This is a genomic window from Billgrantia montanilacus (genome assembly GCF_003336675.1).
Classification (GTDB): Bacteria; Pseudomonadota; Gammaproteobacteria; order Pseudomonadales; family Halomonadaceae; genus Halomonas; species Halomonas montanilacus.
Genome location: NZ_QPII01000018.1, coordinates 1 through 57,671 on the forward strand (window position 1 = coordinate 1; position 57,671 = coordinate 57,671).

Genomic DNA, 57,671 nt, shown 5'->3' on the forward strand with positions numbered 1-57,671 from the left:
TTCCATCATGGCCAGGCACCGATGCTGTGCCGCTGACAGGCCGGATATAAGCGTGCAGTCTCACCCCCGCCGATACGTTTCGGGCTTGCACAACGGGACGGGTCCATATAAGTAGCTTTAGCTCACGACTGGAGGCTGCAAGCCTCCCGGCGGTGTTGCCTATGTTGACGGCTATAGCTGGCGCGGCGGTCTCCGCCAAGGCGCCTGACGGCGCCAGTCGCGATCTGAAGATGCTCCGACAGCGTGGCCATGACTTCCCTTGCCACTTCACGCCAGTCTGCGATGAACCAGAAATAAGCTTAAGGCGAGATACCTTGCCCACAGCCCCTCAACGTCTGCCCATCGATGGTCAGTGTGACCCGTGCAGGGAACGGCTCGCCGCTCATGTCATCGAAGCAGGCTCTCGCTTCCAGCCGGAGCTCGAAAGGCTGATCGCTCAGGCCGCTGGCCAGGGTCACGCGCCCCTCGGCGTTGTCCATGGCGGTGACGCGGTAAGGCAGCGTCAACTCCCGGGCACCGTAATCCAGCACCAGCGACAATTCAGGGGTGTCATGCGCCAGATTGACGTGCCAGCCCGGCTCGTTGCCGCGGCCATGGAACATCACCCCGGGGCGCTGCTCGCGGGTCAAGGAAGAGCGCGCCATGGCAGCGCTGCAGTCGAGACGACCGTTCCCGCTCTCCACCACGGCATCTCCCCCTTTGTTCCAGAAGCTGAGGTCGCCCTGCTGGTAGCGAGCACCGCTGGCCACCACGGCTGGCGTCAGGCGATAGGCGCCGTGTGCTGACCACAGCCGTAGCTCGCGCTCGCCAAAGGCGGTGACCAGATCCTGCTGGGGCGTGCAGCGCCAGGCCTCAAAGCGCTCGGCGCCGCCGGGAAAGAGCAACGAGGGAAGCAGCGGCGCGGTGCTGTCGACCTGACTGACGCCGGGGCGCGGCCCGTCGACGGGCGCGGCGGCGCAGCCGACCAGCAGCAGTGAAGCGGCAGCCAGCAGCACTGGGTGGAAGGAAAAAGGCAAACGAAGCGTCATGATAGTTCCTTGGGCGTGTCGATCCGGGCACAGCATAACAGGCACCGGGGCGAAGGCCGCGGTGCCTGTTTTCACGCTTGCTATCGAAGCATGCTCGACTCGATCGCTGGATCAGCCGTGGCGCCGGCGCAGCTCCCGGGCCACCTCGACCATGTTGGCCAGGGCCGGCTCCACCTCCGCCCAGCCGCGTGTCTTGAGGCCGCAATCGGGGTTGACCCATAGCCGCTCGGCCGGGATACGCTCGGCGGCCTTCTCCATCAGCTGCACCATCCAGTCCACCTGGGGGATGTTGGGCGAGTGGATGTCATAGACCCCGGGGCCGATCTCGTTGGGGTAGGCGAAGTCCTGGAAGACATCGAGCAGCTCCATGTCCGAGCGCGACGTCTCGATGGTGATCACGTCGGCGTCCAAGGCAGCGATGGCGGCGATGATGTCATTGAACTCCGAATAGCACATGTGGGTGTGGATCTGGGTCTCATCCCGAGCCACGGCGGCCGTAAGGCGAAAACACGCCACCGCCCAGTCGAGATAGGCCTGCCATTCGCCGCGCCGCAGCGGCAGCCCTTCACGCAGCGCCGGCTCGTCGATCTGAATGGCCGGAATGCCCGCCGCCTCCAGGTCGGCCACCTCGTCGCGCAGCGCCAGGGCGATCTGGCGACAGGTGGTCGAGCGGGGCTGATCATCGCGTACGAAGGACCACTGCAGCATGGTCACGGGGCCCGTGAGCATGCCCTTCATCGGCCTGTCGGTGAGCGTCTGGGCATACTCGCTCCAGCGTACCGTCATCGCCGCCGGACGCGCCACGTCGCCCACGATCACCGGCGGCTTGACGCAGCGTGAGCCATAGCTCTGTACCCAGCCGTAGCGGGTGAAGACATAGCCGTCGAGCTGCTCGCCGAAGTACTCCACCATGTCGTTACGCTCGGCCTCGCCATGCACCAGCATGTCGATCCCCAGCCGCTCCTGGCGTACCACCGCATCGGCGATCTCGTCGCGCATGCGCGCTTCATAGTCATCACGGCCCAGCTCGCCGGCCTTGAAGGCGCGCCGGGCCGCACGAATCTCGCCGGTCTGCGGAAAGGAGCCAATGGTGGTGGTAGGGAAAAGCGGTAGATCCAGTGCACGACGCTGCTGCCGAGCCCGCTCCGGATAGGCGCCGGCACGGTGGGTGTCGCCCTCGCCGATGCGTGCCAGTCGCTCGGCCACGGCCGGCTTGTGGATCCGCGGCGATTCGCGGCGAGCGTCCAGCGCCGCGGTGGCGGCCTCGAGCCGTACGCGATCCTCGGCGGTGGCGCGGTTGCCCAGCAGCCGCGCCAGGGTCACCGTCTCGTCGAGCTTCTGGCGGGCAAAAGCGAACCAGCTTCTGAGCTCCTCATCCAGATCGGTCTCGGCGTCCAGGTCCACCGGCACATGCAGCAGTGAGCAAGAGGGCGCCACCCAGAGCCGCTCGCCCAGGCGCATGCGGGCACTGGCGAGCCGCTCGCGCAGCACCGCCAGGTCGGCCCGCCAGATGTTGCGGCCATCGATGGCCCCCACCGAGAGCACCTTGTAGCCAGGCAGGTTGTCGATCACCGTGGTCAGCTGCTCCGGATCGCGAACCACATCGATATGCAGGCCGTCCACCGGAAGGCTCACGGCCAGCTGCAGGTTGTCGCCCAGCCCGCCGAAGTAGCTCGCCACCATCAGCTTGACCGGCGCACGACGCAGCGTGTTGTAGGCCGATTCGAAGGCCTGCTTCCACTCCCGGGGCAGGTCCTGGACCAGGGCCGGTTCATCGAGCTGTACCCACGTCACCCCCTGGTCGGCAAGCCGAGCCAGGATCTCGCCGTAGACCGGCAGCACGGCATCGAGCAGCGACAGGCGATCGAACGCCTCGTCGCCCTTCTCCTTGGCCAGCCACAACCAGGTCAGGGGACCGGTCAACACCACCTTGACTGGGTGACCGGCGTCACGGGCCTCGGCCACCTCGTCGAACAGCCGGTTGCTGGCGAGCTGGAAGCGCTGCCCCACGTACAGCTCAGGTACCAGGTAGTGGTAGTTGGTATCGAAATACTTGGTCATTTCGCAGGCGGCGGCGGGCTCACCGCTGGGGGCCCGGCCACGCGCCATTCGGAAGGTGGTATCCAGGTCGACTTCGCCGGCGGCGACTTCCTCCTCGGCACCAAACCGCGGTGGCACGGCGCCCAGCATCGTGGAGACGTTGAGCACGTGGTCGTAGAAGGCGAAGTCGCCCACCGTGATCAGATCGAGCCCCGCCTCTCGTTGCACCTGCCAGTGGTTGCGACGAAGCTCGCGTCCGGTGGACTCCAGCGCCTCGCGGTCAATCTCACCGCGCCAGTAGGCCTCGACGGCGTGCTTCAGCTCGCGACCGCCGCCGATTCGCGGATAGCCAGATATATGAGCTAATGTCATGATGATGTCTCTTCTGCATGAATGCATGCAGATCAGTCTCGCCGGCCACCCCTGGTGAATCAAACTAAACATACTAATCAAAAACATGAAATGGATTCATCATGCTTGAACTACGCCACCTGCGCACCCTGATTGCCCTGCGTGACGCGGGCTCCCTGGTGGAAGCCGCGGAACGGGTACACCTGACCCAATCCGCGCTCTCGCACCAGATCAAGGATCTGGAGGAGCGCCTGGGTAGCCAGCTGTTCGTGCGCAAGTCCCGCCCGGTGGAGTTCACCCGTGCGGGCCAGCGCCTGATGGCGCTGGCCGAGCAGGTCCTGCCGCTGGTGCGCATGGCCGAGAGGGACCTGGCGAGGCTGGTCGGCCATGAGCCAGGGCGTCTGCACATGGCCATCGAATGCCACAGCTGCTTCCAATGGCTGATGCCGACCATCGATCACTTCCGCGATCACTGGCCAGAGGTCGAGATCGACATCCCCGGCGGCCACCACTTCGACCCGCTGCCAGCGCTGGCCCGGGAGCAGCTCGACCTGGTGATCACCGCCGACCCGCAGACACTGCCCGGGGTCTACTACGAGCCGCTGTTCCGCTATCAGGGCCTGCTGGCGGTGGCTCGCCAGCACCCTCTGGCCGACCGCGCCTTCGTCTTTCCCCAGGACCTCGCCGAAGAGACGCTGATCACCTACCCGGTGGAGCACAGCCGGCTGGATGTCTTTACCCAGTTCCTCGACCCCGCCGGGGTCAGGCCACGAGAGCTTCGTACGGCCGAGTTGACCATCATGATGATGCAGCTGGTCGCCAGTGGACGCGGGGTCTGCGCGCTGCCCAACTGGGCGTTGACCGAGTACCTGGAACGGGACTATGTGAAGGCGGTGGCACTGGGCGAAGAGGGGATGTGGAGCACGCTGTATGCCGCCATTCGGGAAGAGAGCCGCGACCAGCCCTGGATGGAGGACTTCCTGCGCACCGCCCGGGAGACGTCGTTCGCAGTACTGGAAGGCATCAGGCCGGCTTGACGGGCAACGCTGTCTCCCTGGGGATTGGCAGCAGCAACGAGAAGCGCGCGCCCCCCAGCTCCTGGCTGTCGTCCACTACCACGCTGCCGCCGTGCCAAGCCATGACCTTCTGGACGATGGAGAGCCCCAGTCCATAGCCGCCCGAGCGACGCGTGCGGCTGTCATCGAGCCGGGCGAAGGGCTTGAAGATGGCCTGACGCTCGCTCTCCGGGATACCCGGGCCATCATCCTCGATATCCAGCCGCACCAGCCGTGCCTCCAACGTAAGGCGTACCAGCACACGGGAACGGGCGTGTCGGCAGGCATTGGCCACCAGGTTCTGCAGCGCCCGCTGCAGATAGCGCGAATCGGCAATGGCCTCCACCTCGGGGCCGGGCGCCAGCTCCAGGCGAAGGTGGCCGTGCAGGGGGGCCAGGGTATCGAGCACCCGCCTGGCCATGGCGCGGCAGTCGACGACGGCACGCTGCAGCTCGGCACCGTTGACGATGCCGCTGTCGAGCCGGGCATAGGTCAGGATCTCATCGATGAGCTGGTCGAGCTCCTCGATATCGCCGTCGATGCCATGCAGCTGCCGATGGACGGCCGGGTCGTCGGTCATGTCCTCGACCATCTGCACGGCAAAGCGAATCCGGGCGACGGGTGTGCGCAATTCATGGGATACGGCGCGAATCATCTCCTGCTGGGAGCGCAGCAGCGACTGTACCTGCGCCGCCATTGCGTTGAAGGCCATGCCCACCCGGCCGATGAAGCCACCGCCGTCGACCTTGACCCGGGTGTCGAGCCGACCGCTGGCAATGCGGCCGGCGGCCAGTTCCAGCCGCGCCAGACGAGCCTCGACGCCACGCACGATAAGGTAGATGATCGCTGCTAGCACGGCCAGCATGATCACCAATACCAGAAACAGGAGGGAGATGGGCGTCGGCTCCAGGGCCGAGACCGGGCCGATCGATAACCACTGCCGGCTGCCATCCTGCGCGGGCACGGCCAGATAGACCGTCAATGCCCAGTGGCCTGGCAGCAGGCGGATGACCAGTTCGCCCTCTCGCAGGCGCGAGAGCTGGTGGCTGTCGAGCCCCTCCGGGGCCAGGTCGCTGAGCTGAACCGGAAGGGTGTCGGTGGTTACCCTGGCCAGCCGCTGCTGGCGGGCCTCGCCTTCCACCTCGGCCAGCCAGTCCCCCAGCAACTGGGCAAGGCCACGCAGTTGGCGCTCATTGAGCCCGGAGAGGCGTGCCTCGAGCACCCGATATTCACCGGCTATGCGGCGATAGATGCGCCAGTTCTCGCCTTCGTCCGGCTTGACCAGGACGCTGCCACGCTGCAAACGCCTCCGCTCGAACCAGACCAGGCCGGCGTCGTCGGGGCTACGCAGGGAAAGTCGCATGTCCAGCCGGTCAGATTGCTGTGTCAGCCAATCACCACGCTCGTTCGCCGGCAGGGAGGCGACCTTTTGGGTCAAGAGCAGCAGCGGCGCTTCGGCCAGCTGCTCGCGGTACTGTTCGATTCGCACCCGATCGACCAGTGCCAGACCCATCAGCGCCAGGCCGAAGGTCAGCAGCAGCGCCATGGCCAAGGCCAGATAGACGCGCAGGAAGGTGCCATCGGCCAGGAACCGCTGCATGGCTCAGGCGTCCTTGACGAAGAGGTAACCCTTGCTGCGCACGGTCTTGATACGATGCGGATGATTGGGGTCGTCGCCGATCTTTGGACGGATTCGCGATACCCGCACGTCGATGGAACGATCCTGTCCGTCGTACTTGATGCCACGCAGGTCGCTGAAGATCTCTTCGCGGGTGAGAACACGCCCGGCATTGCTGGCCAACAACCACAGCAGGTCGAACTCGGCGCTGGTCAGGTCGATGCGATCGCCTTCCAGCCAGGCTTCGCGGGTGGCGCTATCGATGTCCAGGTTGCCGAACGAGAGGCGCACGTCGCCACCCTGTTCGGTGTTGTCCGCCCTCCGCAGCAACGCACGCATACGTGCCAGCAGCACCCGGGGCTGAACGGGCTTGGGGACGTAGTCATCGGCCCCCATCTCCAGCCCCAGCACCTGATCCATATCGTCGGTGCGTGCCGTCAGCATGAGAATCGGGCCGTTATAGTCGGGCCTGGCCCGTCGACAGATCGACAGGCCATCTTCACCCGGCAGCATCAAATCGAGGATCACCAGATCCGGCTGCAGGGTCAGGATCTGCTCAACGCCTCGCGAGCCCTCGGACTCCACGGTCACCTGAAAGCCATTGGCCTCCAGATAGTCACGCGTGAGTTCGGCCAGGCGCACGTCATCCTCGATAATCAGCACGTGTTCCATGTCACCGCTTTCCAGGTTGTCTTCCATCCTCGTTATCCCCGTGCTGGGCAATTCATTTGCATTTCCGGGACGCCCTGTCCCGCCATCTACATCAAGGATACCCGAAATATGCCATTTCGCATGCCTGTGTTGATATTGCGTACAAACAGCCTGATCAGCGAAGCATAGTCCCGGTCCGCGACAATGCCACAGGAAGTCACCAGGCCACACACAGGTTATCCACTTGATGACTGCCAAAAAGCACTCTATCTTGTGTCCATAAACGACGAAACCACAAGATGATGTGCGACTAGCAAGTCATGCCCTTGCTGTCAATGCACATCTTCCCCCGATAAAAAGCCCCGAGAGGAAGGGAACACCCCACCATGGAACAGCTCCAGACCCCCGATGCGGCCAGCCTGTCCATCACCGCACCGCAGACGCTGCGCGTCATCAAGCGTACCGGTGACGTGGCAGCCTTCGATGTCAGCAAGATCGCCGTGGCCATGTCCAAGGCCTTCATTGCCGTGGAGGGAGACAATGCGGCCTCCTCCTCACGGGTACGTGATTTCGTCGCCGAGGCCTCGCGCACCATTGCCGAAACCTTCCAGCGTCGTATGCCCGATGGCGGCACGGTTCACATCGAGGACATCCAGGACAAGGTCGAACTGGCGCTGATGCGTGCCGGCGAACAGAAGGTCGCCCGGGCCTACGTCCTCTATCGTGAAGCCCACGCTCGGGCCCGGGCCGCTGCCGGCGATGATATCGAGAAGCCCCACCCCACGCTCAACGTCACCGCCCTCGATGGCAGCCGCCGCCCGCTCGACCTGGGCCGCATCGAGACCCTGGTGTTCGATGCCTGCGCGGAGCTGGCCAACGTCGACCCCAACCGCATCGTCGAAGAGGCACTGAAGAACCTCTACGACGGCGTTACCGTCGATGGCGTCTCCCAGGCGCTGATGATGACCGCCCGCACCCTGGTGGAGAAGGACCCCAACTACACCTACGTCACCGCCCGCCTGCTGCAGGACAACCTGCGCCGCGAGGCGCTGTCGTTCCTGGGCGTGGCCGAGGAAGCCACCTTCGGCGAGATGGCCGAGCTCTACAAGCCCGCCTTCCACGCCTACGTGGCCCGTGGAATCGAGTTCGAGCAGCTCGACCCCAGGCTCGCCGAGTTCGATCTGGAGCGTCTGGGCGACGCGCTGGACCATACCCGCGACAACGCCTTCACCTACCTGGGCCTGCAGACCCTCTACGATCGCTACTTCATCCACCGCGACGACGTGCGCTACGAGCTGCCCCAGGTGATGTTCATGCGCGTCGCCATGGGCCTCTCGCTGAATGAAGACGACCGCGAAGCCCGCGCCATCGAATTCTACGAGCTGCTCTCCAGCTTCGACTACATGGCCTCCACGCCGACGCTGTTCAACGCCGGCACCGTGCGTAGCCAGCTCTCCTCCTGCTACCTCACCACCGTGCCCGACAACCTGGATGGCATCTACAGTGCCATCCGCGACAACGCCCTGCTCTCCAAGTGGGCCGGCGGCCTGGGCAACGACTGGACGCCGGTGCGCGCCCTGGGCTCCTACATCAAGGGCACCAACGGCAAGAGCCAGGGCGTGGTGCCTTTCCTCAAGGTGGTCAATGACACCGCGGTGGCGGTGAACCAGGGCGGCAAGCGCAAGGGGGCGGTCTGCGCCTACCTGGAGACCTGGCACCTGGACGTCGAGGAGTTCCTCGACCTGCGCAAGAACACCGGTGACGACCGTCGCCGCGCCCATGACATGAACACCGCCAACTGGGTCCCGGATCTGTTCATGAAGCGGGTCTTCGACGACAAGGAGTGGACGCTCTTCTCACCCTCCAACTGTCCGGACCTCCACGACCTCTACGGCGCCGCCTTCGAGAAGCGCTATGAGGAGTACGAGGCGATGACCTACAGCGGCCAGCTCAAGCTCTACAAGCGGGTCCGCGCCAAGGACCTGTGGCGCAAGATGCTCTCGATGCTGTTCGAGACGGGCCATCCCTGGATCACCTTCAAGGACCCCTGCAACCTGCGCAGCCCCCAGCAGCACGCCGGCGTGGTGCACTCCTCCAACCTGTGCACCGAGATCACGCTCAACACCAGCGTCGACGAGATCGCGGTGTGCAACCTGGGTTCGGTCAACCTGGCCCAGCACGTGACCGACGGCAAGCTCGACAACGAGAAGCTGGGCAAGACGGTACGCACCGCGGTGCGGATGCTCGATAACGTCATCGACATCAACTACTACGCGGTGCCCCAGGCGCGCAATTCCAACTTCAAGCACCGTCCGGTGGGGCTGGGCATCATGGGCTTCCAGGATGCGCTCTACGCCCTGGGCATCGCCTACGCCAGCGACGGAGCCATCGAGTTCGCCGACCGTTCCATGGAGCTGGTCAGCTACCACGCCATCGAGGCTTCCAGTGATCTCGCCGCCGAACGCGGCCGCTACGAAAGCTTCGACGGTTCGCTCTGGAGCCAGGGTGTGCTGCCCATCGACTCCATCGAGAAGCTCAGGGTCGAACGCGGCGAGCAGTACATCGAGGTCGACACCTCGAGCACCCAGGACTGGGGACGTATCCGCAACAAGGTCGCCAAGCAGGGCATGCGCAACTCCAATGTGATGGCCATTGCCCCCACGGCGACCATCTCCAACATCTGCGGCGTCACCCAGTCCATCGAGCCGACGTATCAGAACCTCTATGTGAAGTCGAATCTCTCCGGCGAGTTCACCGTGGTCAACGCCTTCATGGTCAATGACCTCAAGGAGCGCGGCCTGTGGGACGAGGTGATGATCAACGACCTCAAGTACTACGACGGCAGCGTCCAGCCCATCGACCGGGTGCCGGATGACCTCAAGGCGAAGTACGCCTCCGCCTTCGAGGTGGAGCCCAAGTGGCTGGTCGAGGCCGCCTCCCGTCGCCAGAAGTGGATCGACCAGGCCCAGTCTCTGAACCTCTACATCAAGGGGGTTTCCGGCAAGAAGCTCGACGTGACCTATCGTATGGCCTGGTTCCGTGGCCTGAAGACCACCTACTACCTGCGCGCCCTGGGCGCCACCTCGGTGGAGAAGTCCACCGTGGAGCGCGGCACTCTGAACGCCGTGAGCAACGGCGGTGCGCCGGAACCGACCCCGACACCCGCCGCGCCGGCCGCGTCCGAGCCGCGGGGTATAGAGGACTTTCTGAGCGGCAAGGCGGGCAGCGGTTCACGCGCGCCCAGCGCCTCCGAAATCGATGATCTGGGCTGCGAAGCCTGCCAGTAACACGACACCCCCTGCAGGAGCGCGGCAAACCGCGCGCCTGCAGGCAGCCGGACCACATACCGGAGAGAAATAGATGCTGAACTGGGACGAATTCAACGAAGACGAGACCGCCGTTGCCGACAAGCCGGCACCGGCAACACCGCCGCCCGGCGCCAAGGCGGAGCCGAGCGCCCCGGCTGAAGCCGGCGAGGTCCAGGAAGCCGGCGGGAACTACGTGATCGCCGAGGCCGACCGCATCGAGCGCGCCCGCAAGTCGCTGGAGGAGCTCGACGTTGCCGCCGGCCTCGAGGAACTGGAGATGGGTGCGGCGCGCATCGAGGTCAGCGACAAGCAGATGATCAACGCCCGCGCCGACTTGAACCAGCTTGTGCCGTTCAAGTACGAATGGGCCTGGCAGAAGTACCTGGACGGCAGCGCCAACCATTGGATGCCCCAGGAAGTGAACATGAACGCCGACATCGCCCTGTGGAAGAGCCAGGATGGGCTCACCGCGGACGAGCGGCGTATCGTCGAACGCAGCCTCGGCTACTTCTCCACCGCCGACTCGCTGGTGGCCAATAACCTGGTGCTGGCGCTCTACCGCCTGATCACCAACCCCGAATGCCGGCAGTACCTGCTGCGCCAGGCCTTCGAGGAGGCCATCCACACCCACGCCTACCAGTATTGCGTGGAGTCGCTGGGCATGGACGAGGGTGCGGTCTTCAACATGTACCGCGAGGTGCCCTCCGTGGCCGCCAAGTCGGCCTGGAGCCTCAAGCACACCCAGTCACTGGCGCGCGCCGACTTCAACACCGGCACCCCGGAGACCGACCAGGAGCTGCTGCGCAACCTGGTGGCCTTCTACTGCGTCACCGAAGGCATCTTCTTCTACTGCGGCTTCAGCCAGATCCTCTCCATGGGGCGGCGCAACAAGATGACCGGTGTGGCCGAGCAGTTCCAGTACATCCTGCGTGACGAGTCGATGCATCTGAACTTCGGCGTCGACATGATCAACCAGATCAAGATCGAGAACCCGCACCTGTGGACGGCCGAGTTCCAGGACGAGGTGACACAGATGATCCTCGAGGGCACCGAGCTCGAGATCGCCTATGCCCGCGACACCATGCCCCGCGGGGTGCTGGGCATGAACGCGGCGATCATGGAGGAGTACCTGCGCTTCATCTGCAACCGCCGCCTGGCCCAGATCGGCCTCAAGGAGCAGTATCCCGGCGCGCAGAACCCCTTCCCCTGGATGAGCGAGATCATCGACCTGCGCAAGGAGAAGAATTTCTTCGAGACCCGCGTCACGGAATATCAGGTGGGTGGCGCGCTGAGCTGGGATTGACCGGGACTGGCAAGCGGGGGGAATCCCCGATAGTGGCAAGCTTGGGAGGAAGCAACATGACCGAATCGAGAAGTGTCATCAAACGCGTCTACGTGCCCACGCATGTACGCGATCTTCCTAACGGGGAGAGGGTAAGAATCCCCGGCTACTATAAGAAGCCACCCTCGAGCTGAGGCGACGCCCCTCCCGGCAACGGGCGGGGCGTTTTTCTTCAACCCTGGCAACGCCCATACCCGGGTGACGCCTCTCTCCCGACGAACCAACCGAGGACAATCCGATGCATGCAACGCGATCCGCTGAAGCACGTCGCGACTCCCGGGCCTGGCAGACCGCCCTGGATCGAGCACTCGCCGCCCATGACAGCGAAGACGCCTTCGCCCACTATCCCCATGTGGCCTTCGCCTTCCCGTCGTCGTCCCCCAATCCCTACTCGGGGGACTATCCGCTACTCAACTACCGAGAGCTGAAGGAGTGGGCGACCTCGCGCGGCTGGCGTGTCCGCCCCGCCCCGGAGCGGGCACCCGCCGGCGAGAAGTACAGTCCGCCGGTTCGCTTCACCCGCGGCAGGACTCATCACATGCCCTAGTCATCACAAGCGCCGCAAGTTGACCGGGTGCTCCCGGCCAACTTGCGCCCGAATCGCCTTCCCCAAGGGCGCTAGCCCCTTGCCTTCCGGTTCACGTGCACTAGAGTTCGCAGCCAGCCATTCAGGTAAGGTTCGTCCGATATCACGATATCACTCGTTGCCGGCTCCTCGCCTCTTCGTCTCCAGGCGGCCGTACAGTCTGGCGAGGGGGGTGGCGCTGATGCCATGAACGATCATCGAGGCGAGGGCGATAAGGCTACCAAGCGTCCAGGCGATATCGTAGCCCGTGCGGCTGGAGATCAGCGTTGCGTAGTAGAGGGCGGAGATACCGATCGGGCCGAACCATCCCATGATCCAGGCGATCGGCCAGTCGCGTAACGGCGGTAGCCACGGTCGCAGCAGCAGTATCACCGGCAGGCGGCGCAGCATCAGCACGAGTAGCGCCAATATCAGCCCTTCCCACCCCAGTGCCAGCCACTCGGACCAGGGCGTTATCAGGCCGAAGAAGACAAAGACCGGCAGGGTCAGCAGGATATTGACCGCCTCCTGTACGTTGTCCTCCTCGCTGCGCTCCTTGCCGCCCACCTCCTGGTCGAAGGCCAGGCCAGCGGCGAACACGCCAAGAATGCTGTTGGTATCCAGCAGCGAGCCCAACCCCAGCACCAGGATCGTCAGCGCCAGGGTAATGGAGAGAAAGGAAGGCTGGTCGAGAAAGCCACGCTGCTCAGACCACTGCAATGCCCGCCCTGCCGCCCAGCCAAGTGCGATCCCGATGAGCACGCCCCCGCCGACCTCCCACAGCCAGACCCTGCCGAACCAGTCGAGCCAGACGTCGCCGGCAGGGAAGGACAACAGCAAGATCGGCAGCAGAACCAGGGGATAGGCTAGACCATCATTGGCGCCGGATTCGATCGAAAGCAGGTGCCGATACCCGTTGGGGAGGTTTTCTTTGGCCACCCCGCCGGTAACGATAGAAGACGCCACTACCGGGTCGGTGGCGCAGATGGTGCCGCCGACCAGCAAAGCCATCAACAGCGGCAGGCCCATGACCCAGTGCGTCAGCAGCGAGCTGACCAGAAACATGGCCGGCATGGCAACGGCGAGCAGTATCAGAAGAGAGCGCCAATGAACGAAGGGATAGCGAGGCGGCAGGCGCAGGGCGATGCCCATCAGGCTGATGCCCAGGGTGAAGCGCGCCGTCTCCTCGAACAGTTTCTTTTCGTCACCCCAGCCGGCCGGATCCAGCACCCCGGCTCCCTGGGGACTGAGTGCCACACCCAGCACGAATGCCAACAGGGGTCCCGTAAGCCAGGTGCGCTCCAGCGGGCGCGACAGCAGCCCGACGACCAGCACCAAGCCTCCCACGACGGCCAAGACGACATTGATCTCTTGCATGGTTCACTCCCTGTGACCTTCGGCCTCCTTTCAAACGTAGCGCGGGTTGCCGGTAGTACAAGGGGCGGTGGGGAGGTGGGGAGGTGAGGGCTGCGCAGCGATTAAATTGCACGACTACAAGGAGTATTCAATCATTCTGCCATGTGGTAATTGAAATAGAATCTCCGATGGAGCCACCAGCAAAAAAATCTAACGCCATAGAGCTGTAATAAACGCTCGGCGTTCCGTTACCTGTGTATTCCATACTTTTACCAATAACGGCACCGACTATTGCACTCGTCCCTTTACCATCGATAGTAGGAGGAACTACTACCTGAGAGTCGCTGCCGTCGATGCCTTGCCTAGCAATAACCAAACCAGCAAAACAAGCGTTACCTTGCTTGAACTCTAAGGTGCCACCCTCTAAAATAATAATCCCCCCGGAATCACTATTTATTTCAATAGTTTCATTAACACCCGCGTAAGCAATATTGCTGAGACCAGAGACCTGCCCTGGGTTCATGGCCACCTTACCGCCACTCAGAAGATCATCTATGAACTGATCCAACTCCGCCTCAGCTTCAGAAATAGTAAGATCTTCAGCATATGCCAATTCTTCATAGCCAGACTCGCTCGACACAACGGGAGGATCACCATCGATATTATCCCCTTTTCCACCCTCGGAATAGATACCGTCAGGTATGATTAAACCAGCCCTATCTTGACCGCTTGTATTTATCTCAGGCGTATTACTTCCTTTTATACTGCAGCCTGCTTCTCCTACAATATGATCACGCCCATTAATAGAACTACTCGCCTGACCTGAACCAGTGGAAACAGAACAATTAGTTCCGTAACAGGTATATGCACCATTAGCTTTGATAAAATCGGGAGGCACTCTCGCAAAAACAGTATCTAAAAAGGCTCTTGACTGTTGGCCTGACAGGCCTTGAACCCTGACCTCCACAGAGCTCGCACCCCAGATCACTGGCTCAATGACTTCATATCTATTGCCTGCTGCTGCAAGAGCAGCGTGCCCATCCCAAGACTCTTCTTCACTACTAGTAGTTGGCCACCCTTCACTTTTCAGCCATGCCATAAATTCAGATGCGCCTAATTCAGCATTCATTTGTGCTTCTGTAGTGGCTTTGTAATTGCCTGCCAACCGCTCGTCGAGGATTGAAGACTGCATGCCAGAAAGTCCTAGCATCAGCGACATTGTCAAAAGAGAAAGGACAACAACCAAAGCTGCGCCTCTTTGCCTTTTCATAACAACCTCCCGGCACAAAATATAATTATATTCAATTAACTGCGGCATTCCGATTCACTGCATGAAAAGTGAATTCATCAGGATTATCAGCCACTCCTGACTCAAGGCGAAAAACTAGCTCCCAGACTCCATCTCCCAAGCTACTCGGCATAGGGAATCCACCCGAAACAAAACCTCCGACCAATGGCTCGGTAAATTCTGGCACCGTTGGACAGCCTACCTTCAGCATGAGAGTGTTCTCGCCATTAAATTCTTCGACCCAATATTCCTTTGTAACATTAGCCCCAGAACCACAAGAAGCAAGGTCGCCATTATTAGGCACTACCAAATTAAAGACTGAATCATCGTTTATGGTATTCGCTCGTCGAATATCACGAATCAACATTTCAGTGGCAAAGGTAAGCGCCGCCTGCTTGTTGCCCATCAGCTCGGTCTGACGAAAGGTCTGGAAGCCCATCAGAAAAAGCTGGCCTGCGCCTAGGATAATGATCAGACCAATCACCAGCGCCACCATCAGCTCAATCAGGCTGAAACCCCGCTGATGCCTAGATAGCAGGACGCCGTCCAGGCTTGGAAAAACGCTTGGCCCGTGTCGACGATTCATAGCTCAGGAAGCCTGAAGAGATAAATAAATGGTTCTAGGTCCTCTTCATCCATGAATCGCCCCTCCTGCCAAGCAATAGTTACTATATAATTGCAATTGCTAGGTGAAACTATGCTACTTCCTGCATCAGCTAAAATCTTGCCAAACCACTCCGTTTTCCAATCACCTTCAATATCGCTATCGCTTGGGCATGTTTTAGGATTCGATTTAGATAGTTTTTCCCATGCCCTTTCCTGGGCGTCGATAGCCGCCAGGCTCACCACCGAGCGCTGATAACCCATATGGGCGCTCTGCAAGGCCTTGAGCTGCATGGCCGCCACGCCCAGCAGCCCGATGGAGAGTACCACCAGAGCAATCAGCGCCTCGATCAGCGTAAAGCCTATCTGTGAACGGTTGCCCTTCATCGAAACCCTCATGGCGACTTCCCGATACGCCCGGTGGTGCTAACCTTCATCTTGCGATTATCATCACCTTGGGCAATAGCGATTTCACAATCAGTAGGAGTACAGCTTTCGCGCCGGCCAAGAGAATTAAAAACCACTGTCACATTAGATACTTCTACACGCCGATCTCGCCCTTGACGGATCACGAGATCCTTTCCGCCCGCATTGACTTCATAAACCCAAGCTCCACCATCATCATCAATCTGGAAAGAGACATTATCTCGCCGCTTGATCGCTTCGCTTCTGGCGTAGTTGAGCCCCGACAGCACCTCGTTATAATCGCCAGCCAATCGGTTGCTCGCCATCATGCTCTGAAAGCCCGGCACGGCGATGGTGGCCATGATGGCCATCACCGCGATCGTGACCAACAGCTCGATCAACGTGAAGCCGGTACTTTTCATGGCTTTCACCAGCAGTCCGCAGGGCTTCTCACCCCTTGGTGGTTCAGGGTCAAGGCCCCCGAGCAGCCGTCGGGACCACGGCCGCCTTTGAGCGTGGCGGTCAAGGTGTAGGTTGCGGCCGCGCTCGTCAGCGTAATGCCGTAGTTGTCATCGGGTGAGTCGGAGATCACGCTACAGCTCGCATAGGAGTTGTTGACCGTGTAGCACCGCTCGAGTTGACCGGCCGCCTCCATCAGCCCCGCATGAGCATCCGTACGCGTCGCCCGCTCCACATATCCCTGATAGCTAGGTATCGCAATCGCTGCCAGGATGCCGATCACGGCTACCGCTATCATCAGTTCGATGAGCGTGAAACCGGCGCTGGCTCGGATGCTGCCTGTGGCGGCTCGGGAGCGGCCGTGGATGGCTTGCTTCATCAGTCGCCGGCCCTCCTCGTTTCGGTTACATTTGGTTTCAGTATGTATCATGACACCCCCGTCTGCTAGGTGTGTCATGAAAAAAGCCGGGCTTTGCCCGGCTTCCCTGCCTACGCGAACGAATGATTACCTAATAGTAACAGTACCAGTTTTGTCATCCATTGCCATCATCATAGCGAATCGCTGATGATCACGCGCTCACGCAGTTCGCGGGGCATCGAGAAGGTGATGGTCTCTTCCCGTCCGGCAAGCTCCTCCGGCGCCTCGGCACCCAGGCTCTGTAGCCGCTCGATCACGCCCTTGACCAGCACTTCCGGCGCGCTGGCCCCCGCAGTGATGCCGATGGTCGCGACGCCCTTGAGCCAGTCGGGCTCGATCTGCCCGGCATCGTCGATCAGGTAGGCCGGTGTGCCGATCCGCTCGGCCAGTTCACGCAGTCGATTGGAGTTGGAGCTGTTGGGGCTGCCCACCACCAGCAGCAGGTCGCTGCCGACCGCCAGCTCGCGCACGGCATCCTGGCGATTCTGAGTGGCGTAGCAGATGTCATCCTTGCGCGGCCCCTCGATCTCGGGAAACTTCTTGCGCAGTGCGTCGATCACTCGGGCGGTGTCATCCATGGAGAGGGTCGTCTGGGTGACGAAGGAGAGCCGCGACGGGTCCTTGACCTGGAGCCGTTCGACATCGGCCTCATCCTCGACCAGGTAGATCTCACCGCCATGGCTGGTGTCGTAGCGCCCCATGGTGCCTTCCACCTCGGGATGGCCGGCGTGGCCGATCAGGATGCACTCCTGGCCACGCCTGGCATAACGCAACACCTCCAGATGCACCTTGGTGACCAGCGGGCAGGTAGCATCGAACACCTTGAGGCCGCGGCGTTCGGCATCCTCCTGCACGGCGCGGGAGACGCCGTGGGCGGAGAAGATGACGATGACGTCATCGGGCACCTCGTGGAGCTCCTCGACGAAGACGGCGCCGCGCTCGCGCAGGGTGTCGACCACGAAGCGGTTGTGCACCACTTCGTGACGCACGTAGATGGGCGGGCCGAAGACATCCAGCGCCCGGTTGACGATCTCGATGGCGCGATCGACGCCGGCGCAGAAGCCGCGGGGATTGGCCAGCCTGATTCGCACGGAGTTAGCTTGCATGGTTACGTCGCCTTGATGCGTCAGGAGCATCGAATATTGGTAATTCATTCCGGGGCTATCTCGGCGGCAGGCAAAACACTGACATTTCGACCTGCCCCCGACGCCCTTCCGGCAAAAGAAGCATCGAGCTAACCGCTCAATGCGTCTGCGCGGGCCTCACGTCAATCACCTCGACCTCGAAGGTCAGGGTACGCCCTGCCAGCGGATGATTGAAGTCCACCTCCACCTGCTTGCCCTCGACGCTGATGATCACACCGGGCAGCTCGCCACCGGCAGCGTCGGCGAACGACATCACGGTGCCCACCTCGGGCTCGATATCCTCGAAGTCGTCACGGCTGAGCAGCTGGACGTTCTGCGGGTTGTGCTGGCCGAAGGCGTGCTCGGGGGTGATCTCGAAGCTGCCGCTCTCGCCGTCGCTCATTCCCTTCAGCGGATACTCGAAGCCCGGCGGCAGGTTGCCATCGCCCATCTGGAAGGTGGCGGGCTCCTTGTCGCGGGTGGAATCCACCACGGTGCCGTCTTCCAGCTTGAGAGTGAAATGCAGGGTGACTTCCATCCCCTCGTCGATGCGATATTCGCTCATGGTTGCCCTCTGCTGTCTCTGTCGTGTCGCGGCATGAGCCCTGTCAACCGCGGCGGCGCGCCTGCTTGCGCCCCTCGAAAATGGATTCCCAGATCAGGCCGATGGCCCCCAGGGTGATGCCGATGTCGGCCACATTGAAGGCCGGGTAGTACCAGCCGGCCACATGGAACGACAGGAAGTCCACGACGTAGCCATGCACCAAGCGATCGTAAAGGTTGCCCAGCGCCCCGCCGATGATCAGGGCCAGCGAGATCGCCAGCAGCGGCTCGTCGCGCTTGAGGCGAGTCATCCAGTAGGTCAGGCCGATACTGGCGCCCACGGCGACAATGGCAAAGAACCAGCGCTGCCAGCCGGGGCTGTCGGCCAGGAAGCTGAAGGCCGCGCCGGTGTTGTGCAGCAGCGTCAGGTTGAAGAACGGTAGCACCTCCACCGGCTGGCCGTAGCTCAACAGGCTGGTGGCCAGCGCCTTGGTGCCCAGGTCCAGCAGGATCCAGGCCGCCGCCAGCCATAGCCAGCGCAGCGGCCGCTGCATCGGTTCTCCGCCAGTGACATCAGGCATAGTGACGCTCTTCGCCGGGGCCCTGGGGCAGGTTGCCGATACAGCGGCCGCAGAGGTCCGGGTGCTCGCTGTGCGTACCGACATCCTCGCGGTGATGCCAGCAGCGCTCGCACTTCTGGTGCGGGCTGGCCGCCACGGCTACCTTGAGGCCGTCGAGCTCGGTGACCTCGGCGTTTTTCCCCTCGCCCAGCGACGCCAGGCGCACCTCGCTGGTCAGCATCACGAAGCGCAGCTCGTCGCCGAGCTTGGCCAGGGTCGTGCGCAGCTCGTCGCTGACGTAGAGCGTGACCTCGGCGGCCAGGCTGCCCTTGATGGTCTTGGCATTGCGGGCGTCCTCCAGGCACTTGTTGACCGCCTGCTTCACCTCGAGCACCTGCTCCCAGAAGTCGCGACCCAGGGGTGCATCGTCGGTGAGGGTCGAGAGCCCTTCGTAGTAGGTCTCGAGCAGCACGCTATCACCCCGCTGTCCGGGAATATGCGTATAGATCTCTTCGGCGGTGAACGAGAGGATCGGCGCCACCCAGCGGGAGAGCGCTTGCACCACCTGGTAGAGGGCGGTCTGGCAGCTGCGTCGCGCCAGGGAGTCGGCCTGGGTGGTGTACTGGCGATCCTTGATCACGTCCAGGTAGAAGCCGCCCAGCTCACGGGAGCAAAAGGTGTGAACCTGCTGGTAGACGTCGAGGAAACGGTACTCCTCATAGGCCGTCTCGATGCGCGCCTGGAGCTGGGCGGCGCGATCCACCACCCACTGGTCCAGGGCCAGCATATCGTCGAAGGCCACCTGGTCCCGGCCGGGCTCGAAGCCGTTGAGGTTCGAGAGCAGGAAGCGCGCGGTGTTGCGGATACGCCGATAGACGTCGGCGGTGCGCTTGAGGATCTCGTCGGAGACCGCCATCTCGCCGGAATAGTCGGAGGAGGAGACCCACAGGCGCAGGATATCGGCGCCCAGCCTGTCCATCACCTCCTGGGGGGCCACCACGTTGCCCATGGACTTTGACATCTTGCGGCCTTGGGCGTCCACGGTGAAGCCGTGGGTCAGCAGCCCGCGATAGGGCGGGTGGCCGTCGATGGCGCAGCCGGTCAGCAGCGACGAATGGAACCAGCCGCGGTGCTGGTCGGAGCCCTCCAGGTAGAGATCGGCACGCGGGCCGCTCTCGTGGCCGTGAGGATGCGAACCGCGCAGCACATGGCGGTGGGTGGTGCCGGAGTCGAACCAGACGTCCAGGGTGTCGGTGACCTTGTCGTAGTCGGCGGCTTCGTCACCCAGCAGCTCGGCCGCGTCGAGGCGGAACCAGGCATCGATGCCCTCGACCTCGACGCGCTTGGCCGCCTCTTCCATCAGCCCGACGGTGTGCGGGTGCAGCTCGCCGGTGGCCTTGTGCAGGAAAAAGGGAATCGGCACGCCCCAGTTGCGCTGGCGCGAGATGCACCAGTCGGGGCGATTGGCGATCATGGAGTGCAGGCGAGCCTGGCCCCAGGCGGGGGTAAAGTGGGTCGCCTCGATACCGGCCAGGGCGCGCTCACGCAGGGTGCGGCCATCCTTGCCCTGGATATCCATGCCCACGAACCACTGGGCGGTGGCACGATAGATCACCGGCGTCTTGTGGCGCCAGCAGTGCATGTAGCTGTGGGTGATCGGCTTGTGGGCCAGCAGTGCGCCTACCTCGCGCAGCTTCTCGACGATCTGCGGATTGGCCTTCCAGATCATCTGGCCGCCGAAGAACGGCAGGTCGTCGGCGTAGACGCCGTTGCCCTGCACCGGACTCTTGATCTCCTCGAACGCCATGCCGTGGGCGCGGCAGGTGACGAAGTCGTCGACGCCATAGGCCGGTGCCGAGTGGACGATACCCGTGCTGCCCACCTCGGACTCGACGTAGTCGGCCAGGTAGATCGGCGACAGGCGGTCATAGAAGGGGTGGTGGAACTCGATGAGGTCCAGCCGCTCGCCGGTGGCGGTGGCGATGATCTCGCCTTCCAGGCCGTAGCGTTCCAGGCAGCTCTCCACCAGCTCCTCGGCCAGCAGCAGCAGGCGCTCGCCGGTGTCGACCAGGGCGTAGGTGAAGGCCGGATGCACGTTGAGCGCCTGGTTGGCGGGCACGGTCCAGGGCGTGGTGGTCCAGATCACTATGGCGGCGGGCTTGGGCAGCTCGGTCAGGCCGAAGGCGGCCGCCAGCCTGGCCTCATCGGCGGCCGGGAAGGCCACGTCGATGGCGTCGGACTGCTTGTCCTGGTACTCCACCTCGGCCTCGGCCAGGGCCGAGCCGCAGTCGAAGCACCAGTTGACCGGCTTGAGCCCCTTGAACACGTAGCCCGCCTCGACCATGTCGGCCAGGGCGCGGATCTCGCCGGCCTCGTTGGCGAAGTCCATGGAGCGGTAGGGGTTGTCCCAGTCGCCGATCACGCCTAGACGCACGAAGTCGGAAAGCTGCTCCTGGATCTGCTCGCCGGCATACTCGCGGCACAGCCCCCGGGCCTTCTCGGGTTCGAGGTGCTTGCCGTGGGTGGTCTCCACCTTGTGCTCGATGGGCAGGCCGTGGCAATCCCAGCCGGGCACGTAGGGGGCATCGAAGCCGGCCAGGTTCTTCGACTTGACGATGATGTCCTTGAGGATCTTGTTGACGGCGTGACCGATATGAATGCTGCCGTTGGCATAGGGAGGGCCATCGTGCAACACGAACTGTTCGCGCCCGCGGCGCTCGTCACGCAGGCGCTGGTAGAGCTTCATGTCCTGCCACTGCGACACCTGACCGGGCTCACGCTTGGGCAGCATGCCGCGCATGGGGAAGTCGGTTTCGGGCAGATTCAGTGTGTGCTTGTAGTCGCTCATATCCTGGGGGTCAGCCGTCGTCGTGGTCGGCGGGGCGTCCCGCCGAGAATTCGGAAGCCACGGCCTCGCGCGCCAGGGGCGCCGATGCCAGTGGAAGTGTGTCGTCTGTGAGGCCGGCGCCATCGGCTCCGGTGCCCGCGTCGAAATAGCCCCGGGCCCGCACCTGGTCGGCGCCGATCTGCCGCTTGAGGTCGGCGAAGTCGTCGAACTTCACCTCGCCGCGCAGCTTGGCGCAGGGGAAGACCGCCAGCCGCTGGCCGTAGAGATCACCGTCGAAGTCGAACAGGTGAGCCTCCAGCACCGGACGGATGCTGCCCACCGTTGGGCGCCAGCCGATATTGGCTACGCCCGGCCAGCGGCTGCCATCGGGCAGCTCGGTCACCACCGCATAGACGCCGCGCAGCGCCAGGGGCAACGGCAGCAGCGGCAGGTTGGCGGTGGGTACGCCGATGGTGCGGCCAAGCTTCTGGTCGGCGACTACCCGTCCGGCCAGACGATAGGGCCGGCCCAGCATGCGCGCCGCCTGGGAGAAGTTGCCGCTGGCCAGCAGGGTCCGCACCCGGGTGCTGGAGACGCGCTCGTCGTCCAGGGTGAAGGTGCGGGTATGCTCGACGCTGAAGCCATTGGGCCCGCGACGCTCGCCCTCTTCGGCCAGAAGGTTGAAGTCCCCGCTGCGGTCGCAGCCGAAGCGGAAGTCATCCCCTACCACCAGATGGCGTACGCCCAAGCCTTCGACCAGCACCCGGTCGATGAATTCCACCGCCGTCAGGCTGCGCAGGGCATCGTTGAACGGCAGGCAGAGCACAGTCTCCACGCCGGCCTCGCCCAGCAGGCGCACCTTCTCGCGCAGGCGGGTCAGCCTCGGCGGGGCCTGGTCGCCGGCGAAGAACTCCCTGGGCTGGGGCTCGAACACCACCACCGTGACCGGCAGCTGCAGCTTCGAGGCCTGCTCGCGGCACTGGTCGAGAATCGCCTGATGGCCGCGGTGCACCCCATCGAAATTGCCGATGGTGGCCACGCAGCCGCGATGCTCCTCGCGCAGATTATGCAGTCCTCGAATGACTTCCATCTGGTCGTCGCTATGTCCTGTTCTGTTTGAAACGTGTAAAGGCATCGATTATAGCGAACCCATGCCCCCTTGACAGCCGTTCGCCCACTTGCAAGCCATCTAGACCCGCCCCTCCCAGGGGTGCCGGGGGCAGGTCGCCGAGAAGGTCATTTGCCATGGATGGCAAATGTAGCGTCCAGGGAAGGATTCACAGCGCCTTCTCAGCGACCTTTGCCCCCGGATCAGCCCCGGCGACCCTCGGGGTATTCTGCGTATCCTCACTCAACCTTTCATCCGAAAGTGTCGCAACCGCACCCCGAAGGCCATGAGCCAGGCGAAATAGACCGCCGCACCGGCCACTACCAGCATCGCCAGCCACTGCACCCGGGTCCAGACGCCCCAGCCGAGCCACTGCTGCCAGTCGGGAGAGAGCCACGCAAGGCCCAGCCCCATGACCGTACAGCCGCCCAGCAGCTGCAATCCAAAACGCCCCCAGCCGGGCTGGAACACCAGCACCCGCTCCTTCCACAGCAGCCAGCCCAGCAAGCCGGCGTTGAGGAAGGCCGACAGCGCCGTGGCCAGGGCCAGGCCGGCGTGGGCCAGCGGCCAAATGAGGATCAGGTTGAAGACCATGTTGGCCGCCATGGCGATGATGCCGATCTTCACCGGGGTCTTGGTGTTCTGGCGCGCGAAAAACCCCGGCGCCAGCACCTTGATCAACATGAAGGCGATCAGCCCGAAGGCGTAGGCGCGCAGGCTCATGGCCGCCATGGTGATGTCGTTTTCGGTCATGGCCCCATAGTGGAACAGCGAGATCAGCAGCGGCTCTGCCAGCACCGCCAGGGCCAGGGCCGCCGGCAGCCCCAGCAGCAGCACGGCCCGCACCGCCCAGTCGAGCATGGCAGCGAAATGCTCCCCGGACTGGGCCGCGTGGCGCTTGGAGAGCGCCGGCAGGATCACCGTGCCAATGGCGATACCGAATACGCCCAGGGGGAGCTCCACCAGCCGGTCGGAGTAGTAGAGCCAGGAGACGCTACCCGGCGCCAGCAGCGAAGCCAGCACGGTGTCGAGCAGCAGGTTGATCTGCGAGACCGAGACCCCGAACAGCGCCGGCGCCATCAGCACCAGGATGCGCTTCACCCCGGTGTGGGCGAAGTTGGGCCAGGGCGTGGGCATCAGCCCCAGGCGGACCAGGAACGGCACCTGGAAGGCCAGTTGGGCGAACCCCGCGATCAGCACGCCCCAGGCCAGCGCCATGGCGGGCTCTTCCATCAGCGGCGTCAGCAGCAGTGCCGCACCGATCAGAGAGAGATTCAGCAGCACCGGGGTGAAGGCCGGCACCGCGAAACGGTTCCAGGTATTGAGCACGCTGCCGGCGAAGGCCGTCAGAGAGACCAGCAGCAGGTAGGGAAAGGTCAGCCGCAGCATGTCGGCGGTCAACGCCAGCTTGGCCGGGTCGCGGCCGAAACCAGGGGCGAAGAGCCACACCAGCCAGGGCGACGCCAGCATGGCCAGGGCCGTGATCAATGCCAGCACCGCGGTGAGGCTGCCCGCCACGGCATTGAGCAGCTCGCGCACCTCACGCTTGCTGCCGCGGGTGGCGTATTCCGACAGCACCGGCACGAAGGCCTGGTTGAAGGCACCCTCGGCAAACAGCCGACGCATGAAATTGGGGATCTTGAAGGCGACGAAGAAGGCATCAGCACCGCTGCCGGCACCGAACAGCGTCGCCACCACCACATCCCGCGCCAACCCCATGACCCGCGACAGCATGGTCATCACGCTGACCACCAGGCCGGAGCGCATCAGCCCTCCGGCCTTCGGCGCCACGGCCCGGTCATCGTCGGCCACCGGCACAGGAGGCGCCCCCCCTGGCGGCAGCGGCTTTGACTCGGGCGGCTGTTCGCGATCCGTCACGCTATCCCTTCCTCGGCAGGCTGACTCAACGAAGATTCACTCGGGTAGAAACCAGACACAAAAAAACCGGCCTTGGCCGGTTTTTCGTGGGATATCTTCGAACGTGAGCGCATCGGCACTGCAGCGTTCGGGACTCCTCAAAAGCGACCGGCTTACGCAGCCAGCGCCTTAATTCGCTTGTTCAGGCGGCTCTTCAGGCGCGCGGCCTTCTTCTTGGAGAGCACGTCCTTGTCGGCAATGCGGTCGATGACCGGCTGCGCCTGCTTGAACTGGCTCATGGCCTCGGCGTGGTCGCCGCCCTGAATGGCCTTGATGACGCGCTTGAGGTAAGTGCGCACCATGGCACGCTGACTCGCCTTCAGAACACGACGGCCTTCGGCCTGACGGGCACGCTTGCGGGCTTGCTTGCTGTTCGCCACTGACTATCTCCTGGAATACATTAACGCCGCCGGGCATCCCGACGGCATTGATAACATTTTGTCCGGACTGGAAAAATTGGCTTTTCCGCCGGTGTGGCCATCCGGCAACGCGATGGTTGTCGACGAGCCGTGTCTGAGAGGATGGCGCATCCTACCATAACAACCCGCCGCCTTGCCACAGGTGGATGAACTCACGTGCAGTGAGGCGTGGCTCTCACTCAGAGCACCACCAGGTTGTCACGATGAATGAGCTCCGGCGCCTCCATGTAACCCAGGATCGCCTCGATCTGATGGCTGGGCTTGCCAAGCAGCCGGCTCGCCTCGGCGGCGTCGTAGTTGACCAGCCCCTTTGCCACCCGCTCGCCCTGCTCGTCGACACAGAGCACCATGTCGCCACGCACGAAGTTGCCCGACAGCGCCTTGACCCCGACTGACAGCAGGCTCGAGCCGCTACCGCGCAGCACCTTCACCGCACCGGCATCCAGGACCAGGCTGCCACGCACCTGCAGCTGGCCGGCCAGCCAGCGCTTGCGTGCCGCCATTGGCGCTTCTTCGGGGGACAGCAGCGTGCCGAGCCGCTCCCCCTCCACCAGCCGGGTAAGTACCTCGGGCTGGCGCCCGCTGGCAATCGCCGTGACCGCGCCGGAACGTGCCGCCAGCCGCGCCGCCTGCACCTTGGTGGTCATTCCACCGCGCCCCAGCGCACCCCCGCTGCCCGCCACGGCGGCCAGCGACGGATCGCCGGCACGCCCTTCGTGGATCAGCCGGGCATCGGGATTGTGGCGCGGGTCGGCGTCAAACAGCCCCTCCTGGTCGGTGAGGATCACCAGGGCATCGGCTTCCAGCAGGTTGGCCACCAAGGCGCCCAGGGTGTCGTTGTCCCCGAAGCGGATCTCGTCGGTGACCACGGTGTCATTCTCGTTCACCACCGGCACCACCCGCAAATCGACTAGGGTGCGCAATGCCGAACGGGCATTGAGGTAGCGCTTGCGGTTGGAGAGATCGTCGTGGGTCAGCAGCACCTGGGCGGTGAGCAGGCCATGCCTGGCGAAGTGCTGCTCATAGCACTGGGTCAGGCCATTCTGACCCACCGCGGCGGCGGCCTGCAGCTCATGCACCGCCGAAGGCCGCACCTGCCAGCCCAGCCGTACCATGCCGGCCGCCACGGCGCCGGAAGAGACCAGCACCACTTCGATGCCGCGCCGGTGCAGCGCGGCGATCTGGTCCACCCAGCCGCCGATGGCAGGCTCATCGAGACCGCGACCGTCATTGGTCAGCAGCGCGCTGCCGATCTTCACCACCACCCGACGAGCGCCACGCAGCGCATCGCGTCCCGGTACCCGCTCGTTCACACTCTGCTCTCCCATCCAGCAAAAACAACTACGTCAGCGCAACCAGTTGATACCTCCAAGGAAGCGCTGAATAAATTGGCGAGCGAGATGAAGCGCAAGGCGCACGGAGCACAGGAACCGGAGCATATGGGGTATATGTGAGGATTCCGAGCACCGCGCAACGCAGCGATTCGCTCGCGCAGGCATTTAGGCAGTGTTTTCCTAAGGAGCGTATTCGACTTCGACGTCATAATCATCGTCATCGAAGTCGTCATCATCGTCGTCCTTGCGCTTGCGGCGGCGACCCAGGCGTGCCTCGGTACGCGCCACGGACTCTGCCTCCATGCGCTCGCGCATCTGGCGCTCGCGCTCCGCGGCCTCCTCGTCCTCGTTCTCGAGACGGCGCCGCTCGGTCAACCAGCGATGCGCCGCCTGCACCAGGGCATCGGTGCCCTCGCCGCTGATGGCGGAGATACGATACACCGGGCCTTCCCAGGCGAGACCCTCGACGATGGCAGCCACCCGTGCCTCGCGTTCCTCCTCGGGCACCAGATCAAGCTTGTTGACCACCAGCCAGCGCGGCAGCTCAGCGAGGGCTGGCGAGAACTGGCCCAGCTCGTGGATGATCGCCTCGGCGGCCTCCACCGGATCGGACTCGTCGAAGGGCGCCATGTCGACCACGTGAAAGAGCAGCCGGGTGCGCGTCAGGTGCTTGAGGAAACGCAGCCCCAGCCCGGCACCGTCGGATGCCCCTTCGATCAGCCCTGGCACGTCGGCCATGACGAAGTGCTCGTGCATGCCGAGCTTTACCACGCCCAGGTTGGGCACCAAGGTGGTGAAGGGGTAGTCGGCCACCTTGGGCTTGGCCGCGGAGACGGAACGGATCAACGTCGACTTGCCGGCGTTGGGCATGCCCAGCAGGCCCACGTCGGCCATCACCTTCATTTCCAGGCGCAGGTTGCGCCGCTCGCCCTCGGTACCCGTCGTGGTCTTGCGCGGGGCCCGATTGGTGGAGGACTTGAAGTGAATATTGCCGAGCCCGCGACGCCCGCCCTGGGCCACCAGCACCTGTTGACCGATCTCGGTGATATCGACGATCACTTCGAGCGTGTCCTCGTCGATCACGGTGGTGCCGACCGGCACCTTGACCACCAGATCGTCACCGGCGCGGCCGCTCATCTGCCGCCCCTGGCCGGGCCGGCCGTTCTCGGCCTGGTAGAAACGCTGGAACTTGAAGTCGATGAGGGTATTGAGGGAGTCGTCACCCACCAGGTAGACGCTACCGCCATGCCCGCCGTCGCCGCCATCGGGGCCACCTTTGGGCACGTATTTCTCGCGGCGGAAGCTGAGGCAGCCACTGCCACCTCTGCCTGCCTCCACGATGATCGAGGCTTCGTCGACGAACTGCATTGCCATTCTCCCGACGGTATCCACCGTCATGATACAAGAAGGCCCCGCCTTGGCGGGGCCCTCCTACTACCGGTTCGTGCGCTCTCAGGCAGAGACGACGCTGACGAACTTGCGGTTTTTCGGACCCTTGGTCTCGAACTTGACCACACCGTCGCTCAGAGCGAACAGCGTGTGGTCGCGGCCGAGGCCGACACCGGTGCCGGCGTGGAACTTGGTGCCACGCTGACGGACGATGATGTTACCGGCGGTCACGACCTGGCCACCGAACAGCTTGACGCCAAGGCGTTTGGATTCTGAATCGCGGCCGTTACGGGTAGAGCCGGCTGCCTTCTTATGAGCCATTGCAAAGTCCTCGCTCGTTCAGGGGGTTGCCGCTTACGCGGAGATCCCGGTGATCTTGACTTCAGTGAACCACTGACGGTGGCCCTGACGCTTCATGCTGTGCTTCCGGCGACGGAACTTGATGATGCGGATCTTTTCGCCACGGCCGTGGGAAACGATCTCGGCAGCCACCTTGGCACCGTCAACCAGCGGCGCACCAACCGTGACGTCGTCGCCGTCGGCTACCAGCAGCACCTGGTCGAACTCGACGGTTTCGCCGGTCGGCACTTCCAGTTTCTCGAGCTTGAGAGTCTGGCCTTCCTGAACGCGGTACTGCTTGCCACCGCTCTTGATTACTGCGTACATGTGCGTGTCTCCAGAACTCATCGGGGTTGGCTCTTCGTCGGCCTGCTTCGAGTGGCGCCTCTTTCGGCAGCCATCTGACAGGGAGCGTGATGAGTGGGCCGCGTATTATAGCGACACCTACCGAGTCGTTCAAGCCACAACTTGAGCGCCTACCACAGGTTGTCATTGCAGTCGTGACGCCGCTTGACGCCCCTCGAGGGGCCCCATAGCATGATCCGCAACCCAAGGCCGCGGGCAAAGCCTTCGACTTGCCGGCCCCACTGCTTGATGACAACGAACCCATGCCAGCCAACGTCACTCCGAATTCATCTGCCGGCACCTCCCCGGAATCGCCGCTCCATGCGGCGGTCGCCGATGACTTTGCCGCAGTCAACCGCACCATCATGTCCCAGCTGGCGTCGCGCGTTCCGCTGGTGGAAACCATCGGGCAGTACATCATCGCCAGCGGCGGCAAGCGCCTGCGTCCGCTGCTGGTACTGCTGGCCGCTCGTTCCTTGGGCTACCAGGGCGACAAGCACATCTCCCTGGCCACGCTGATCGAGTTCATGCACACCTCCACGCTACTGCACGACGACGTGGTAGACGACTCCCACCTGCGCCGTGGCCGCGCCACCGCCAACGACGCCTGGGGCAACGCGCCTTCGGTGCTGGTCGGCGACTATCTCTATTCCCGCTCCTTCCAGATGATGGTGGAGATCGGTTCGCTGCGAATCATGGACGTGCTCTCGGGTGCGACCTGCGTCATCGCCGAGGGCGAGGTGCAACAGCTCACCAATGTGGGCAATCCCGATATCGACGAAGCCACCTACTTCGAAACCATCCTCGGCAAGACCGCCATGCTGTTCGAGGCGGCGTCACATAGCGGCGCGATCCTCGCCGAGGCGAGCCAGGAGCAGGAAGCGGCGCTGCAGTACTATGGCCGCTACCTGGGGCTCTCTTTCCAGTTGATCGACGATCTGCTCGACTATCAGGGCGACGCCACGGCCATGGGCAAGAACGTGGGTGACGACCTGGCCGAAGGCAAGCCGACCCTGCCGCTGATCCAGGCCATGGCCGCGGGCACCCCCGAACAGGTCAGGACGGTTCGCCAGGCCATCCGCCAGGGCGGCCTCGACCACCTGGACGAAGTGCTGGCCATCGTGCGCGACACCGGCGCGCTGGACTACACCCGCGCCCGCGCCGAGGAGATGGCCGCCAAGGCCCTCGAACAGCTGGATCTCCTGCCCCCCAGTCGCTATCGTGACAGCATGGCGGAACTGGCCCGTATGGCGGTTGACCGAGAGGCCTGAAACCGCGCCGCCAAGGGGCTTGCAAGCCCAAGGCAATTGCGTATAATGCCGATCTCGTCAGGCTCAGGAGTCTGGCAGCACAGTGAAAACTGGCAAGAATCGGAGTATAGCTCAGCTTGGTAGAGCGCTGCCTTCGGGAGGCAGAGGTCGTAGGTTCGAATCCTGCTACTCCGACCAGAAAACATAGCAAAAACGGCCACTTAGCTCATCGGAGCGGTGGCCGTTTTTCGTTCGGCAAGCCTCGGCTAACAACTCGGCTAACAAACAGGCAGTCGGCAACGGAGCCAGCCTGGCACCCATCCTTTAGCCTAGGTTCGTCAACTTCGGCGTGAACGTGCCCCAAAAAGGCGCTATTCTGCGCGGCCGGGGCCTCCGCATCGCCTCCCCTGACCCGGTAATTCAACCTGTTCCAGTAAAGATTTGCGCCAGAACAAGTCCAATAACACGGAGGGTCGCATGACAACAGACGGCCTCGACAGCACATCCGCTCACTCGGCAACTGCCGCACCCGACTGGACCAGCGCCGATCTCGACACGCTGCGTGCGAAGTTCTATCAACTCTACATTGCCGTGGAGCAGAGCCCCGCCGCGACCGCCATCACCGATACTGACGGCCGCATCGAGTACGTCAACCAGCGCTTCCTCGACGTCACCGGCTATAGCCGGGAAGAGCTGATCGGCAGGACCCCCGCGATGATCCAGTCGGGCATGACCCCGGAAGGCATCTATCACGACATGTGGCAGACCCTGCGCAGCGGCCGGGTATGGCAGGGGGAGCTGCTCAACCGCAAGAAGAACGGCGAACTCTACTGGGAGGCCGAGACACTCACGCCGGTACGCGACGACAGCGGCGAGATCGTCAACTTCGTCGCGGTGAAGGAGGACATCACCGAGCGCAAGCGCCAGGAGGAGGAGCTAAAGCTGCTGGCCAGCGTGTTCCAGACCGGCCAGGCCACGCTGATCACCGATGCCGACATGCGAATCGAGCGGGTCAATCAGGCCTTTACCGACATCACCGGCTATTCAGAGGAGGAAGTCATTGGCCTGACCCCGAAGCTCTTCAAGTCCGGGCGCCATGACAAGGCGTTCTATGCCAGGCTCTGGCAGGCGGTGCTGGAAACCGGACACTGGCAGGGCGAGATATGGAATCGCAACAAGTACGGTGAAATCTATCCGCTGTGGCAGTCGATCACCGCCGTTTACGACACCAACGGCAAGGTCCGGCACTTCATTGCCGTTTTCCACAATATCGCCGAACGCAAGCGGATGGAGAGCGAGCTCGAGCATCAGGCCACCCGCGACCACCTGACCGGCACCCATAATCGCCGCGCCTTCGACGCCGCCATGCGCAAGGCGATTCGCCAGGCCGAGCGGAGCGACAACACCTTCTCGTTACTGCTGTTCGATATCGATCACTTCAAGGCGGTCAATGACCAGCATGGCCATGACACGGGCGACATCATCCTCAAGCGCCTGGCAGCGCTGGTCGGCCATACCCTGCGCAGCACCGATCTGTTGGCACGCTGGGGCGGCGAAGAGTTCGCCATTCTGCTGCAGGACACTTCTGCCCAGGGGGGAACGGTCTTCGCCGAACGGCTGCGCCAGCAGGTGGCAGAAACCCGCCTTAACGGCCTAGCCCTGACCATCAGCATGGGTATTGCCGAGTACCGTCGCAGTGATACCCCGGAAGCGATATTGGCCCGCGCCGACAGCGCCCTGTACCGGGCCAAGCGGGCGGGGCGCAACCGGGTGGGCATCGCCGACTGAGCCACGACGGCAGATCACGACGTAAGCGTAGCGCCGCTCGCCCAGCCAAATCCGAGCACCGGCATGGCCAGGGCATAGAGAAACAGGATAATCACCACCACCGCCACCACGCTGACCAGCGCCCCGGCTCGCATCATGTCGATCACACGCACCTTGCCGCTGGCGAAAACAACGGCATTGGGCGGGGTGGCGACCGGCAGCATGAAGGCACAGCTTGCCGCCATGGCCACCGGCACCGAGAGCAGAAGCGGACTGGCACCAAGGCTCGCTGCCAGCGAGGCAGTCAGTGGGAGAATGGCAGCGGCGGTCGCGGTATTGCTGGTGACATGACTCATCAGCATGACGGCGACCACGGTCATGGCCACCAGGCTCCACACCGGCCACTGGCCGAAGGCGGAGAGCCCCTGGGCTACGACGGCGGCAAGACCGCTGGTCTCGATGGCGCTGCCCAGACTCAGGCCGCCACCCACCAGCAGCAGCACGCCCCATGGCAGGTTGCGCGCGCTTTCCCAATCGAGCAGGAAACGCCCCTCTTTCCAGCGCGCCGGCACCACAAACAGCATGACTGCCGCAAGAACCGCGATACCGGCATCGGTCAGCTCGACGCCCGGCATCAGCCGCTGTAGCAACGGCCGTGCAACCCAGGCCAGCGCCACCAGGAAGAAGATGATGGCAACACGTCGCTCCGGGGCCGTCATGTGCCCAAGGTCGCGCGCCTGCTCCTCCAGCAAGGCTGCCACACCGGGCATGGGCTCGCGTGGCAGGGGATAGACCAGCCGAGTCAGCACCCACCATGAAACGGCGAGGAGCAGCATGGCGGGCGGCAAGGCAAACAGCATCCACTCGGCAAAGCCGATCTCGATCGCGTAATTGTCAGCCATGAAGCCGGCCAACAGCGCATTGGGCGGCGTGCCAATCAGGGTGCCCATGCCACCGATATTGGCCGCAAGAGCGATACCCAGCAGTAGCGTCAGCGACATGTTGCGGCTGGCCCCCACGCCACCACGGCTCTCCAGGAGCCGTAATACCGAAAGCCCGATGGGCACCATCAACGCGGCGGTAGCAGTGTTGCTCACCCACATACTGAGCCCCGCCGTCGCCAGCATGAAACCCGCCACCAGCTGATGCGGACAGTGGCCTGAAAACCTCAGCACCACCATGGCGATGCGACGATGCAAGCCCCAGCTCTGTATCGCTTCCGCAAGCAGGAAGCCGCCAAGAAACAGGAAGATCAAGGGATTGGCGTAGGGTGCGGCCGCCTCTGCAATATCCACGCTGCCCATCAGCGGCAGCACTGCCACGGGCAGCAGGGCGGTCACCGCAATGGGCACCGGCTCCGCCACCCACCACAGTGCCATCCAGCCGGTGAGGGCCACGACCTGCCAAGCCGACATCGATATGCCGGTCCGGGGCTCCATCCACAAGATGACCAGCGCCCAGAGTGGCCCACCGAGCAGGGCCAGCAGCCGGAATAGCCGTCGCCTCGCCTCGCGCTGCATGGTCCTGCGCTCTTCATCGAGTTGCGTCATGCCCGCCTCCCTGAAAGTCGCTCCCGACAAGCCGTGCGCCGGCTACAGCAGGGGTTCGAGCCTCAACCAACGGCTCAGGGCGGCCCCCAGATGACGCCAGACACCACCGGGTTCGCCCATCAGCCGCACCGACTCGCCGCCGATTTCGGTCTGCCAGTAGCGCTGGCCCGATTCCGTGCGATCGACCCGGTAGCTCAGTGTCGGGTTCTTGCCCAGGTCGACGAGCCCCTGAAGCTCGGCGGCCAGGCTCTCGCTATGGGCCAGCACCCCCACCTCGGTATTCCACCACACCGAGCGTGGGTCGGCGTTGGCCGAGCCCACGAATACCCTGTCGTTGTCGATACCGAGGGCCTTGATGTGCAGGGCCGATGCCGACCCCCCCACGCTGATCTCCCCTTCACTGCCGGGTTCTTGTTCGGCGCGCAGTTCGTGGAGCTGGATACCGCTCTGCAGCAGCCCGCCACGGTGCACCTGATAGGCGCCGTGTACCAGTGGCACATCGGTGGCCTCCAGGGAATTGGTAAACACCGCCACCTCGACGCCGCCATCGGCCAACGCCCGCAGGTACTGCGTGCCGGCCTTGCCTGGCACGAAGTAGGCGGAGATCACCACCAGCCGCTCGCGGGGATCGCCCACCTCGGCGAGCAGTTCCCCGGCCATGGTGCGGGCCAGCGCAGGCCGTCCGGGCCAGGCGAGCTTGCCTGGAGGATCCCATAGCGCCACGCCTTCACCCCAGTGCAGCCTGCCCACTAGCGGCCCCTGCTCGGCATCGGCGTAGCGGTCGCGCAGTCCGGTGAAGTAGTCGTCATCGCCATTGTCGCCGAACCACTCTCCCAGCGACGCCCGAAGCTCACGCCAGGCTCCCTCCTCGGCGCGATGATAGCGACCGATGGGCTGCGCGAGGCCATGATTCCAATAGAGCGAAAAGCTTCTCGCGAGCGGCTCGACCACCGGGCCGATAGTCATCATGTCCAGGTCGGAAAAATTGCGCGGCTCGCTGGCACTGTAGTACTCGTCGCCCAGGTTGCGTCCGCCGACGAGGGCCACCGCACCGTCGGCAAGCCACAGCTTGTTGTGCATGCGCCGATGCTGGCGCCCGGCCTGGGGAATCGAGGCCAGGACCCGGGTCGTCAGGTGGCCCCGCCCCAGGGACAGGGGGTTATAGACGCGCACCTCGACGCTGGGGTGGCTATCCAATGCGGCCAGGCGCCGTCCCTGGCCCACCGCGCCGACATCGTCGAGGAGCAGGCGAACGTTAACGCCCCGCTCGGCGGCGTCCAGCAGGCGCGCGAGCAGAACGCGAGTGGTCAGGCCGTCCCCCATCAGGTAGGTCTGGATATCCAGCCGCTTATCGGCCTGCTCACTGAGCAGGACGCGCAGGCTGAAGGCATCCTGCCCGCTGGAGACCAGGGCAAAGCCGCTCAGCCCGTCGCTGGGGGCAGCGCTCTGGGCGGCCCACTGGCCCAGCCAGGTCGTCTCGATCTCATCCGGCGTCATCGCCGCACCGTGCTCACGCGGAACGGGGTTGCCGGCGCAGCCTGCCAGCAGCCACGGCAATGCCGCCAGCAGGGTAACAACCGCGCCTCGAGCCCAGGCAGCCGCCAGGCTCTCAGCTGTCGTCATCGTCTTCCGCCAGGCGACGGTCCATGGTCTTGCGCGCCTTGTTGCGACGGTAAAGCCGTGCCAGGGCCAGAAACAGGGCACAGAGGACCATGACTGCCAGGGTCACGCCCTGCCAGGGTCGGGCGGCATCGCCCATCAGGGTTTCCAGTGTGATGATCAGGATGAAGCCCAGCGCCTGGCTGGCGATGGCCAGGACTCTCAGGGTATCGAAGGACGTCTTTGCCATGTTGGCTCCCGCCAGGTGACAGACCATTGCTCGCACAGTAGGCTTTGCTCAGCCTGCGCGGTGGTGTAAACAAGTGTGCAATTCTACCCGGTCCTGCCGCCAACGCCGACCCCGTTCTCGGAGCTGAACCCAATGGATGCCTTTGCCCTGGGCCCCGTGCTGATTTCCATACCCCGACTCTATGCGATCGGCTGTGCCCTGCTGCTGCTGCTGGCCGCCTGGCTGCTGCTGGGGCTCTCTACCGGCACTCGAGTCCGCTGGTTCAATGGCCTGGTGCTGGCCTGGCTGGTGGGCGCTCGCCTTGGGCACGTGGCCATGAACCTGGATGCCTACGGCGCCGCCCCGCTGGATGTCCTCAAGCTCTGGCAAGCCGGCTTCCACGGCATCTGGGGGCTGCTGGCGGGACTCATCTGGACCGGCTGGTCCCTACGCGAGCACCTGCTGTCGATGATCGGCGCCATGGCCCTTACCATCGGCACCTCGGCCCTGTGGCTGGTGCTGGTCACCCTGGCACCGCTGGGCGGCGACATGGCGATACGCGAACTGCCCGATGTCACTCTGGAGAACCTCGACGGCGAACCGGTCAACCTGCAGTCGCTGCGCGGCGAGCGGGTCGTGGTCAACCTGTGGGCCACCTGGTGCCCCCCCTGCCTGCGCGAAATGCCGCTGCTGGCCGAGGCCGACACCCGGGAGGGCGTCACGGTCGTGGTGGTCAATCAAGGTGAGGACCTGCTGCAGGTGGTACGCTATCTCGACGAGCAGGCACTGGCCTTTCGCTACCCGCTGCTCGACCCCGGCCAGGAGATGATGCGAATCATGGAGTCACCCGGCCTGCCCACAACAGTACTGTTCAACCCCGAAGGGCGTGCCGTGGAGCGCCATGTGGGCGAGCTCTCCCGCGCCCAGCTCGACAGCTGGCTGAACCGGCACTGAGGGTGATCTCGCCCCTACCACTTCCTGTCGCACATCACCACTCTTAAGCCGTGGCGGGCTTTGCGTTAGAATCGCCCGCCCTGTTGCTGCCGGCGGCTTGAGCCATCGGCGGCGCGTGCACCGTTTTCAGCATTCCCGAGGCATCATGAGCGACTTTTCACCCGGCCAACGCTGGATCAGTGACGGCGAGGCCGAACTGGGCCTGGGCACCATCCTCAGTTGCGATCAGCGCAGCGTTACCGTGCTGTTTGGCGCCAGCCAGGAAACCCGCACCTACAGCAGCCGCCAGGCCCCCCTCACCCGAGTGGCCTTCGGCAGCGGCGACCGCATCGAGTCCGCCGACGGCTGGCAGCTGCTGGTCGAGGACAGCAAGGAGGTCGATGGGCTGATCGTCTATATTGGGGAGGATGCCCAGGGCGAACTGCGGGAGCTGCCCGAAGCCAAGCTGGCCGACACCATGCAGTTCGACCAGGCCCGCGATCGCCTGCTGACCGGACAGGTGGACCGCAACGACTGGTTTGACCTGCGCTTTCGCACGCTGCACCACTTCAACCGAATCGAGCAGAATCCGGCGCTGGGCATGTCCGGCCCCCGCATCGACCTGATACCGCACCAGCTCTATATCGCCGACGAGGTCTCCCGCCGTCACGCCCCTCGGGTGCTGCTCGCCGATGAGGTCGGCCTGGGCAAGACCATCGAGGCGGGCCTGATACTGCACCGGCTGCTGCTGACCGGCCGCGCCGAGCGGGCGCTGATCCTGGTACCGCCCAGCCTGACACACCAGTGGCTGGTGGAGCTGCTGCGCCGCTTCGCCCTGGACGTGACCCTGCTCGACGAGCAGCAGAGCCTGGCCCAGGCCGAAACCAACCCCTTCGAGTCCGGCCAGCTGGTGCTCGCCAGCCAGGAGTGGCTGTTCGCCAACCCGCACCGCCAGGCCCAGGCCGAAGCCTCCAGCTGGGACCTGCTGATCGTCGACGAAGCACACCACCTGGACTGGAGCGCCGAGAAGGTCGGCCCCGGCTACGCCTGCGTGGAGCGCCTCGCCACAACGGTGCCCGGCGTGCTGCTGCTGACCGCGACGCCGGAGCAGATGGGGCTGGAAAGCCACTTCGCTCGCCTGCGCCTGCTCGACCCGGATCGCTACCACAGCCTCAAGCGCTTCCGCGACGAGGAGCAGCACTACGTTGAGGTGGCCCAGGCCATCGACGCCCTGGAACGCTTGCCCGCGGCCGACGACAGCGATGACCGCGAACGGATCGCGGCGGTGATCGAGGAGCCCGACAGCCTGGCCCTGCTGGCCACCCTGGCCAATCCCGAGAGCGGCGTGCCACAGCAGGAGAGCGCCCGCAGCCAGCTGCGTGACCAGCTGCTGGATCGCCATGGCACCGGCCGGGTGATGTTCCGCAACAGCCGCCGCCACGTCGGCGGCTTCCCCGAACGCCACCTGCACCTGGCCTACCTGACCCCGCCATCGCCCTATCGGCGCGCCTTCCGCAAGCTCGAGCGCGACGAGGACTACCTCGACGAGCTGCTGATCGAGACCGGCCTCGACCACCCGGATGTACTGATCTACCCGGACGCCATGTATCGCGCCCTGGCCGAGGACCCACTCAACGCCGAGCCCTGGTGGCAGTTCGATCCCCGGGTGACCTGGTTGATGGAGCGGCTGAGCGACGACGGCGAACACGGCTTCGCCGGCGGCAAGGTGCTGGTGATCGCCCATGGCCGCGAAACGGCCCAGGAGCTTGCCGAGGCACTCCGGGTGCTGGGCGGCATTCATGCCCCGGTCTTCCACGAGGGCCTGAGCCTGGTGGAGAGGGACCGCGCCGCGGCGGCCTTCGCCGACGAGGAGGAGGGCAGCCAACTACTGGTCTGCTCGGAGATCGGCTCCGAGGGACGCAACTTCCAGTTCTGTCGCCATCTGGTGATGTTCGACCTGCCCCAGCACCCCGACCAGCTCGAGCAGCGCATCGGCCGCCTGGATCGTATCGGCCAGCGCCACGCCATCGAGATCCACGTGCCACTGTTCGAGGGCAGCCCCGCCGAACGCCTGCTGCGCTGGTACCGGGACGGCATGGATGCCTTCCAGGCGCCCCACGGCGTGGGCAACGAGCTCTTCGATGCCTTCGGCGACGCCCTCTCCGAGGCGCTGCTCGACGACGAGGCGCTGGAGGAAGTCATCTCCGAGACCCGGGCCCTGTTCCTCAGTCGTCTGGCCGAGCGCGACGCCGGCCGCAACCGGCTGCTGGAGCTCAATGCCTGCCGTCCGGCACGCGCCGAGGCGGTCGCCAGTGCCATTCGCGAGCTGGACGACGATGCAGCGCTGCCCCGCTACCTGGAACAAGCGCTGGATGTCTTCGGGGTCGACAGCCAGGAGCTCGGCGGCGGCCTGCTGCACCTGCAGCCGAGCCAGCACATGCTCGATGGCCTGCCGGGTCTGGCCAAGGGCGAGGAAGGCTTCACGGCGACCCTCTCCCGGTCACGGGCACTGGCCCGCGACGATGTGCAGCGCCTCTCCTGGGAGCACCCGCTGCTGCGCGAGATAATGGGGCGGATCATCGACGGCACCATGGGCAATACCGCCCTGTCGCTGCTCAGGCATCCGGCGATTCCGGCCGGGCGGCTGATGGCGGAACTGGTCTTTCGCACCCACTGTCCGGCACCGAAACGACTGCACGTCAATCGCTTTCTCCCCCCCACCGCCGTGCGGGTACTGCTCGACGAATCCGGCGCCGTGCTCACCGACAAGGTCTCCTTTACCGGGCTGTCGAAGAATCTGCAGAAGGTCAAGAAAGCGATGGCGCGGGATCTGATCCGCAGCCGCCACGATCAGCTGCGCGACCTGCTTACCCAGGGCGAAGCGGAAGCCGAGCGAGAGCTGCCCAGCATCATCGAAGCGGCCCAGACCCGCATGCGCAACGAGCTGGATACCGAACTCGCCCGCCTGGAAGCCTTGGCACGCCTCAACCCGGCGGTGCGCGAGGAGGAGCTCGATGCCATGCGCCGCGAACGCAGCGAGCTGAACGAGGCCATCGAGGGCGCCCGGCTGCGACTCGACGCCGTGCGGGTGATCGTCACGGTGGATCAGGAGAGCCGCTGAGCCCCCCGGGCGGGATCAGCGCCTGCCCAGGATCTCCGCCAGCGCCTCCTCCAGGGTTGGATAGCGGAACTCGAAGCCGGCGTCGAGCAGGCGCCGGGGGCGCATGTCGGCACCGGTCAGCAGCAGCCGGGCCATCTCGCCGAAGGCGGTTTCCAGGGCAATGGCGGGAACCGGCAGCGCTGCCGGTCGATGGAGCTGGCCGGCCAGGGTCCGGGTGAATTCCGCATTGGTGACCGGATGGGGGGCGCTGCCGTTGAAGGGGCCTTCCATCTCGCCGTGCTCCAGCAGGAACAGGATGATGCGTACCAGGTCCTCGCGATGGATCCAGGGCATGAACTGCTTGCCATCGCCGAAGCGCCCGCCCAGCCCCAGCTTGAAGGGCGGCAGCATCTTCTCCAGGCTGCCACCGCCGAGATCAAGCACCAGCCCGGTACGCAACAGTGCCACCCGGGTGCCGAAATCCGCCGCCTCCCTGGCGGTGTCTTCCCAGCGCTTGCAGAGACGGTGGGCGAATTCATCATGGGGTGGCGTCTCTTCGGTGACCTCACGATCGCCCTGATCGCCGTAGTACCCCATGGCCGAGCCCGACACCATGACTCGCGGCGCCTGTCCACCCGACTGCTTGAGCTGCTCGCAGAGGATCACCAGGTCGCGGGTGATATTGACTCGTGAGTCGATCAGCCGCTTCTTCTGGTTATCGCTCCACCGGCGAGCCGCTATCGGCTCACCCGCCAGGTTGACGATGGCGTCAGGGGGCGAGTCAACGAAATCCAGCACGGAGCGACGTATATCGGTGCCCGCCGGGAGCTGCCCCTTGACGGCCCCGGGGTCTCGCGAGACCACCTGCAGCCGATGCCCCGTCTCCTTGAGGCGCTGGCAGAGACGCTGCCCCACAAAGCCACTGCCACCCGTAATCAGCACACGCATAGCACTCTCCTCCCCCTGGATTCATGGTGGCGCGCAGACAGTTATACAGCCGTTGTACACTTCTGCTAGTCTAACGTAAAAACCGATCCACTGCGTGAGGCCTTCATGTCACCAACGGCACGCCCTTCGGCCGCCATCATCGGCGCTGGCATCGCCGGTCTTGCCTGTGCCCGGGCCCTTCAGGCCGCCGGCTGGCAGGTAACCCTATTCGAGAAGGCCCGCGGCCCCGGCGGCCGCATGACCAGCCGGAGCCTGGCCGCGGCCACGGTGGATATCGGCGCCCAGTTCTTCAGTGTCAGGGACGAGGCCTTTCGCCGCGAAACCGAACTCTGGCTGAAGGCGGGGCTAGTGGCACCCTGGCCCTGGCAGCTTTGGCGGGTCACGAAAGGCCAGTGGCATTATCGTCATGATGGCAGAGAACGCTATGCAGGCAAGCCACGCATGAGCGCGGTGACGCGCCACCTCTCCCGGGGGCTGGCCCTGGAGGCGAACTGTCGTATCGTCTCGCTTGTGCGGGACAGAGGCAGCTGGTCGCTGCAGGATCAGGCCAGACAGCACCATGGGCCCTACGACCATGTCGTGATCACGGCACCTTCGCCCCAGGCCCAGGAACTGGTGGCACCTCATGATACCGTGCTGGCCGAGGCATGCGAGGGCGTCATCCAACGTCCCTGCTGGGCGGCATGGGCCTGCTTCGAGCGGCCACTGCCCACTTCAGCGGGCGTCGCCCACGACTGGCAGGCCGTGATGTTTTCCGAGGGTCCGCTGCGCTTCGTCGCGCGCAATGACCACAAGCCAGGCCGTGAACAGCAGGGGGAAAGCCTGACGCTGCTCGCACGGCTGGAGTGGAGCGAGGCGCACCTGGAAGTGCATGAGACCAGCGCGGCCGACAAACTGCTGGGCGCCTTTCGTGCGGCCCTGCCGGACGACACCATGTTGCCCGCCATCACGGCAATCGGCGCACACCGCTGGCGCTACGCCCAGCCCGATGTCTTCGCCAGCGGCGAGGCCGTCAATCGGGACTATCGACTGTCGCCCACCGGCCTGGCGCTGTGTGGCGACGGCTGGCGCGGGCCACGGGTAGAAGACGCCTGGCTCTCCGGCCATCACCTGGGTCATGCGCTGGTGGCCAACGATGGACACGCCACGCGTTGACGCCGTCACTCCACTGATTACGACAGCTACGGTTGTACATCGCACGTTTGGTGTACAATATTGCCCACCACGGAGAGTCGCGCCCGAATGCCTGGCATTCCATGGCGGCCTGGAACGGCAATGACAACAGCGAGAGGCAGATGCGAGCATGACCGACAAGGCAACCCACCCGGCCGACACACCGCTCTACCCGATCCGCGAAGTGTCACGCATAACCGGCGTCAATTCGGTCACGCTCCGCGCCTGGGAGCGGCGTTACGGGCTGATCTGCCCCCAGCGCACGCCCAAGGGACATCGCCTCTATGCACGGGAAGACATCGAGCGTGTCGAGCAGATCCTGCAGTGGCTGAGCCGCGGCGTGCCGGTCAGCCAGGTCAAGGAGCTGCTCGACCAGCCCGAGGCCGCCCCCGTACCGGAACCCGCCTCCGGGGACTGGCCCAGCCAGCGGCGCCAGCTGGTTGCCGCCGTGGAGGCGTTGGACATGGCGCAGCTGGAACGGCTGTTCAACCAGAGCCTGGCGCTCTATCCGGTGACAACCGGCCTGGCCGAACTGTGGCAGCCTGCCATCCGCGAGCTGGAAGAGCGCTGGGATGACCAGCTCGGTGCCAGGCTGCAACGGGTCAACCTGGAGACCTTCCTGCGCACACGGATCGGCACCCGGCTCTACCATGCCAATCAGGTCGTCAAGGGCCCCGTCGTGCTGATGGCCGCCCTGCCCGATGACCCCGGCCCGCTCTGGCTGCTGCTGGCGGCCCTGGCCGGCAGCGATGCTGGCTACCGTATCCTGCTGCTCGACGCCCCCCTGCCCTTCGGCGAACTACCGCTGGCGGTGGAGCGCCTCAAGGCCTCGGCCCTGATGCTCGTCAGCGGCCGCGCCGAGCGCCCGGATCTGATTCGCCGCCAACTGCCTCGCCTGGCCGAGCAGCTGAATGTTCCCCTCGGGCTCGGCGGGCCTGTGGCCCGCATACGCGGCAGCGACCTGGCCGAGAGCCATGTGGAACTGCTCGGGGATGACCTGCCCCTGGCGCTGGCAAGGCTGCGCTCGCTGCTCAACGACGCCTGACCTTCGCTTTCCCACCAAGGAGCCACCATGTCCTGCGTGCTGATGTGGTTTCGCAGCGACCTGCGAGTCCATGACAATACGGCGCTGGCTGCCGCGGCACGCCAAGGCCCGGTTGTGGCGGTCTTCCTGCGCTGCCTGCCCCAGTGGCAAGGCTACGGCCACGGCCCCAACAAGCTCGACTTCTGGGGCCGTGGCGTAGCCGCGCTGCGTGACGACCTGGCCGGCCTGAACATCCCGCTGCTGCACCGGGATATCGAAACCTACGACCAGGCCCCGGCCACCCTGCTCGCCATCGCCCGGGAGACAGGGGCGAAGGGACTGCACTTCAATCGCGAGTACCCGCTGGACGAACAGCGGCGTGACCAGGCCGTAGCGACCACCTTCGATCGGGCCGCCCTCTTCGCCAGGGGGCATCACGATGCCACGGCCTTCGCCCCCGGCGAGCTGGTGACGGGAAAAGGGGATTATTTCCGCGTATTCACCCCCTTCGCCAAGGCGTGGCACCGCCAGCTCAGCGACGAACGCCTGGCCCTTCGCGACACGCCCCGGCCTCAGCCACCACCGGACATCGCAGCCGACCCGTTGCCGCCGCCTCCCCAGGCAGAAGAGCCGCCCGTGTCGGCTCGTCATTGGCCAGCCGGCGCAGAAGCTGCATCCGACCGGCTCGAACGTTTCCTGCGCTTTCGCGGACGCCACTATGCACGGCAACGTGATATGCCAGCCGTCTCCGGCACCAGCGAACTCTCCCCCTACCTGGCCCTGGGGATGATCTCCCATCGACAGTGCCTGCAGGCGATGCTCGGCGAGAACCACGGCCGACTGGGCGAAGGGGATGCCGGCCTCGTTGCCTGGGCGAACGAACTGGTCTGGCGTGAGTTCTACCAGCACGTGGCGGCGGGCTTCCCAAGGGTATGCCGACATCACGCCTTTCAACGACATACCGAAGCCCTGGCGTGGCGCGACGACGACGCCGGCTTTCGCGCCTGGTGCGAGGGGCGGACCGGCTATCCTATTGTCGACGCCGCCATGCGCCAGCTGGTGCAGACTGGCTGGATGCACAATCGCCTGCGCATGATTACGGCCATGTTTCTCAGCAAGCATCTCCTGATCGACTGGCGTCGTGGCGAGGCCTTCTTCCTGTATCACCTGGTCGACGGCGAATTCTGCGCCAACAACGGCGGCTGGCAGTGGGCGGCATCCACCGGCACCGATGCCGCACCCTATTTCCGCATCTTCAACCCTACGACCCAGTCGAACCGCTTTGACCCGGATGGCACCTTCATCGCCGAATTCGTTCCAGAGCTGGCCGCGCTTTCCCCCAAGGGGAGGCTGGCTCCGTCCTCTGAGCAGCGCCACCAGACCCGTTACCCACCCCCCATCGTCGATCACAAGGCCGCCAGGCTGCGAGCCCTGGACGCCTTCAAGGCACTGACGACCGACTGACACCCACTCACAGGAGCTACCCCATGAACCAGGAACCTGACCTGGAGGCCTTCTGCACCTTCTTCAATAATCTAGACAAAACCTATACAAATAATCTGTACGAAGTATATACTGAGGACGTGGTCTTCACCGACCCCCTGCACAGGATTGAGGGGAGAGACGCCCTGGAAAGGTACTTCCATGGGCTGTACGAGAACGTGACAGAGTGCAGATTCCAGTTCCACGACCGTGTACACCAAGGCACCGAGGCCTGTGTGACCTGGACGATGCGACTGGTACACCCGCGACTTTCCCGCGGACGCCCCGTCTCGGTGGATGGGTGCTCCAGGCTGTCGTTCCCGGCTGAAGACCCACGGCGGGTGTGCCGGCACCGGGACTTCTTCGATGTCGGCGCCATGCTCTACGAGCACCTGCCGATTCTGGGCCCGACGGTTCGCTTGCTGAAGCGCCGCCTGGGCGAGTAACCGGCACCGCCCTGCGGTGTGTTCAGGGAGGTCGCATGGCGGCATTGAGTGGAAGGCGGATTGTCTGGCTGACGGGAGCGACCTCGGGTATCGGGCGCGCTCTGGCCACTCGCCTGCTGGATGAAGGGCATCGGGTCGCATTGAGCGCACGTAGCCTCGACGCCTTGGCCGAACTCGCCGGCGACAGAAGCAATGCCCTGCTGCTGCCGGTGGACGTGAGCGACCCCGAGTCGGTAAGCGCGGCGGGGCGGCATCTCGACGATCTGTTCGGCCGGCTGGACCTGGCGATCTTCAATGCCGGTACCTGCGAATACGTGGACGTGCGGCGGTTCGATCTCGACCTGATTCGACGGGTTTTTGCCCCCAACTTCTTCGGCGTCCTTCACTGCCTGGATGCCGCCCTGCCGCTGCTGCGCAAGGCTCGCGCCGAAGGCAGCAGGCCCCTGATAGCCGCGACTTCCAGTGCTTCGGCCTACGTGCCGCTGCCCCGGGCAGCTGCCTACGGTGCATCCAAGGCCGCGCTGAGTCATTTCCTGGAGTCGCTGCGCCTGGACCTGCACGACGAGGGCATCGATATCAGCCTGATTCATCCTGGCTTCGTCGAGACGCCCCTGTCTGAACGCAACGACTTCCCCATGCCCATGCGGATATCCGCCACTGCGGCTGCCGAAGCGATTCTCGGCGGCCTGGAGAATCGCCGCCTGGACATCCATTTTCCGCGTCGCTTCACCCTGGGAGTGCGCCTGATGGGCATCCTGCCCCCTATTCTGCGGCATCGCCTGGGCCTTCGCCTGGTGCGCCCGACGCCCAGCGAGACCCGCCCATGACCGTCTCCTTTTCCCCCGTCAGCCCAAGGCCGGAAGGCGCTCAGCGGATCGCCGTGGTGGGTAGCGGCATCAGCGGCATGGCCGCCGCCTGGTACCTCAGCCAGCGCCATACGGTGACGCTGTTCGAAGCCGCCGACCGACTCGGCGGGCATACGGCCACCGTGGACGTAGCGCTGGATGGCCGGCACCACGCCATCGATACCGGATTCATCGTCTTCAACGACCGCACCTATCCTCATTTTCAGCGCCTGCTCACCGAAATCGGGATCGCCAGCCAGCCAACCGAGATGAGTTTCTCGGTGCACGAAACGCTGCTGGATTTCGAGTACAACGGACACACGCTAGGCTCCCTGTTCGCCCAGCGCAGCAACCTGCTGAGCCCCCGTTTCTATCGCCTGCTGGCCGATATCCTGAGCTTCAACCGCCGCGCCCTTTACGAGCTGGAGAGCGGCAGCCTCGGCGGCGACATGAGCCTTGGCGACTACCTGGACCAGGCCGGCTACGGCCGCGATTTCCAGCGCCGTTACCTGCTGCCCATGGGCGCGGCCATCTGGTCGGCGAGTGTTCGCGACATGCGCACCTTCCCGGCCCTCTTCTTCCTGCGCTTCTTTCATCACCACGGCCTGCTATCGGTCAACGATCGCCCCCAGTGGTACACCCTGGTGGGCGGCTCCCGCGCCTACATCCCGGCACTGACCGCCCCCTACGCCGAGCGCATCCGGCTGGCCACCCCGGTTCGCGGCATCCACCGTGGCCCGGAAGGCGTGTTCATCGACTCCCGGGCTGGCCGGGAACGGTTCGACCAGGTGGTGCTGGCCTGTCATGCGGACCAGGCTCTGGCGCTGCTGGTGGACGCCACCCCCGACGAGCGAGCCATACTCGCCGCGCTACCCTATGCCGACAATGACGTGGTACTGCATACCGACACCCGGCTGCTGCCGCGCCGGCGCCGCACCTGGGCAAGCTGGAATTACCGGCTCGATGGGCGCGGAGACGCCGCCCGGGCCGCCGTGACCTACAACATGAACATCCTCCAGCGGCTCGACGCCGAGCAGACTTTCTGCGTCACGCTCAATGACAGCGCCGCCATCGATCCATCGAAGGTGCTCGGCCGCTTCCAATACAGCCATCCCCAGTTCTCGCTAGCCGGACAGGCCGCCCAGGCGCGCCATGCCGACATCTCCGGCGCTGGCCTGCGCACCCACTTCTGTGGTGCCTACTGGCGCAACGGTTTCCACGAGGACGGCGTCTGGAGCGCCCTGCGCGTGGCTCGTGCCCTGGGCTGCGACGAGCACCAGTCCCATGCCGACATCCCACACACGCCTGCCCTGGAAACGCTGTCATGACCGCCGAGCCACGTTCGCGGATCTACCATGGCACCCTGCGGCATCGCCGCTTCCTGCCCCGGGAACACGCCTTCGTCTATCGGCTATGGATGGCCTGGCTCGACCTGGATGAACTGCCTGCGCTATTCGATGGCGTGCCCGGCTTCAGCGCCAGGCGACCGGCCCTGGCTCGCTTTCGCCGCAGCGACTACCTGGCACCCCATGATCGGCCTCTCGAGCAGGCCGTGCGTGAGGAGGTGGAACGCCAGCTCGGTGAGACGCCGCAGGGGCGCATCTGCCTGCTGACCCAGCTGCGCACCCTGGGCTCGGGGTTCAACCCCTTGTCGCTCTACTACCTCTACGATACCGACGGAAGCTTGCGCGCCCTCCTCGCCGAGGTCACCAATACGCCCTGGGGCGAACGCACCCGCTACGCCTGCCACGTGGACCCGGCCCGGCACCATCACACCGCCGGCTTCGCCAAGGCGATGCATGTGTCGCCCTTCAATCCCATGGACATGACGTACCGCTGGCGCTTCAACACGCCGGGGGAGCGGCTGCTGATGCATATGGAAAACTGGCGGGAGCGAGAGCGGCACTTCGATGCCACCCTGCTCCTCGCTGCCAGGCCGGCTACCCGCCGGGTGCTGCTGGAAACCCTGGCGCGCCAGCCCTGGATGAATTTCAAGAGCCGAGCGGCCATTCACCTGGAAGCGCTGCGCCTTTGGCGAAAGGGCGTGCCGATCCATACCCATCCCGATCGTTCTGCCCGCAAGGAGACTTCACCGTGACGTCCTTCCGTTCCGCCTCCTGCCGCCCATCGCCGGTCGACGGCGGGCGCCTTGCACGCTGGCTACGGCCACGGGTAATGGCCCAGCTCGATCGCCTGGAAGGCGGCCGGATCACCCTGATCGAAGGCAGCCAATGCCATCATCTCGGCCAGGATGGCCCGCTGCGTATGACGCTGGTGGTACGCCATCCACGGGCCTGGCAACGCCTGGCCCTGGGGGGCAGCGTGGGAGCGGCCGAGGCCTATATCGACGGCGACTGGGATGTCGACGACCTGGTGGCGCTGATCCGCCTGTTCGCCGCCAACCTGGAGCGGGTCAATGGCGACATGGAAAACGGCACCGCCCGGATCGGCCGCTGGTTGCTGGGGGCCCTGAATGCCCTGCAGCGCAACACGCGCCGTGGCGCCAAGCGCCACATTGCCGCCCACTACGACATTGGCAACGACCTGTTCGCCACCTTTCTGGACCGCGAACACCGGATGTATTCCAGTGCCGTCTTCCCCCGCGCAGACGCTACCCTCGAGGAAGCCTCGACCCACAAGCTCGACCTGATGCTGGCAAAGCTCGACGTCCGGCCAGAGCATCATCTGCTGGAGATCGGCACCGGCTGGGGCGGGCTTGCCATTCATGCGGCGAAGACGCGCGGCTGCCGCGTCACCACCACGACCATCTCCGCCGAGCAGTTCGCCTATACGGCACACCGCATCCGGGAAGAGGGGCTGGAGGAGAGGATCACGCTGCTGCAGCGCGACTATCGGGAGCTCGAAGGCCGCTTCGACCGGCTCATCTCGGTGGAAATGATCGAGGCCGTAGGCCATCAATACCTGCCGACCTATCTCAAGACACTGGACCGTCTGTTGACCGACGATGGCCTGGCCCTGCTGCAGGCCATCACCATTCGCGACCAGCGCTTCGATGCCGCCAAGCGCGAGATGGACTTCATCAAACGGCATGTCTTTCCGGGTGGCTTCCTGCCCTCGCATCAGGTCATCCTCGATGGCATGGCCCGCCACACCTCGCTGAATGTGCTGGCACTCGACGAAATCGGCCCCCATTACGCCCGCACGTTGCGGGAATGGCGCCATCGCTTCGAGGCGAATCTTGAGACAGTAAGGAAACTGGGCTACGAGGAGCGCTTCATACGACTCTGGCGCTACTATCTCTGCTACTGCGAAGGTGGCTTTCTCGAACGGACGATCGGGACCTGCCACCTGTTGCTGGCCCGACCCGGCGCCCGCCCGGAACCGCCGACAGGCCTACTGTGATCGCGGCAATGATCAGGCGACGGGAGTGGTGCCCAACGGGGCTGTCGACGACTGGCCGGCCAGGCTCTGCCAGTGCTCCTCCAGCGCCCCGACCGCCATCGGGCGGGCAAAGTAGAAACCCTGAACCAGACGGCAGCCGGCATCGCGCAGGAAATCGAGCTGCCCCTGAGTCTCCACCCCCTCGGCAATGACATCCAGCGACAGCCCCCGAGCCATGGCCAGAACCGCGCTGACAATGGCGGCATCGGCGGGGTCGTCGGGCAGCGAGCGAATGAAGGCTCGGTCCAGCTTGATCTTGTCCAGCGGCAGGCGCTTGAGGTAGCCCAGGGACGAATAGCCGGTACCGAAATCGTCGATGGCGATGCGGTGGCCTCGGACTCGCAGTGCCTCCAGGCGCGGCACGATATCGCCGGCGCGTTCGTCGAGCAGGACCGATTCTGTGAGTTCGAGACCGAGCTGGCCGGCCGCGATGCCGTGGCGGGCCAGACCGGAGGAGAGCGCCGACTCCAGTTCGCCCTGAAACATCTGGATGGCCGAGATGTTGATCCATACCGGCAGCTTGGGCATCCCCATTTCGCGCCAGCGCGCCATCTGCCCCAGGGCCTCGTCGATGACCCAGTTGCCAAGCATGCCCATCAGGCCGTGCCGCTCGGCCAGGGGTATGAAGTCGCCCGGCGAGACGAGGCCGTGCTCTGGATGGCGCCAGCGCAGCAGAGCCTCCAGCCCCACCACGAGGCCATCGCTGGTGCGATGCTGGCTCTGGTAATAGAGCTCAAGCTGGCCTCCGCTGGCCAGTGCGTCACGCAGGCTATAGACAAGCGCCATCTGCGGCGTGTCCTGGACGTCCAATGCCGGCCGGAAGCGTTGGCTGACGTTGCGGCCGTGACGCTTGGCCGAGTAGAGCGCCGACTCGAGCCGCTGGAAGAGCACCCCGGAGTCGTTGCCATCTTCGGGGGCGCGGCAACTACCGATCGACAGCCCCAATCGTAAGGAACGGTGGTCGATCTCGAAGGGCTCGCCCAGGTGCTCACGCAGGCCGGCAATCCACTTGTCATGGTCGTCGAAGGTGGTGGTGCGGATCACCAGGAATTCGTCGCCGCCCAGGCGCCCCACCACGCCACCCGCCACATGCCCCGCCAATCGCTGCCCGAAGCGGGCCAGCAGGCGGTCGCCCTGGTCGACGCCAAGGCTGTCGTTGACCGACTTGAAGCCGTCGATATCGATCATCGCCATGTCTAGGCTCTCCCCTGCACGCAGGTGGCGCAGGCGCGATGTCATCAGGTCATGGAGCCGTCGACGGTTGGGCAACCCGGTCAGCGGGTCCTCGAAGCCGATGCGCCGCAGGTCCTGCTCGCGGGCCTTGTGCACGGAGATATCGGTGAAGGTGCCGACGTAGTGGCTGATCCTGCCTCTCCTGTCCACCACCGCCTTGATCCGCAGCCACTCGGGGTACTCTTCGCCCTGCTTGCGACGATTCCATATCTCTCCCTCCCAGCGCCCCTTGCTTTCCAGGGTTTGCCAGAAACGCTTGAAGAAGCTGGAATCGTGCCGGGACGCCACCAGATTGGCGGCGTTGACGCCGCGCACCTCTTCCTCGGTGAAGCCGGTTATACGGGTGAAGGCGGGGTTGACCGCCAGGATCCGGTTCTCGGCATCGGTGATCTGCACACCTTCCTCGGAAAGCATCAGCGCCTGCTGCATCAGGTCGGCATTCTTCCGCTCACGTCGCAGCTGTCGCCAGGCATGGGCCAGGCCAGCAGCCACGACGGTCACCGCCACCAGGCGCAGGCCAGCGCCAGGCAGCCAGATGCATGCCGGTAGCGCAGCCAGTGCAGCCCAGGTCAACGGGCGATTGATCGCGTAGGATGACCACATGTCGTATCCCGGTGTGACGGATGGAGAGATTGAAACGCGCCCGTGCTGCGCATCGAACTGTGCGCCGAGCTGTCCCTCGAACTATGCACCGAACTGTGCGCCGAGCTGTCCCTCGAACTATGCACCGAACTATGCACCGAACTATCGCCTAGAGTATCGACATCGAGCGCCTCCACTTTAATCGCTCCCGCTCCTCGCGTCATGCCTGACGTGCAATCACCGTCTTCGGCCAGTAGACTAGTCGGGGCCGCCCAGGGCGGGACGGCCCAAGAGCCAATGCCGCGTCCGCTATACTCGCGGGAAGGCCCACAACAACTGCGACTCGGAACGACTCAGTGACCAAGCAACACTCTTTCGTACGCGAAGAACTGCTGGCGTGTAGCCGCGGTGAGCTTTTCGGCCCCGGCAATGCCCAATTGCCGGCTCCCAATATGCTGATGCTTGACCGCATCACGCATATCCACGAGGCGGGAGGCCAGTTCAACAAGGGCGAGCTGATCGCCGAACTGGATATTCACCCCGACCTCTGGTTCTTCGACTGCCACTTCCCCGGTGACCCGGTCATGCCCGGCTGCCTGGGACTGGATGCCATGTGGCAGCTGGTAGGCTTCTATCTGGGCTGGCTCGGCCACCCCGGCAGAGGGCGCGCCTTGGGCTGCGGTGAGGTGAAGTTCACCGGGCAGATTATGCCCGATGCCAAGAAGGTCACCTACCAGATCAACATCAAGCGCATCATCACCCGGCGCCTGATTCTGGGAATGGCCGATGGTACAGTGTCTGTCGACGGCCGCGAAATCTATCAGGCGAATGACCTGCGTGTCGGCCTGTTCACCTCTACCGCGAATTTCTGATCAGGAGGCTTCCATGCGACGAGTGGTAGTCACCGGCCTGGGCATCGTATCTTGCCTGGGCAACGACCGGCAGGCGGTCGTCGAGGCGCTAAGGAACGGGCGCTCGGGCATTCGCTTCAAGGAAGAGTATGCCGAACGCGGCTTCCGCAGCCAGGTGGCTGGAGCCGTGGATATCGATCTCGACGCCCTCATCGACCGCAAGTTGCGCCGATTCATGGGCGATGCGGCGGCCTATGCGTATGTCAGCATGGCCCAGGCCGTCGAGGATTCAGGGCTCACGCCGGAACAGGTCTCCCATGAGCGTACCGGCCTGATTGCCGGCTCCGGGGGGGCGTCCAGCGCCAACCAGGTCGAAGCCGCCGATGTCATGCGCGAGAAGGGCCTGCGCCGGGTCGGCCCCTACCGGGTTACCCGCACCATGGGCAGCACCGTCTCCGCCTGCCTGGCCACGCCCTTCCAGATCAAGGGGGTCAACTACTCGATCTCCTCGGCCTGCGCCACCTCGGCCCACTGCATCGGCAACGCCATGGAGCAGATCCAGCTGGGCAAGCAGGACATCGTCTTCGCTGGCGGCGGCGAGGAGGAGCACTGGACCCTCTCCTGCCTGTTCGATGCCATGGGCGCCCTGTCGACGCACTACAACGACACGCCCGAGAAGGCCTCTCGCCCCTACGACAAGGCCCGTGACGGCTTCGTCATCGCCGGTGGCGGAGGCATGCTGGTACTCGAGGAGTTGGAGCATGCAAAGGCCCGCGGTGCGAAGATCTACGCCGAGCTGGTCGGCTATGGCGCCACCTCCGACGGTCACGACATGGTGGCTCCGTCGGGCGAGGGCGCTACGCGCTGCATGCGCCAGGCGCTCGCCACGGTAGAGGGCGATATCGACTATATCAATACTCACGGCACCTCGACCCCGGTGGGCGATGTCGCCGAGCTCAAGGCCATCCGTGCAGTGTTCGGTGACAGTACGCCGGCCATGAGCTCCACCAAGTCGCTGACCGGCCACTCCCTGGGCGCCACCGGCGTACAGGAAACGATCTACTCGCTGCTGATGATGGAAAACGACTTCATCGCCGCCTCGGCTAACGTTGAGGAACTCGACGATCAGGCCGCCGGCTTCGATATCGTCACCAGCCGTCGCGACGGCGTTACCATCGAGCGCGTGCTCTCCAACAGCTTCGGCTTCGGCGGCACCAACGCCTGTCTGGTGCTCCAGCGCTATCGCGACTGAGCCAGTGTATTACTGAAATCTGTCGCACCCTGAAATAAGGCGTCCGCTTCGCGGACGCCTTTTTCGTGACTCGCCTTTGTCCTTACCCCGCGTTCCTGGCCTGGCTTATCGTTGCTCGACCTGGTTCATGATGCGGAGCGGACATTTCGCTCGCGGGCAGGTGCAGGCGCGTCGGGCCTCGGCACTTCGGATATCTCCGCCAGCCGCGCCTCGATCCATGCCTCCACCTCGACCAGCACCTCTTCGGGCGTGCGGCCCTCGGTAGCAATGGGCTCGCCTACCACCACGCTCAGCAGGCCCGGATTCTTGACCCAGTGCCGACCCGGCCAACGCTCGCCGGCGTTGTGTGCCACGGGCACCACCGGTACTCCGGCACGACAGGCGATCACGGTACCACTCTTGTTGTAGCGCCTGCGTTCGCCGGGCGCTACACGGGTTCCCTCGGGGAAGATCAGTACCGAGAGCCCCTCGTTCAGGCGCTGCACGCCCTGGGTCAGGACCTGGCGCATGGCCCGTGCCGGCTTCGAGCGGTCCAGCGCAATGGGATGCAGCTGGCGCAACCCCCAGCCGAACAGCGGAATCCGCAGCAGCTCCTGCTTGAGCACGGTGCACACCGGCGGCTTGAGGATCTGCAGATAGATGGTTTCCCATTCGCACTGATGATTGGCAAGGATCACGCAGGGTCCCTCCGGCAGGTGCTCCGTGCCACTTACCCGGTAGCGCACCCCGCAGGTCCAGCGGAACCAGGCGGTCGTAAAGTGGTTATAGAGGTTGAGCAACCGGTAACGGGAGGACAGCGGAAGAAGCGGTGCCACGGGCAGGAACAGCCCACCGCAGACCAGAATCGCCAGGAAATAGCCCAGGTAGAACAGCAGGCTGCGAATCACATTCATGGATGAGCGTCACCCTCCTCAAGCGGTTGCCGCGCGTGACACCAGTCATCCAGCAGACGCCCCACCTCCAGCCGCCAGGGCTTCTGGTGAACGCCGAAGGCCTCCAGCACCCGCCGACAGTTGAGCACGCGCCGCAGCGGCTGGTCGTGGTGATGCTTGAGCGCCTTCACCTCCCCCAGCGCCACCTGCTCGCCCAGCCCCTCGAGGCGAGTCGACAGTTGAGTCCGCACCATGGTGGTAAAGGTATAGGCACTGACCGGTTCCGTACCCGCCAGGTGATAGGCGCCCCAGGCAGCGGAGCCGCAGCCAAGCTGGTGCAGCATGCCGATCAGTGCCATGGCCACGGCATCCGCCGAGGTGGGGCAGAAGATGACGTCCTGGGCGGCACGCACATCCTCCCCTCCCATCAGGCTGTCGATCACGCCACTGAGCCAGGCATGCCCACCCTCCAGGGCGAACAGGGGACCCAGCCGCACGATCAGGTGCCGGGGATGGCTGCTGCGGATCCGATCCCCGATGGCGATCAGACGGCGCAGGCTCTCGTCCCGCGGCGCCGGGATCACATGCTCGTCGATCGGGGTGTCGAAGCCATCCTGGTAGAGCTGGTCGGAGACGCACCAGACCAACGGCGTATCGGTCTCGCGGCAAGCCGCAAGGACGATATCCACGCCTTCACCATGGCTCACCACTGCGGCTGGCTCAATCTCCATCGGCGCCGACAGCGGCGGAATGATCACCGCATCCGGCCGCAGCTCGATCAAGTAGGCGGCATCGATGGCGATACCGGGCTCGATAACCAGTTCGGTATCGCTTCTACGGTGCGCTACCCGGGCCAGCGCCAGGTTCAGGCAGTGACCGGCATCCAGTATGAGCAGCTTCACTCAACGCCTCCACCCGTCATGACAAGGAGCCTCAGAACGGAATCTCGTCATCGAAATCGTCGAAGCTTCCCGGATCAGGAGCACCGTAATTGCCCTGCTGCTGGCCACCCTGCTGCTGGCCACCTTGCTGATGGCCGCCCTGCTGCGGTGACGCCGCCGGAGCTGGCCGCGGGGGCTGGGGCTGCCCACCGCCATAACCGCCCTGCTGTTGCGGGGGGGTACCGTAACCGCCCTGCTGGGGCGCCTGGGCCTGGCCGCCAAAGCCCGCACCCTGGCTGGGGGCATCCCCGGCGCGGGTATCGAGCATCTGCATGTCGTTGACCACGATCTCGGTGGTGTAGCGATCCTGGCCGTCCTGACCCTGCCACTTGCGTGTCTGCAGGCGGCCTTCGAGGTAGACCCTTGACCCTTTCTTCAGGTACTGCTGGGCGATCTCGGCCAGTCGGTTGAAGAGCACTACCGAGTGCCACTCGGTGCGCTCCTGCTTCTGGCCGCTTTGCTTGTCGGTCCACGTGTCGGTAGTGGCGACGCGCAGGTTGGCGACGGGACTGCCGGAAGGCATGAAGCGGACCTCGGGGTCCTGCCCCAGGTTGCCGATGAGAATGACCTTGTTGACACCACGGGCCATGCTGGACTCCCTATTGGTTGTATACACTCGTTGTCATGAATTCCCGGCGGCGCCCTGTCGGCACCTGCCGAACTGCTCGTCAGCTACCGCGATCCTGGTTCGGCCGGACCAGTCGAGCCAGGGCGTCCCTGTCGAGGCGGCGCCGGTCCACTTTAAGATAGGCCAGCCGCTCTTCGGGCACGACCAGTACATCTTCAACGCCGGCCACCTCGGCGAAGCTCGCCATCAGGGTGTCCAGCGTATCCTCCTGCTGCTCTTCATCCAGCTCGAAGACTTCACTCGAGAGGTGAGGCGGAGCCGGCATGCCCAGCATCAACAGCCACCATATGCCGGCAAGCAGGGCGCTGCCAATAAAGACGGCAGGCAACCCCCACTGCTGGGCCAGGAAGCCCCCCAGCACGCCGCCGAGGAAGGCGCCCAGGAACTGGCTGGTGGAGTAGACGCCCATGGCCGTGCCCTTCGCTCCTGCCGGTGCCAGCTTGCTGAGCATAGAAGGCAGCGTCGCCTCGAGCAGATTGAAGGCCGTGAAGAAGAGCAGCAACCAGGCGAACAGCGCCCAGGCGCCGGTGCCGATCCCGGCCAGTCCCGCCAGGCTGACGGCAATGGCGCCAATCGCCAGCAGGCACATGCCCTTCATGCGCTGGCGCTTCTCGGCCAGCACCACCAGCGGCACCATGCAGAGGAAGGCCAGCAGCATGATGCCCAAGTAGGTCAGTCCGTGTCGCTCGACGTCGATGCCCGCCTCGAGCAGACGAAAGGGTACCGCGACGAAGATCGCCATCAGCACCAGATGCAGGGAGAAGATCGACAGGTCGAGCCGCCACAGGTCGGCCCGGGTGAGTATCACCGCCAGCTGCCGGCGGTCGATACCCACATCGCGATGGCGCATGCGGCGGGGCGCCGGTGGCACCAGCTTCCACAGCACCACCAGACCGAGCGCGGCCAGCATGGCCGTAAACCAGAACACCGACGACAACCCGAAGGTCGCCGCCAGCCAAGGCCCCAACACCATGGCCACCGCGAACGCCACGCCGATGGAGAGTCCGATGGTGGCCATGGCCGCCGTACGCACCTGCTCCCGGGTCTGGTCGGCCAGCAGTGCCATGATCGCTGCGGCGACGGCCCCGCTCCCCTGGAGGCAGCGGCCCAGGATCACGCCGCCGATGGTATCCGCACCGGCAGCCACCACGCTGCCGATCAGGAACAGCAGCAGCCCGCCGGCAATGACAGGCTTGCGGCCGATACGATCGGAGAGCAGGCCGAAGGGAATCTGCAGTATCGCCTGGGTCAGCCCGTAGACCCCCAGGGCCAGCCCTATCAGCAAGGGTGTGGCGCCGGCCAGCTCGTCGGCATACAGGGCCAGCACCGGCAACACCATGAACAGCCCCAGCATCCGCGTGGCATACAGGCTCGCCAGGCCGGTGATGGCCCGCCGTTCGGTGGCTAGCAGCAGTCCAGAGACCTTGCGCATAGAGTGACGAGAATCCGTGGGTAGGCGGGCTCGAAGCCCTTAGGTGAACCGCCTATTCTATCGGTTCCGGAGCACACAGGAAACGTCCCCGCCACAGCCGCTTTGCTGCCCGGCGTACCGCGGACGTATAATCGAGGTTTTGCCGTGCGTCACGAGGTGGGAATGGACAGAATACTGGTCAGGGGTGCCCGCACTCACAACCTCAAGCAGATCGACGTCGACCTGCCCCGGGACAGCTTGATCGTGGTCACCGGGCTCTCCGGCTCCGGCAAGTCATCGCTGGCGTTCGATACGCTCTATGCCGAAGGCCAGCGCCGCTACGTCGAGTCGCTCTCCACCTACGCCCGCCAGTTCCTGTCGATGATGGAAAAGCCCGACGTGGACCATATCGAAGGCCTGTCGCCGGCGATCTCCATCGAGCAGAAGTCCACCTCGCACAACCCGCGCTCCACGGTGGGCACCATCACCGAAATCTACGACTACCTGCGCCTGCTGTTCGCCCGCGCCGGCACACCGCGCTGCCCGGAGCACGGCGAGGAGCTCGAGGCGAGCACCATCTCGCAGATGGTCGACCAGGTGCTCGCGCTGCCAGAAGGCAGCAAGCTGATGCTGCTGGCCCCGGTCGTCAAGGGGCGCAAGGGCGAGCATCTTCAGCTGATTGCCGAGCTTCGCGCCCAGGGCTTCGTGCGCGCACTGATCGACGGCCAGGTACTCGAACTCGACGATATCGCCCCCCTGGACAAGAACAAGAAGCACGACATCAGCGTGGTGGTCGATCGCATCAAGGTTCGCGAGGGCCTGCAGCAGCGCCTGGCGGAGTCTTTCGAGACGGCGCTCGGCCTTTCCGACGGCATCGCCATGGTCCACTTCATGGACGGCGATGCCGAAGACATCATCTTCTCGGCCCGCTTCGCCTGCCCGGTATGCGGCTACGCCATCGCCGAACTCGAGCCCCGGATGTTCTCGTTCAACAACCCGGCCGGGGCCTGCCCCACCTGCGACGGCCTGGGGGTACAGCAGATCTTCGATCCCCACAAGCTAATCAGCCACCCGGAGCTGTCGCTGGCCGAGGGGGTGATCAAGGGCTGGGACCGGCGCAGCGTCTACTATTTCAGTCAGCTACAGGCGGTGGCCAGCCATTACCGCTTTGCCCTGGAGACGCCCTGGCAGCAGTTGGCTCGCCATGAGAGGGACGTGATCCTGCATGGTAGCGGCAACGACGAGATCGCCTTCAGCTACGTCAACGACCGCGGCCGCAAGGTCACACGAGAGCACCCCTTCGAGGGGGTGCTGCCCAACATGCAGCGCCGCTATCGCGAAACGGAATCGAGCATGGTCCGCGAGGAGCTGGCGCGCTATATCGCCGACCAACCCTGTCCCAGCTGCCACGGCTCACGCCTTCGCCTCGAGTCGCGCCACGTCTTCATCGACGAACGCACCCTACCCCAGATCGTCGAGCTGCCCATCGGCGAGGCCTGGGACTACTTCCGCCAGTTGACACTGCCCGGTCGCCGAGGCGAGATCGCCGAAAAGATCATCAACGAGATCCACGCCCGGCTGGAGTTCCTGGTCAATGTTGGCCTCGACTACCTGAACCTGGAGCGCAGCGCCGACACCCTCTCGGGTGGCGAAGCCCAGCGTATCCGCCTGGCGAGCCAGATCGGCGCCGGCCTGGTCGGCGTCATGTACATCCTCGACGAGCCCTCCATCGGCCTGCACCAGCGCGACAACGACCGACTG

The 57,671-nt window shown here is 64.5% G+C and carries 49 protein-coding genes and 1 tRNA gene (1 of these 50 running past the window's edge); 20 read left to right on the forward strand and 30 right to left on the reverse strand.

What is annotated here, in order from left to right; genetic code table 11:
- Positions 1-299: 299 nt before the first annotated feature.
- Together DU505_RS18335 and metE are read right to left on the reverse strand one after the other, a co-directional pair.
- Positions 300-1,028, reverse strand: coding sequence for an MliC family protein (locus DU505_RS18335; RefSeq protein ID WP_114480441.1), 729 nt, complete (start codon positions 1,026-1,028; stop codon positions 300-302).
- Positions 1,029-1,139: 111 nt separating this feature from the next.
- The gene (metE, locus tag DU505_RS18340) at positions 1,140-3,440 is read right to left on the reverse strand and encodes a 5-methyltetrahydropteroyltriglutamate--homocysteine S-methyltransferase (protein WP_114480442.1); all 2,301 of its coding nucleotides are present in this window, start codon (positions 3,438-3,440) and stop codon (positions 1,140-1,142) included.
- Positions 3,441-3,541: 101 nt separating this feature from the next.
- Here metE and DU505_RS18345 point away from each other — a divergent pair, with 101 nt between their 5' ends.
- Complete coding sequence (locus DU505_RS18345) at positions 3,542-4,456, forward strand: LysR family transcriptional regulator (protein ID WP_114480443.1); 915 nt, start codon at positions 3,542-3,544, stop codon at positions 4,454-4,456.
- Here the strand turns inward: DU505_RS18345 and DU505_RS18350 are convergent.
- Both DU505_RS18350 and DU505_RS18355 read right to left on the reverse strand, forming a co-directional pair.
- Positions 4,443-6,074, reverse strand: a complete 1,632-nt coding sequence (locus DU505_RS18350; RefSeq protein WP_114480444.1) for an ATP-binding protein — start codon at positions 6,072-6,074, stop codon at positions 4,443-4,445. The genes DU505_RS18345 and DU505_RS18350 overlap by 14 nt on opposite strands.
- Positions 6,075-6,077: 3 nt before the next feature.
- Complete coding sequence (locus DU505_RS18355) at positions 6,078-6,791, reverse strand: winged helix-turn-helix domain-containing protein (protein WP_114480445.1); 714 nt, start codon at positions 6,789-6,791, stop codon at positions 6,078-6,080.
- Positions 6,792-7,129: 338 nt separating this feature from the next.
- Here DU505_RS18355 and DU505_RS18360 point away from each other — a divergent pair, with 338 nt between their 5' ends.
- From DU505_RS18360 to DU505_RS18370, 3 genes are all read left to right on the forward strand, one after another.
- The gene (locus DU505_RS18360; protein WP_114480446.1) at positions 7,130-10,030 is read left to right on the forward strand and encodes a ribonucleoside-diphosphate reductase subunit alpha; all 2,901 of its coding nucleotides are present in this window, start codon (positions 7,130-7,132) and stop codon (positions 10,028-10,030) included.
- Positions 10,031-10,103: 73 nt separating this feature from the next.
- Positions 10,104-11,354, forward strand: a complete 1,251-nt coding sequence (locus DU505_RS18365) for a ribonucleotide-diphosphate reductase subunit beta (protein ID WP_114480447.1) — start codon at positions 10,104-10,106, stop codon at positions 11,352-11,354.
- 277 nt (positions 11,355-11,631) lie between these two features.
- Positions 11,632-11,940, forward strand: coding sequence for a hypothetical protein (locus DU505_RS18370; RefSeq protein ID WP_114480448.1), 309 nt, complete (start codon positions 11,632-11,634; stop codon positions 11,938-11,940).
- 150 nt (positions 11,941-12,090) lie between these two features.
- Here DU505_RS18370 and DU505_RS18375 read toward each other — a convergent pair whose 3' ends face one another.
- The 17 genes from DU505_RS18375 to rplU all read right to left on the reverse strand — a co-directional run bounded on the left by DU505_RS18375 (position 12,091) and on the right by rplU (position 28,374).
- Positions 12,091-13,335 (reverse strand): cation:proton antiporter domain-containing protein, encoded by a 1,245-nt coding sequence (locus DU505_RS18375; protein WP_114480449.1) that lies wholly within the window; start codon positions 13,333-13,335, stop codon positions 12,091-12,093.
- Positions 13,336-13,462: 127 nt separating this feature from the next.
- Positions 13,463-14,584: a pilus assembly PilX family protein gene (locus DU505_RS18380; protein WP_181872867.1), complete on the reverse strand. Its 1,122-nt coding sequence runs from the start codon at positions 14,582-14,584 to the stop codon at positions 13,463-13,465.
- A 31-nt stretch (positions 14,585-14,615) separates the two neighbouring features.
- Positions 14,616-15,188 (reverse strand): PilW family protein, encoded by a 573-nt coding sequence (locus DU505_RS18385; protein WP_114480451.1) that lies wholly within the window; start codon positions 15,186-15,188, stop codon positions 14,616-14,618.
- Positions 15,185-15,592, reverse strand: a complete 408-nt coding sequence (locus DU505_RS18390; RefSeq protein ID WP_114480503.1) for a type IV pilus modification PilV family protein — start codon at positions 15,590-15,592, stop codon at positions 15,185-15,187. Before DU505_RS18390 ends, DU505_RS18385 begins: the two co-directional genes overlap by 4 nt.
- 8 nt (positions 15,593-15,600) lie before the next feature.
- On the reverse strand, positions 15,601-16,032 hold the full coding sequence (locus DU505_RS18395) for a GspH/FimT family pseudopilin (protein WP_114480452.1): 432 nt from the start codon (positions 16,030-16,032) through the stop codon (positions 15,601-15,603).
- Between the two features lie 5 nt (positions 16,033-16,037).
- Positions 16,038-16,448, reverse strand: coding sequence for a type IV pilin protein (locus tag DU505_RS18400; protein ID WP_114480453.1), 411 nt, complete (start codon positions 16,446-16,448; stop codon positions 16,038-16,040).
- 170 nt (positions 16,449-16,618) lie between these two features.
- A complete protein-coding gene (ispH, locus tag DU505_RS18405) occupies positions 16,619-17,593 on the reverse strand; it encodes a 4-hydroxy-3-methylbut-2-enyl diphosphate reductase (protein WP_181872868.1) in 975 nt (324 codons plus the stop codon).
- Positions 17,594-17,729: 136 nt separating this feature from the next.
- On the reverse strand, positions 17,730-18,176 hold the full coding sequence (fkpB, locus tag DU505_RS18410) for an FKBP-type peptidyl-prolyl cis-trans isomerase (protein WP_114480455.1): 447 nt from the start codon (positions 18,174-18,176) through the stop codon (positions 17,730-17,732).
- 43 nt (positions 18,177-18,219) lie between these two features.
- Complete coding sequence (gene lspA / locus DU505_RS18415; protein WP_181872869.1) at positions 18,220-18,735, reverse strand: signal peptidase II; 516 nt, start codon at positions 18,733-18,735, stop codon at positions 18,220-18,222.
- Complete coding sequence (gene ileS / locus DU505_RS18420; RefSeq protein ID WP_114480457.1) at positions 18,728-21,562, reverse strand: isoleucine--tRNA ligase; 2,835 nt, start codon at positions 21,560-21,562, stop codon at positions 18,728-18,730. Before ileS ends, lspA begins: the two co-directional genes overlap by 8 nt.
- 10 nt (positions 21,563-21,572) lie before the next feature.
- The gene (gene ribF, locus DU505_RS18425) at positions 21,573-22,631 is read right to left on the reverse strand and encodes a bifunctional riboflavin kinase/FAD synthetase (protein ID WP_114480458.1); all 1,059 of its coding nucleotides are present in this window, start codon (positions 22,629-22,631) and stop codon (positions 21,573-21,575) included.
- A gap of 261 nt (positions 22,632-22,892) precedes the next feature.
- Positions 22,893-24,416, reverse strand: a complete 1,524-nt coding sequence (murJ, locus tag DU505_RS18430; protein WP_114480504.1) for a murein biosynthesis integral membrane protein MurJ — start codon at positions 24,414-24,416, stop codon at positions 22,893-22,895.
- Positions 24,417-24,679: 263 nt separating this feature from the next.
- Complete coding sequence (gene rpsT, locus DU505_RS18435) at positions 24,680-24,946, reverse strand: 30S ribosomal protein S20 (RefSeq protein ID WP_066443760.1); 267 nt, start codon at positions 24,944-24,946, stop codon at positions 24,680-24,682.
- A gap of 218 nt (positions 24,947-25,164) precedes the next feature.
- Positions 25,165-26,313, reverse strand: coding sequence for a glutamate 5-kinase (gene proB, locus DU505_RS18440; protein WP_114480459.1), 1,149 nt, complete (start codon positions 26,311-26,313; stop codon positions 25,165-25,167).
- A 186-nt stretch (positions 26,314-26,499) separates the two neighbouring features.
- Positions 26,500-27,687, reverse strand: coding sequence for an Obg family GTPase CgtA (gene cgtA, locus DU505_RS18445; protein ID WP_114480460.1), 1,188 nt, complete (start codon positions 27,685-27,687; stop codon positions 26,500-26,502).
- Between the two features lie 84 nt (positions 27,688-27,771).
- Positions 27,772-28,029, reverse strand: a complete 258-nt coding sequence (gene rpmA / locus DU505_RS18450) for a 50S ribosomal protein L27 (RefSeq protein WP_066443752.1) — start codon at positions 28,027-28,029, stop codon at positions 27,772-27,774.
- A 33-nt stretch (positions 28,030-28,062) separates the two neighbouring features.
- The gene (rplU, locus tag DU505_RS18455) at positions 28,063-28,374 is read right to left on the reverse strand and encodes a 50S ribosomal protein L21 (protein ID WP_043512263.1); all 312 of its coding nucleotides are present in this window, start codon (positions 28,372-28,374) and stop codon (positions 28,063-28,065) included.
- A gap of 281 nt (positions 28,375-28,655) precedes the next feature.
- On the opposite strand from rplU, the gene ispB reads away from it, so the two are divergent.
- From ispB to DU505_RS18470, 3 genes are all read left to right on the forward strand, one after another.
- Positions 28,656-29,663, forward strand: a complete 1,008-nt coding sequence (gene ispB, locus DU505_RS18460) for an octaprenyl diphosphate synthase (RefSeq protein ID WP_114480461.1) — start codon at positions 28,656-28,658, stop codon at positions 29,661-29,663.
- A 100-nt stretch (positions 29,664-29,763) separates the two neighbouring features.
- Positions 29,764-29,840: transfer RNA gene (locus DU505_RS18465), tRNA-Pro, on the forward strand.
- Between the two features lie 279 nt (positions 29,841-30,119).
- Complete coding sequence (locus DU505_RS18470; protein WP_114480462.1) at positions 30,120-31,430, forward strand: sensor domain-containing diguanylate cyclase; 1,311 nt, start codon at positions 30,120-30,122, stop codon at positions 31,428-31,430.
- A gap of 14 nt (positions 31,431-31,444) precedes the next feature.
- Here the strand turns inward: DU505_RS18470 and DU505_RS18475 are convergent, their stop codons facing one another.
- From DU505_RS18475 to DU505_RS18485, 3 genes are read right to left on the reverse strand one after another with little or no spacing between them, the layout of a single operon-like run.
- Positions 31,445-32,959, reverse strand: coding sequence for an SLC13 family permease (locus tag DU505_RS18475; RefSeq protein WP_114480463.1), 1,515 nt, complete (start codon positions 32,957-32,959; stop codon positions 31,445-31,447).
- Positions 32,960-33,001: 42 nt separating this feature from the next.
- Positions 33,002-34,582 (reverse strand): phospholipase D family protein, encoded by a 1,581-nt coding sequence (locus DU505_RS18480; protein WP_245948067.1) that lies wholly within the window; start codon positions 34,580-34,582, stop codon positions 33,002-33,004.
- Positions 34,569-34,808, reverse strand: coding sequence for a hypothetical protein (locus DU505_RS18485; RefSeq protein WP_114480464.1), 240 nt, complete (start codon positions 34,806-34,808; stop codon positions 34,569-34,571). The genes DU505_RS18480 and DU505_RS18485 overlap by 14 nt, the downstream gene beginning before the upstream one ends.
- 132 nt (positions 34,809-34,940) lie before the next feature.
- On the opposite strand from DU505_RS18485, the gene DU505_RS18490 reads away from it, so the two are divergent.
- A complete protein-coding gene (locus DU505_RS18490; protein WP_114480465.1) occupies positions 34,941-35,741 on the forward strand; it encodes a TlpA disulfide reductase family protein in 801 nt (266 codons plus the stop codon).
- 145 nt (positions 35,742-35,886) lie between these two features.
- Positions 35,887-38,841: an RNA polymerase-associated protein RapA gene (rapA, locus tag DU505_RS18495; protein ID WP_114480466.1), complete on the forward strand. Its 2,955-nt coding sequence runs from the start codon at positions 35,887-35,889 to the stop codon at positions 38,839-38,841.
- A 15-nt stretch (positions 38,842-38,856) separates the two neighbouring features.
- Here the strand turns inward: rapA and DU505_RS18500 are convergent, their stop codons facing one another.
- Positions 38,857-39,768: a TIGR01777 family oxidoreductase gene (locus DU505_RS18500; protein ID WP_114480467.1), complete on the reverse strand. Its 912-nt coding sequence runs from the start codon at positions 39,766-39,768 to the stop codon at positions 38,857-38,859.
- 105 nt (positions 39,769-39,873) lie between these two features.
- Here DU505_RS18500 and DU505_RS18505 point away from each other — a divergent pair, with 105 nt between their 5' ends.
- The 8 genes from DU505_RS18505 to DU505_RS18540 all read left to right on the forward strand — a co-directional run bounded on the left by DU505_RS18505 (position 39,874) and on the right by DU505_RS18540 (position 48,101).
- Positions 39,874-40,923, forward strand: a complete 1,050-nt coding sequence (locus DU505_RS18505; protein WP_114480468.1) for an NAD(P)/FAD-dependent oxidoreductase — start codon at positions 39,874-39,876, stop codon at positions 40,921-40,923.
- A 148-nt stretch (positions 40,924-41,071) separates the two neighbouring features.
- Positions 41,072-41,986, forward strand: a complete 915-nt coding sequence (locus DU505_RS18510; protein WP_114480469.1) for a MerR family transcriptional regulator — start codon at positions 41,072-41,074, stop codon at positions 41,984-41,986.
- 27 nt (positions 41,987-42,013) lie between these two features.
- On the forward strand, positions 42,014-43,429 hold the full coding sequence (phrB, locus tag DU505_RS18515) for a deoxyribodipyrimidine photo-lyase (protein ID WP_114480470.1): 1,416 nt from the start codon (positions 42,014-42,016) through the stop codon (positions 43,427-43,429).
- A 23-nt stretch (positions 43,430-43,452) separates the two neighbouring features.
- A complete protein-coding gene (locus DU505_RS18520) occupies positions 43,453-43,893 on the forward strand; it encodes a nuclear transport factor 2 family protein (protein WP_114480471.1) in 441 nt (146 codons plus the stop codon).
- A gap of 35 nt (positions 43,894-43,928) precedes the next feature.
- Positions 43,929-44,720: an SDR family NAD(P)-dependent oxidoreductase gene (locus DU505_RS18525; protein ID WP_114480472.1), complete on the forward strand. Its 792-nt coding sequence runs from the start codon at positions 43,929-43,931 to the stop codon at positions 44,718-44,720.
- Positions 44,717-46,066 carry an NAD(P)/FAD-dependent oxidoreductase gene (locus DU505_RS18530; RefSeq protein ID WP_114480473.1) on the forward strand — a complete coding sequence of 450 codons (1,350 nt, stop codon included), beginning with the start codon at positions 44,717-44,719 and terminating at the stop codon, positions 46,064-46,066. Before DU505_RS18525 ends, DU505_RS18530 begins: the two co-directional genes overlap by 4 nt.
- Positions 46,063-46,836 (forward strand): DUF1365 domain-containing protein, encoded by a 774-nt coding sequence (locus DU505_RS18535; protein ID WP_114480474.1) that lies wholly within the window; start codon positions 46,063-46,065, stop codon positions 46,834-46,836. Before DU505_RS18530 ends, DU505_RS18535 begins: the two co-directional genes overlap by 4 nt.
- A 77-nt stretch (positions 46,837-46,913) precedes the next feature.
- Positions 46,914-48,101, forward strand: coding sequence for an SAM-dependent methyltransferase (locus tag DU505_RS18540; protein ID WP_114480506.1), 1,188 nt, complete (start codon positions 46,914-46,916; stop codon positions 48,099-48,101).
- Positions 48,102-48,113: 12 nt separating this feature from the next.
- On the opposite strand, the gene DU505_RS18545 is transcribed toward DU505_RS18540, so the two are convergent.
- Positions 48,114-49,976, reverse strand: a complete 1,863-nt coding sequence (locus tag DU505_RS18545; RefSeq protein WP_114480475.1) for a putative bifunctional diguanylate cyclase/phosphodiesterase — start codon at positions 49,974-49,976, stop codon at positions 48,114-48,116.
- Between the two features lie 335 nt (positions 49,977-50,311).
- Here DU505_RS18545 and fabA point away from each other — a divergent pair, with 335 nt between their 5' ends.
- Both fabA and fabB read left to right on the forward strand, forming a co-directional pair.
- Positions 50,312-50,827, forward strand: coding sequence for a 3-hydroxyacyl-[acyl-carrier-protein] dehydratase FabA (fabA, locus tag DU505_RS18550; RefSeq protein WP_114480476.1), 516 nt, complete (start codon positions 50,312-50,314; stop codon positions 50,825-50,827).
- Positions 50,828-50,840: 13 nt separating this feature from the next.
- Positions 50,841-52,058 (forward strand): beta-ketoacyl-ACP synthase I, encoded by a 1,218-nt coding sequence (gene fabB / locus DU505_RS18555; protein WP_114480477.1) that lies wholly within the window; start codon positions 50,841-50,843, stop codon positions 52,056-52,058.
- A 125-nt stretch (positions 52,059-52,183) separates the two neighbouring features.
- Here the strand turns inward: fabB and DU505_RS18560 are convergent, their stop codons facing one another.
- The 4 genes from DU505_RS18560 to DU505_RS18575 all read right to left on the reverse strand — a co-directional run bounded on the left by DU505_RS18560 (position 52,184) and on the right by DU505_RS18575 (position 55,931).
- A complete protein-coding gene (locus DU505_RS18560) occupies positions 52,184-52,951 on the reverse strand; it encodes a lysophospholipid acyltransferase family protein (protein ID WP_114480478.1) in 768 nt (255 codons plus the stop codon).
- Positions 52,948-53,832, reverse strand: a complete 885-nt coding sequence (locus DU505_RS18565) for a sugar nucleotide-binding protein (RefSeq protein ID WP_114480479.1) — start codon at positions 53,830-53,832, stop codon at positions 52,948-52,950. The genes DU505_RS18560 and DU505_RS18565 overlap by 4 nt, the downstream gene beginning before the upstream one ends.
- 31 nt (positions 53,833-53,863) lie before the next feature.
- Positions 53,864-54,460 (reverse strand): single-stranded DNA-binding protein, encoded by a 597-nt coding sequence (gene ssb, locus DU505_RS18570; protein WP_114480480.1) that lies wholly within the window; start codon positions 54,458-54,460, stop codon positions 53,864-53,866.
- Between the two features lie 79 nt (positions 54,461-54,539).
- Positions 54,540-55,931, reverse strand: a complete 1,392-nt coding sequence (locus DU505_RS18575; RefSeq protein ID WP_114480481.1) for an MFS transporter — start codon at positions 55,929-55,931, stop codon at positions 54,540-54,542.
- 162 nt (positions 55,932-56,093) lie between these two features.
- Between DU505_RS18575 and uvrA the strand changes: the two genes are divergently transcribed.
- A protein-coding gene (uvrA, locus tag DU505_RS18580; protein ID WP_114480482.1) for an excinuclease ABC subunit UvrA crosses the window boundary here: on the forward strand, positions 56,094-57,671 show its 5' portion. 1,284 nt of this gene lie beyond the right edge of the window; 1,578 of the gene's 2,862 nt are visible here — the first part of the coding sequence; the start codon lies at positions 56,094-56,096; its stop codon lies beyond the right edge, outside the window.

What these genes read in the sequence shown, in the direction of transcription:
- DU505_RS18335 (WP_114480441.1), bottom strand. Translation starts at nt 1,028, where the DNA reads ATGACGCTTCGTTTGCCTTTTTCCTTCCACCCAGTGCTGCTGGCTGCC.
- metE (WP_114480442.1), bottom strand. Translation starts at nt 3,440, where the DNA reads ATGACATTAGCTCATATATCTGGCTATCCGCGAATCGGCGGCGGTCGC.
- DU505_RS18345 (WP_114480443.1), top strand. Translation starts at nt 3,542, where the DNA reads ATGCTTGAACTACGCCACCTGCGCACCCTGATTGCCCTGCGTGACGCG.
- DU505_RS18350 (WP_114480444.1), bottom strand. Translation starts at nt 6,074, where the DNA reads ATGCAGCGGTTCCTGGCCGATGGCACCTTCCTGCGCGTCTATCTGGCC.
- DU505_RS18355 (WP_114480445.1), bottom strand. Translation starts at nt 6,791, where the DNA reads ATGGAAGACAACCTGGAAAGCGGTGACATGGAACACGTGCTGATTATC.
- DU505_RS18360 (WP_114480446.1), top strand. Translation starts at nt 7,130, where the DNA reads ATGGAACAGCTCCAGACCCCCGATGCGGCCAGCCTGTCCATCACCGCA.
- DU505_RS18365 (WP_114480447.1), top strand. Translation starts at nt 10,104, where the DNA reads ATGCTGAACTGGGACGAATTCAACGAAGACGAGACCGCCGTTGCCGAC.
- DU505_RS18370 (WP_114480448.1), top strand. Translation starts at nt 11,632, where the DNA reads ATGCATGCAACGCGATCCGCTGAAGCACGTCGCGACTCCCGGGCCTGG.
- DU505_RS18375 (WP_114480449.1), bottom strand. Translation starts at nt 13,335, where the DNA reads ATGCAAGAGATCAATGTCGTCTTGGCCGTCGTGGGAGGCTTGGTGCTG.
- DU505_RS18380 (WP_181872867.1), bottom strand. Translation starts at nt 14,584, where the DNA reads ATGAAAAGGCAAAGAGGCGCAGCTTTGGTTGTTGTCCTTTCTCTTTTG.
- DU505_RS18385 (WP_114480451.1), bottom strand. Translation starts at nt 15,188, where the DNA reads ATGAATCGTCGACACGGGCCAAGCGTTTTTCCAAGCCTGGACGGCGTC.
- DU505_RS18390 (WP_114480503.1), bottom strand. Translation starts at nt 15,592, where the DNA reads ATGAAGGGCAACCGTTCACAGATAGGCTTTACGCTGATCGAGGCGCTG.
- DU505_RS18395 (WP_114480452.1), bottom strand. Translation starts at nt 16,032, where the DNA reads ATGAAAAGTACCGGCTTCACGTTGATCGAGCTGTTGGTCACGATCGCG.
- DU505_RS18400 (WP_114480453.1), bottom strand. Translation starts at nt 16,448, where the DNA reads ATGAAGCAAGCCATCCACGGCCGCTCCCGAGCCGCCACAGGCAGCATC.
- ispH (WP_181872868.1), bottom strand. Translation starts at nt 17,593, where the DNA reads ATGCAAGCTAACTCCGTGCGAATCAGGCTGGCCAATCCCCGCGGCTTC.
- fkpB (WP_114480455.1), bottom strand. Translation starts at nt 18,176, where the DNA reads ATGAGCGAATATCGCATCGACGAGGGGATGGAAGTCACCCTGCATTTC.
- lspA (WP_181872869.1), bottom strand. Translation starts at nt 18,735, where the DNA reads ATGCCTGATGTCACTGGCGGAGAACCGATGCAGCGGCCGCTGCGCTGG.
- ileS (WP_114480457.1), bottom strand. Translation starts at nt 21,562, where the DNA reads ATGAGCGACTACAAGCACACACTGAATCTGCCCGAAACCGACTTCCCC.
- ribF (WP_114480458.1), bottom strand. Translation starts at nt 22,631, where the DNA reads ATGGAAGTCATTCGAGGACTGCATAATCTGCGCGAGGAGCATCGCGGC.
- murJ (WP_114480504.1), bottom strand. Translation starts at nt 24,416, where the DNA reads ATGCGCTCCGGCCTGGTGGTCAGCGTGATGACCATGCTGTCGCGGGTC.
- proB (WP_114480459.1), bottom strand. Translation starts at nt 26,313, where the DNA reads ATGGGAGAGCAGAGTGTGAACGAGCGGGTACCGGGACGCGATGCGCTG.
- cgtA (WP_114480460.1), bottom strand. Translation starts at nt 27,687, where the DNA reads ATGCAGTTCGTCGACGAAGCCTCGATCATCGTGGAGGCAGGCAGAGGT.
- rpmA (WP_066443752.1), bottom strand. Translation starts at nt 28,029, where the DNA reads ATGGCTCATAAGAAGGCAGCCGGCTCTACCCGTAACGGCCGCGATTCA.
- rplU (WP_043512263.1), bottom strand. Translation starts at nt 28,374, where the DNA reads ATGTACGCAGTAATCAAGAGCGGTGGCAAGCAGTACCGCGTTCAGGAA.
- ispB (WP_114480461.1), top strand. Translation starts at nt 28,656, where the DNA reads ATGCCAGCCAACGTCACTCCGAATTCATCTGCCGGCACCTCCCCGGAA.
- DU505_RS18470 (WP_114480462.1), top strand. Translation starts at nt 30,120, where the DNA reads ATGACAACAGACGGCCTCGACAGCACATCCGCTCACTCGGCAACTGCC.
- DU505_RS18475 (WP_114480463.1), bottom strand. Translation starts at nt 32,959, where the DNA reads ATGACGCAACTCGATGAAGAGCGCAGGACCATGCAGCGCGAGGCGAGG.
- DU505_RS18480 (WP_245948067.1), bottom strand. Translation starts at nt 34,582, where the DNA reads ATGACGACAGCTGAGAGCCTGGCGGCTGCCTGGGCTCGAGGCGCGGTT.
- DU505_RS18485 (WP_114480464.1), bottom strand. Translation starts at nt 34,808, where the DNA reads ATGGCAAAGACGTCCTTCGATACCCTGAGAGTCCTGGCCATCGCCAGC.
- DU505_RS18490 (WP_114480465.1), top strand. Translation starts at nt 34,941, where the DNA reads ATGGATGCCTTTGCCCTGGGCCCCGTGCTGATTTCCATACCCCGACTC.
- rapA (WP_114480466.1), top strand. Translation starts at nt 35,887, where the DNA reads ATGAGCGACTTTTCACCCGGCCAACGCTGGATCAGTGACGGCGAGGCC.
- DU505_RS18500 (WP_114480467.1), bottom strand. Translation starts at nt 39,768, where the DNA reads ATGCGTGTGCTGATTACGGGTGGCAGTGGCTTTGTGGGGCAGCGTCTC.
- DU505_RS18505 (WP_114480468.1), top strand. Translation starts at nt 39,874, where the DNA reads ATGTCACCAACGGCACGCCCTTCGGCCGCCATCATCGGCGCTGGCATC.
- DU505_RS18510 (WP_114480469.1), top strand. Translation starts at nt 41,072, where the DNA reads ATGACCGACAAGGCAACCCACCCGGCCGACACACCGCTCTACCCGATC.
- phrB (WP_114480470.1), top strand. Translation starts at nt 42,014, where the DNA reads ATGTCCTGCGTGCTGATGTGGTTTCGCAGCGACCTGCGAGTCCATGAC.
- DU505_RS18520 (WP_114480471.1), top strand. Translation starts at nt 43,453, where the DNA reads ATGAACCAGGAACCTGACCTGGAGGCCTTCTGCACCTTCTTCAATAAT.
- DU505_RS18525 (WP_114480472.1), top strand. Translation starts at nt 43,929, where the DNA reads ATGGCGGCATTGAGTGGAAGGCGGATTGTCTGGCTGACGGGAGCGACC.
- DU505_RS18530 (WP_114480473.1), top strand. Translation starts at nt 44,717, where the DNA reads ATGACCGTCTCCTTTTCCCCCGTCAGCCCAAGGCCGGAAGGCGCTCAG.
- DU505_RS18535 (WP_114480474.1), top strand. Translation starts at nt 46,063, where the DNA reads ATGACCGCCGAGCCACGTTCGCGGATCTACCATGGCACCCTGCGGCAT.
- DU505_RS18540 (WP_114480506.1), top strand. Translation starts at nt 46,914, where the DNA reads ATGGCCCAGCTCGATCGCCTGGAAGGCGGCCGGATCACCCTGATCGAA.
- DU505_RS18545 (WP_114480475.1), bottom strand. Translation starts at nt 49,976, where the DNA reads ATGTGGTCATCCTACGCGATCAATCGCCCGTTGACCTGGGCTGCACTG.
- fabB (WP_114480477.1), top strand. Translation starts at nt 50,841, where the DNA reads ATGCGACGAGTGGTAGTCACCGGCCTGGGCATCGTATCTTGCCTGGGC.
- DU505_RS18560 (WP_114480478.1), bottom strand. Translation starts at nt 52,951, where the DNA reads ATGAATGTGATTCGCAGCCTGCTGTTCTACCTGGGCTATTTCCTGGCG.
- ssb (WP_114480480.1), bottom strand. Translation starts at nt 54,460, where the DNA reads ATGGCCCGTGGTGTCAACAAGGTCATTCTCATCGGCAACCTGGGGCAG.
- DU505_RS18575 (WP_114480481.1), bottom strand. Translation starts at nt 55,931, where the DNA reads ATGCGCAAGGTCTCTGGACTGCTGCTAGCCACCGAACGGCGGGCCATC.